This is a genomic window from Echinicola arenosa, from assembly GCF_014841125.1.
Lineage (GTDB): Bacteria > Bacteroidota > Bacteroidia > Cytophagales > Cyclobacteriaceae > Echinicola > Echinicola arenosa.
In genome coordinates, this window is the sequence record NZ_JACYTQ010000004.1 from 445726 (window position 1) to 486507 (window position 40782).

At 38.7% G+C, this 40782-nt stretch carries 40 protein-coding genes and 1 rRNA gene (1 of these 41 only partly in view); 24 read left to right on the forward strand and 17 right to left on the reverse strand.

All coding sequences use genetic code 11. From position 1 onward, the window contains the following. Window positions 1-95 carry the 3' portion of a uroporphyrinogen decarboxylase gene (hemE, locus tag IFO69_RS14000; RefSeq protein WP_192010747.1) on the forward strand. 955 nt of this gene lie to the left of the window's left edge, so the window shows 95 of its 1050 coding nt (coding positions 956-1050); its start codon lies beyond the left edge, outside the window; the stop codon is at window positions 93-95. A 56-nt stretch (window positions 96-151) separates the two neighbouring features. On the opposite strand, the gene IFO69_RS14005 is transcribed toward hemE, so the two are convergent. Next, on the reverse strand, window positions 152-946 hold the full coding sequence (locus IFO69_RS14005; protein WP_192010748.1) for an MOSC domain-containing protein: 795 nt from the start codon (window positions 944-946) through the stop codon (window positions 152-154). A gap of 47 nt (window positions 947-993) precedes the next feature. Continuing rightward, complete coding sequence (locus IFO69_RS14010) at window positions 994-1224, reverse strand: hypothetical protein (RefSeq protein WP_192010749.1); 231 nt, start codon at window positions 1222-1224, stop codon at window positions 994-996. Window positions 1225-1662: 438 nt separating this feature from the next. On the opposite strand from IFO69_RS14010, the gene dnaK reads away from it, so the two are divergent. The 6 genes from dnaK (at window position 1663) to IFO69_RS14040 (ending at window position 9227) form a co-directional block, all read left to right on the forward strand. After that, a complete protein-coding gene (gene dnaK / locus IFO69_RS14015; protein WP_192010750.1) occupies window positions 1663-3594 on the forward strand; it encodes a molecular chaperone DnaK in 1932 nt (643 codons plus the stop codon). A gap of 77 nt (window positions 3595-3671) precedes the next feature. Then, a complete protein-coding gene (locus IFO69_RS14020) occupies window positions 3672-4046 on the forward strand; it encodes a co-chaperone GroES (RefSeq protein ID WP_192010751.1) in 375 nt (124 codons plus the stop codon). A 125-nt stretch (window positions 4047-4171) separates the two neighbouring features. After that, window positions 4172-5737 carry a glycerol-3-phosphate dehydrogenase/oxidase gene (locus IFO69_RS14025; protein ID WP_192010752.1) on the forward strand — a complete coding sequence of 522 codons (1566 nt, stop codon included), beginning with the start codon at window positions 4172-4174 and terminating at the stop codon, window positions 5735-5737. A gap of 4 nt (window positions 5738-5741) precedes the next feature. Further along, window positions 5742-7244: a glycerol kinase GlpK gene (gene glpK / locus IFO69_RS14030; protein ID WP_192010753.1), complete on the forward strand. Its 1503-nt coding sequence runs from the start codon at window positions 5742-5744 to the stop codon at window positions 7242-7244. 25 nt (window positions 7245-7269) lie between these two features. Next, window positions 7270-8007: an MIP/aquaporin family protein gene (locus IFO69_RS14035; RefSeq protein WP_192010754.1), complete on the forward strand. Its 738-nt coding sequence runs from the start codon at window positions 7270-7272 to the stop codon at window positions 8005-8007. A 32-nt stretch (window positions 8008-8039) separates the two neighbouring features. Further along, window positions 8040-9227, forward strand: a complete 1188-nt coding sequence (locus tag IFO69_RS14040) for a 6-bladed beta-propeller (RefSeq protein WP_192010755.1) — start codon at window positions 8040-8042, stop codon at window positions 9225-9227. 59 nt (window positions 9228-9286) lie between these two features. Here IFO69_RS14040 and atpC read toward each other — a convergent pair whose 3' ends face one another. The 3 genes from atpC to IFO69_RS14055 all read right to left on the reverse strand — a co-directional run bounded on the left by atpC (window position 9287) and on the right by IFO69_RS14055 (window position 11849). Further along, on the reverse strand, window positions 9287-9532 hold the full coding sequence (gene atpC / locus IFO69_RS14045) for an ATP synthase F1 subunit epsilon (RefSeq protein ID WP_192010756.1): 246 nt from the start codon (window positions 9530-9532) through the stop codon (window positions 9287-9289). A 94-nt stretch (window positions 9533-9626) separates the two neighbouring features. After that, window positions 9627-11129, reverse strand: coding sequence for a F0F1 ATP synthase subunit beta (gene atpD, locus IFO69_RS14050; RefSeq protein ID WP_192010757.1), 1503 nt, complete (start codon window positions 11127-11129; stop codon window positions 9627-9629). Between the two features lie 228 nt (window positions 11130-11357). Beyond that, window positions 11358-11849, reverse strand: a complete 492-nt coding sequence (locus tag IFO69_RS14055; protein ID WP_192010758.1) for a C40 family peptidase — start codon at window positions 11847-11849, stop codon at window positions 11358-11360. 192 nt (window positions 11850-12041) lie between these two features. On the opposite strand from IFO69_RS14055, the gene IFO69_RS14060 reads away from it, so the two are divergent. Continuing rightward, window positions 12042-12284, forward strand: coding sequence for a hypothetical protein (locus IFO69_RS14060; protein ID WP_192010759.1), 243 nt, complete (start codon window positions 12042-12044; stop codon window positions 12282-12284). Window positions 12285-12289: 5 nt separating this feature from the next. On the opposite strand, the gene coaE is transcribed toward IFO69_RS14060, so the two are convergent. The 7 genes from coaE to IFO69_RS14095 form a co-directional block, all read right to left on the reverse strand. Next, complete coding sequence (coaE, locus tag IFO69_RS14065) at window positions 12290-12895, reverse strand: dephospho-CoA kinase (protein WP_192010760.1); 606 nt, start codon at window positions 12893-12895, stop codon at window positions 12290-12292. After that, window positions 12888-13853, reverse strand: a complete 966-nt coding sequence (locus tag IFO69_RS14070; protein ID WP_192010761.1) for a CdaR family protein — start codon at window positions 13851-13853, stop codon at window positions 12888-12890. Before IFO69_RS14070 ends, coaE begins: the two co-directional genes overlap by 8 nt. Before the next feature lie 9 nt (window positions 13854-13862). Continuing rightward, window positions 13863-14183 (reverse strand): preprotein translocase subunit YajC, encoded by a 321-nt coding sequence (yajC, locus tag IFO69_RS14075; protein ID WP_192010762.1) that lies wholly within the window; start codon window positions 14181-14183, stop codon window positions 13863-13865. A 2-nt stretch (window positions 14184-14185) separates the two neighbouring features. After that, window positions 14186-14722 (reverse strand): DUF1573 domain-containing protein, encoded by a 537-nt coding sequence (locus tag IFO69_RS14080; RefSeq protein WP_192010763.1) that lies wholly within the window; start codon window positions 14720-14722, stop codon window positions 14186-14188. A 13-nt stretch (window positions 14723-14735) separates the two neighbouring features. After that, window positions 14736-15038 carry a YtxH domain-containing protein gene (locus tag IFO69_RS14085; RefSeq protein ID WP_192010764.1) on the reverse strand — a complete coding sequence of 101 codons (303 nt, stop codon included), beginning with the start codon at window positions 15036-15038 and terminating at the stop codon, window positions 14736-14738. 13 nt (window positions 15039-15051) lie between these two features. After that, window positions 15052-16236: a transcription antitermination factor NusB gene (nusB, locus tag IFO69_RS14090; protein WP_192010765.1), complete on the reverse strand. Its 1185-nt coding sequence runs from the start codon at window positions 16234-16236 to the stop codon at window positions 15052-15054. Window positions 16237-16396: 160 nt separating this feature from the next. Next, window positions 16397-17497, reverse strand: a complete 1101-nt coding sequence (locus IFO69_RS14095; RefSeq protein ID WP_192010766.1) for a Glu/Leu/Phe/Val family dehydrogenase — start codon at window positions 17495-17497, stop codon at window positions 16397-16399. 147 nt (window positions 17498-17644) lie between these two features. Between IFO69_RS14095 and IFO69_RS14100 the strand changes: the two genes are divergently transcribed. Beyond that, complete coding sequence (locus IFO69_RS14100; protein ID WP_192010767.1) at window positions 17645-19432, forward strand: ABC transporter ATP-binding protein; 1788 nt, start codon at window positions 17645-17647, stop codon at window positions 19430-19432. A gap of 1 nt (window position 19433) precedes the next feature. Here the strand turns inward: IFO69_RS14100 and IFO69_RS14105 are convergent, their stop codons facing one another. The 3 genes from IFO69_RS14105 to IFO69_RS14115 form a co-directional block, all read right to left on the reverse strand. Then, complete coding sequence (locus IFO69_RS14105; protein ID WP_225444139.1) at window positions 19434-20048, reverse strand: hypothetical protein; 615 nt, start codon at window positions 20046-20048, stop codon at window positions 19434-19436. Between the two features lie 235 nt (window positions 20049-20283). Continuing rightward, entirely contained in the window at window positions 20284-22683 is a 2400-nt protein-coding gene (locus tag IFO69_RS14110; RefSeq protein WP_192010768.1) for a ribonucleoside-diphosphate reductase subunit alpha, read from the reverse strand. 33 nt (window positions 22684-22716) lie between these two features. Then, entirely contained in the window at window positions 22717-23700 is a 984-nt protein-coding gene (locus IFO69_RS14115; RefSeq protein ID WP_192010769.1) for a ribonucleotide-diphosphate reductase subunit beta, read from the reverse strand. 978 nt (window positions 23701-24678) lie between these two features. Between IFO69_RS14115 and rplU the strand changes: the two genes are divergently transcribed. From rplU to IFO69_RS14160, 9 genes are all read left to right on the forward strand, one after another. Then, window positions 24679-24990 (forward strand): 50S ribosomal protein L21, encoded by a 312-nt coding sequence (rplU, locus tag IFO69_RS14120; protein WP_192010770.1) that lies wholly within the window; start codon window positions 24679-24681, stop codon window positions 24988-24990. Between the two features lie 35 nt (window positions 24991-25025). Then, on the forward strand, window positions 25026-25286 hold the full coding sequence (rpmA, locus tag IFO69_RS14125; RefSeq protein WP_192010771.1) for a 50S ribosomal protein L27: 261 nt from the start codon (window positions 25026-25028) through the stop codon (window positions 25284-25286). Window positions 25287-25609: 323 nt separating this feature from the next. After that, window positions 25610-26773, forward strand: coding sequence for an HlyD family secretion protein (locus IFO69_RS14130; RefSeq protein WP_192010772.1), 1164 nt, complete (start codon window positions 25610-25612; stop codon window positions 26771-26773). Between the two features lie 18 nt (window positions 26774-26791). Continuing rightward, on the forward strand, window positions 26792-28945 hold the full coding sequence (locus IFO69_RS14135; protein WP_192010773.1) for a peptidase domain-containing ABC transporter: 2154 nt from the start codon (window positions 26792-26794) through the stop codon (window positions 28943-28945). Window positions 28946-28960: 15 nt separating this feature from the next. Then, window positions 28961-29290, forward strand: a complete 330-nt coding sequence (locus IFO69_RS14140) for an HTH domain-containing protein (protein ID WP_192010774.1) — start codon at window positions 28961-28963, stop codon at window positions 29288-29290. Window positions 29291-29592: 302 nt separating this feature from the next. Beyond that, on the forward strand, window positions 29593-29790 hold the full coding sequence (locus IFO69_RS14145) for a hypothetical protein (RefSeq protein WP_192010775.1): 198 nt from the start codon (window positions 29593-29595) through the stop codon (window positions 29788-29790). A 288-nt stretch (window positions 29791-30078) separates the two neighbouring features. After that, window positions 30079-31407, forward strand: coding sequence for a M16 family metallopeptidase (locus IFO69_RS14150; RefSeq protein WP_192010776.1), 1329 nt, complete (start codon window positions 30079-30081; stop codon window positions 31405-31407). Between the two features lie 26 nt (window positions 31408-31433). Further along, entirely contained in the window at window positions 31434-33482 is a 2049-nt protein-coding gene (locus IFO69_RS14155) for an insulinase family protein (protein WP_192010777.1), read from the forward strand. A 6-nt stretch (window positions 33483-33488) separates the two neighbouring features. Continuing rightward, window positions 33489-34214: a LolA-like protein gene (locus tag IFO69_RS14160; RefSeq protein ID WP_192010778.1), complete on the forward strand. Its 726-nt coding sequence runs from the start codon at window positions 33489-33491 to the stop codon at window positions 34212-34214. A 72-nt stretch (window positions 34215-34286) separates the two neighbouring features. Here IFO69_RS14160 and IFO69_RS14165 read toward each other — a convergent pair whose 3' ends face one another. Together IFO69_RS14165 and IFO69_RS14170 are read right to left on the reverse strand one after the other, a co-directional pair. After that, the gene (locus tag IFO69_RS14165) at window positions 34287-34730 is read right to left on the reverse strand and encodes a DoxX family protein (protein ID WP_192010779.1); all 444 of its coding nucleotides are present in this window, start codon (window positions 34728-34730) and stop codon (window positions 34287-34289) included. A 140-nt stretch (window positions 34731-34870) separates the two neighbouring features. Next, window positions 34871-36538 carry a M61 family metallopeptidase gene (locus tag IFO69_RS14170; protein ID WP_192010780.1) on the reverse strand — a complete coding sequence of 556 codons (1668 nt, stop codon included), beginning with the start codon at window positions 36536-36538 and terminating at the stop codon, window positions 34871-34873. 206 nt (window positions 36539-36744) lie between these two features. On the opposite strand from IFO69_RS14170, the gene rpmH reads away from it, so the two are divergent. The 6 genes from rpmH to IFO69_RS14200 all read left to right on the forward strand — a co-directional run. Further along, window positions 36745-36903 (forward strand): 50S ribosomal protein L34, encoded by a 159-nt coding sequence (gene rpmH, locus IFO69_RS14175; protein ID WP_192010781.1) that lies wholly within the window; start codon window positions 36745-36747, stop codon window positions 36901-36903. 32 nt (window positions 36904-36935) lie between these two features. After that, window positions 36936-37328 (forward strand): ribonuclease P protein component, encoded by a 393-nt coding sequence (gene rnpA, locus IFO69_RS14180; RefSeq protein ID WP_192010782.1) that lies wholly within the window; start codon window positions 36936-36938, stop codon window positions 37326-37328. After that, the gene (locus IFO69_RS14185) at window positions 37318-38982 is read left to right on the forward strand and encodes a S41 family peptidase (RefSeq protein ID WP_192010783.1); all 1665 of its coding nucleotides are present in this window, start codon (window positions 37318-37320) and stop codon (window positions 38980-38982) included. Before rnpA ends, IFO69_RS14185 begins: the two co-directional genes overlap by 11 nt. 168 nt (window positions 38983-39150) lie before the next feature. Further along, entirely contained in the window at window positions 39151-39840 is a 690-nt protein-coding gene (tsaB, locus tag IFO69_RS14190) for a tRNA (adenosine(37)-N6)-threonylcarbamoyltransferase complex dimerization subunit type 1 TsaB (protein ID WP_192010784.1), read from the forward strand. Next, window positions 39837-40349 (forward strand): DUF2480 family protein, encoded by a 513-nt coding sequence (locus tag IFO69_RS14195; protein WP_192010785.1) that lies wholly within the window; start codon window positions 39837-39839, stop codon window positions 40347-40349. Before tsaB ends, IFO69_RS14195 begins: the two co-directional genes overlap by 4 nt. A gap of 367 nt (window positions 40350-40716) precedes the next feature. Then, window positions 40717-40782 (forward strand): 16S ribosomal RNA (locus IFO69_RS14200); the annotation flags it as partial.

The window sequence follows — 40782 nt, forward strand, 5'->3', positions numbered from 1 at the left end:
ATGGTGTTTACCCTGATATTGATCCTGAAAAGGTAAAAGTCTTTATCAATACTGTAAAGGAATACAGTTCTCAACTGAGAGCGGAAACAGTATAAAGTATAATAGAAGTTTGAATTCGGCTTACAAACCTCCATCTGTTCAGGTGGAGGTTTTATTTTATAATGATTTTGTCCCCTATTTTAACTACTCCATGATCTAGGGATATTAGGTTCTGTCCGAAAAGTACTTTTTTGTCCTTTAATCGGTAAGTCGCCAACGTTCTGAGCGGTTCTTTTCCTTTGGTCCCGGTATTCTGATCCACGGTAGTGAGGACACATCTGGCACATGGCTTGGTTACTTTAAAACGAGTTTCTCCAATAATGATTTCATTCCAAGAGTCTTCCTCAAACGCTTTCCCACCAGAAAATACGATGTTGGGTCGGAAGCGCTCCATGGGGACAGGCGTATCCAATTTTTGATTGAGGTCATCCAAGGAACTTTGACCAATCAATAGGTAGGGCATAGCATCCGCAAAACTTACCGTTTCCCCATTTGTCGAATATTTTTCTTCGACGTTACGGACCGTGCTTTCTGGCATAAAAACCAACTTACAATTTACTTTGAGGATTTTAGAAAACCATTGGTTGGCTCTAGAACTGACAATTTGGCCTTTGAGAGAGTCGTCCCAAACATTAACGGGTATAAATTCATCAGTTTCTGGAACAAAAGGGATTTCAAGGTTTAGTTCTGCCCGATGTTTATGCTGTACCATTAAACCCTCTTCCTGTAGACTTACTTGGAGCAAAGCCATATGGTGAAGCGTACGTTGCGTTAGGAATTTGCCTGATTCATCGACCAGCATCCATCTTCTGTCCCACCTAAAGCCCTTGGTTAGTACTTGAGCTTTCTCTACCCGGATACCACCAAGCGACTTGATTGGGTAGATATAGATATCTTGAATTTTCATAGCTGACTTTTGATCAACTAAATTAAGAGGATTGTCAGAAAAAAATATTAATAGTGAAGAAGTTCTTTGGGTTTGTTTGGTTGATCTGGGAGGAGTTTCAAGATGATTTTATCAGAAGGAAACTTAAAATCTTTTGCTTTAAGGGTTGAATCCGACTGTGAAATATTACTTGACTTTTGTGGCTTTTCATCCATTTCCGAAATAATGAAAGATACCAAAAGGCCTATCAAAAAGACCAAGGCCCATCGTGCGCGTTCATCTTTACGGGAAATTTTCATTGACTGTATTGGTGTGATTTACTTGTTTTAATAGTTTAATTCTGAAAAATGCTATTGTGGTAGCATGCCTAATTGCTGATCATAACCAGTCCAAAAACTGATGCTTCATACTCTTTAGATGCGTTTGAGGACCAAAAGGTTGCATGAAGTACATCAAAAAATGAAGATTTTAATAATAAATGTGACTAATCCTCTGATTAAAGTGACGGAGAAAATAATTGAGGTTTCTATATTTTAAATAGGGATTGACAAAATAACATTCTTAGAAAGTAATAGTAAAATAAGTTTGACAGACTTTTGTACCGATCAGAAAGTTATGTGTCATAAATGCTGACAATCTGACACAGAAAGTTTCTGAAATAGGCTTGGCACATGAGTTGTTAAATATGATTTCGAGTAACAGATAGAATAACAGCAATAAAGAAATATAATAAAGTTATGGGAAAAATTATTGGTATAGACTTGGGAACCACTAACTCCTGCGTTGCCGTAATGGAAGGTAATGAGCCAGTGGTGATCCAGAACAGTGAGGGAAGAAGAACTACCCCTTCTATTGTGGCATTTTTGGACAATGGAAATGGAGAAAGAAAGGTAGGGGATCCAGCAAAGAGACAAGCAATCACTAACCCGGCCAATACCATTTCATCCGTGAAAAGGTTTATGGGTAAAAAATTCTCTGAGGTTTCTGATGAGAAGAAACATGCCTCTTATAAAGTTGAAAAAGGTTCTAATGATACTGTAGCTGTGAAAATCGGAGACAGATCATATACACCTCAAGAGATTTCAGCGATGATCCTTCAGAAGATGAAGTCGACTGCTGAGGATTTCCTGGGACAAGAAGTAACAGAGGCGGTCATTACTGTTCCTGCTTACTTTAATGATGCAGAACGTCACGCCACTAAGGAAGCTGGTCAAATTGCAGGTTTGGATGTGAAAAGAATCATCAACGAACCTACAGCAGCAGCCTTGGCCTATGGTATGGACAAGAAGGATAGAGATATGAAAATAGCAGTGTATGACCTTGGTGGTGGTACATTTGATATTTCTATCCTAGAATTGGGTGATGGTGTATTCGAAGTGAAGTCTACTAACGGTGATGTTCACCTTGGTGGAGATGACTTTGACCAGGTGATCATTGATTGGTTGGCCGCAGAGTTCAAATCTGAAGAAGATATCGACTTGAAGCAAGATCCGATGGCACTTCAGCGCTTGAAGGAAGCTGCTGAGAAAGCTAAGATTGAGCTTTCAAGTTCATCTACTACTGAGATCAATCTTCCTTATATCACTGCGACCCAAACAGGTCCTAAGCACTTGGTAAGAAACCTTTCTAGAGCCAAATTCGAGCAACTGTCTGAGACATTGGTGAAGCGTTCTATGGAGCCTTGCAAGAAAGCCTTGTCTGATGCAGGCATGTCTCCTTCAGAAATTGACGAAGTAATCTTGGTAGGTGGTTCTACAAGGATCCCTAAAATTCAGGAAGAAGTAGAAAAGTTCTTCGGTAAGAAGCCGTCTAAAGGTGTGAATCCTGATGAGGTAGTAGCCATTGGTGCTGCCATCCAAGGTGGTGTATTGACTGGTGAAGTGAAAGATGTATTGTTGCTAGATGTGACACCGCTTTCTTTAGGTATCGAAACCATGGGTGGAGTATTCACCAAATTGATCGAAGCCAACACTACCATTCCATCCAAGAAGTCTGAGACTTTCTCTACCGCAGCTGACAACCAACCTGCAGTGGATATCCATGTACTTCAAGGTGAAAGACCTTTGTCCAAGGATAACAGAAGTATTGGTAGATTCCAATTGAGCGACATTCCGCCAGCACCAAGAGGTGTACCTCAAATCGAAGTAACTTTTGATATTGATGCGAACGGTATCCTTCACGTATCTGCCAAGGACAAGGGAACAGGTAAAGAGCAGAAAATTAAAATAGAAGCTTCTTCAGGACTTTCTGATGAGGAAATCGAAAGAATGAAAAAAGAGGCTGAAGCTAACGCTGCTTCTGATAAGGAGGAAAAAGAAAAAATCGAAAAGCTTAACCAAGCTGACAGTTTGATCTTCCAAACTGAGAAGCAGTTAAAAGAATTCGGTGATAAGCTTTCTGATGGAAATAAAACCAATATCAATGGAGCATTGGAGAAGTTGAAATCAGCTCATCAAGCCCAGGATTTGACTGCCATCACTCCTGCTATTGAAGAACTCAACAAAGCGTGGGAAGCTGCTTCTACAGAAATGTACAATGCTACTCAGGGAACTGGTGCTGAAGGTGCTGCTGGCGCGGGAGCTGGTGCTTCTGCTGAGGCAGGTGCGGATGCTGGAGACAGTGTTTCTGATGTAGATTATGAAGAGGTAAACGAAGAAGATAAAAAATAATTTTCTTCGAGATCAATAAGTAAAAAGCATCTCGTGTATTCGGGGTGCTTTTTGTTTTTAATTCAAGTGAACTAACAATGCGGTTGACGGAAGACAATAAGCTTAAAAAGCTGGTAGTAGTAGGTGATCGGGTATTGATCAAACCTAAAAAGGCCACCGAGAAGACCTCAAGTGGTCTTTACCTCCCTCCTGGTGTCCAGGAAAAGGAAAAGGTACAGCAAGGCTATATCATAAAGGCCGGTCCAGGTTATCCCATTCCCATGCATGTGGAGGAAGATGAGCCTTGGAAAGAAAAGGAAGAGAACATTCGGTATGTGCCGCTCCAAGCGAAAGAAGGTGATTTAGCCATTTTCTTATTGAATGGAGCTCATGAAGTAATTTATGAGGGAGAGAAATTCTACATTGTCTCTCAAAATGCCATTTTGATGCTGGAAAGAGAAGAGGAGCTTTAATAGCTCCTTTTTTTGCGCCTACTTTCGAAAAAGGCATAGCTATAATTGGATTTTAGCCGAACCTAAATTGGTTTAGGCGTTCATTTTTTTTAACTTATCCAATGTATTTTTAATGATGACTTCCTATGGATCGAGCCCGTAACCTCCAGCAGTTAAAAGATGATGATAAGATTTGGGATATTGCGATCATTGGAGGAGGGGCCTCAGGTTTAGGAGTAGCCTTGGATGCATTATCCAGAGGGCTAAGTGTTGTACTTTTTGAACGCTCAGATTTCGCAAAAGGGACTTCCAGTAGAAGCACTAAATTGGTTCATGGTGGTGTCAGGTACTTGGCCCAAGGGGATGTGCTGCTGGTTTGGGAAGCCTTGAGAGAAAGAGGGAGGATTTTGAGAAATGCCCCTCATTTAGCTCATGTGCAACCTTTTGTCATTCCTATCTATTCTTATTTGGGGAAACTCAGGTATACTCTTGGGCTTAAGGTTTATGACTGGATGTCAGGTTGGTTGAGCCTTGGAGATTCTTATTTTATTTCAAAAGAAGAAACTATTCAGCGGCTACCTCAAATTAAGCAAGAGGGATTGCTTGGTGGGGTAGTGTATCATGATGGGGAATTTGATGACGCAAGACTGGCTTTGGCAATTGCTCAGACTTGTGATGATTTGGGTGGGCTAATGTTGAATTACACTCCTGTGACTGCTCTATCGAAGGATGAAAATCAAAAAGTTGCCGGGCTTAAAGTAAGGGATGCTCTTGGCAAGAAAAACTATCAGGTGAAAGCTAAGATGGTGGTAAATGCGACAGGCGTATTTGCCGATAAAATTTTGAGGATGGATCAACCGGAAGTAGCAAAGATGATTCAGCCGAGCCAAGGGGTGCATTTGGTTTTGCCCAATGAATTTTTAGGAGGGGTTGATGCGTTGATGATTCCAAAAACTTCTGATGGTCGTGTGCTTTTTGCAGTGCCTTGGAAAGGTAAGCTGGTGATGGGGACTACAGATACATTGAGAGAGAAGGCAAAACAGGAACCAGAAGCATTGTCTAGGGAGGTTTCTTTTATCCTAAATACAGCTGGCTTGTATTTGACCAAAAGGCCAAGCAGAAAAGATATTTTAGCTGTTTATGCCGGATTGAGACCTTTGGCAGCCCCTAAAGAAGGAAAAGTCAAAACAAAAGAAATATCCAGAAACCATAAGATTATTGTCGCTGATTCGGGTTTGGTGACCCTCACAGGCGGTAAATGGACCACGTTTAGGAAGATGGGAGAAGATACGGTCAATTATTTTCATAGAATAACTGGTGAAAAATTAATCGTGAGTAAATCATGGGAAGTTAAAATACATGGTTATGGGGAGGTTATTTTGGAAGGTCATTGGAAAAAATATGGCAATGAAGCGGTCAAGATTCTTCAAATGATCAAGGATAATCCGAATTATGCAAAACTTCTTCATGCGGACTACCCTTATACTGCTGGTGAAGTGGTCTGGGCTGTAAGGGAGGAAATGGCCATGAAGGTGGAAGATGTGTTGTCCAGAAGAATGAGAATGTTGATTCTGGATACCAAGGCTGCATTAGAGATGGCACCATTGGTGGCCAAACTGATGGCCGTGGAATTGAAAGAAGACGATGTATGGATCAATAAGGAGTTAGAAGATTTTGAGAATATAGCTAAGAAGTATTTGATTAAAATATAAAACAATGACCCAAAATAACCAATTTATCATGGCGCTGGACCAAGGCACAACTAGCTCCAGGGCCATTCTTTTTGATAGGAAAGGTCAAATTGTCGCCTTAGCCCAAAAGGATTTCGAGCAGTTTTTTCCTAAGTCTGGTTGGGTGGAGCACGACCCCGCTGAGATCTGGACCTCACAGGCCTCAGTCATCTTGGAGGTAATTGCCAAGGCAGAGATTGAACCTAATCAGATCGCTGGAATCGGTATTACCAATCAAAGGGAAACGACTATTCTTTGGGACAGGGATACAGGAAAACCACTGTATAAAGCGATAGTATGGCAGGATCGACGGACTTCGGCCTATTGTAATGAACTGAAAAGAAAGGGCTATTCTGAAAAAATAAGTAAGAAGACCGGGTTAATCATTGACGCCTATTTTTCCGCTACAAAGATCAAGTGGATTTTGGATCATGTGGATGGAGCTCGTCAAAAAGCAGCACAAGGAAAAATATGCTTTGGGACGGTTGATAGTTGGTTGATCTGGAAGTTGACAAAAGGAAAGGAACATATTACCGACATTACCAATGCTAGCAGGACCTTGGTTTTTAATATTCATGAAAAAAAATGGGACAAAGAACTGTTGGAGTTATTTGATATTCCTGAATCCATATTGCCCAAAGTCAAGTCAAGCAGTGAAGTGTATTGTACTACGGCTGGCGATGTATTGTCTTCGAAAATTCCCATAGCCGGAATTGCAGGAGATCAGCAGGCTGCACTTTTTGGGCAGTTGTGTACACGCCCTGGTATGGCAAAGACTACCTACGGAACTGGCTGTTTTTTAGTGATGAACACGGGGGTTGAACCTGTGGCATCCAAGAATAAATTACTTACGACCATTGCCTGGGAAATCAATGGTAATGTCCAGTATGCATTGGAAGGTAGTGTTTTCATCGGTGGAGCGGCTATTCAGTGGCTTAGAGATGGTATCAAAATCTTTCAACAGGCTGAGCAAAGTGAGTCCCTTGCCACCAGTGTAGAGGATAGTGGCGGTGTCTATTTTGTTCCAGCCCTGACAGGCTTGGGAGCACCCTACTGGGATCAAGATGCCAGAGGAGCCTTCTTTGGAATTACAAGAGGGACTACTCAAGCACATTTTGCAAGGGCGGGTCTGGAAGCCATCGCTTTTCAGGTTTATGATGTCCTCAGTGCGATGGAAAAGGATGCAGGAGAGAAAACAAAGGAAATGAGGGTTGATGGAGGTGCTTCAGCCAATAATTTTTTGATGCAGTTTCAAGCTGATTTGATTCGAAGTGAAGTTAAGCGGCCAAAGATAACTGAGACTACTGCTTTGGGAGCAGCTTACTTGGCTGGCTTAGCTGTAGGTTATTGGGAAGATGAGGCTGCTTTGGAGCAGCTATGGGAAGAAGATGCAAGTTTTGAACCTAAATTGGAGGAGGATATTGTAAAAGAGAAACTTCATTTTTGGCACAAGGCTGTTGAGCGAACCAAAGACTGGGAAGAAGAATGATTTTTTACACTTTCAGAAGTACCTTATGAATATTTATTTAGCTGAATTTATCGGAACGGCGCTGTTACTTACCATGGGGTCAGGAGTCGTGGCCAATGTAGTGTTGAAGCAAACCAAGGGAAATAACAGTGGTTGGATGGTGATTACTACAGCCTGGGCTTTGGGCGTATTTATTGGTGTAGTTGTCGCGGGACCATATAGCGGTGCCCATCTTAATCCAGCTGTGAGTGTGGGGCTGGCAGTTGCTGGTTTATTTGATTGGGCATTAGTGCCGGGTTATGTTGTTGCACAAGTTTTAGGAGCTGCTTTTGGGGCAAGTGTTGCTTGGTTGATATACAAGGATCATTTTGATGCTACTGATGATCAAGGTTTGAAGTTTGCTCCTTTCGCAACGGTTCCTGCCATTAGAAACTATTTTTCGAATTTCCTTTCAGAAGTGGTGGGTACGTTTGTGTTGATATTTGTGATTTTGTATTCCACTGGAGCCAATTTGGAAGATCCCAATAATACTCCAATTGGGCTAGGTGCTTTAGGAGCTTTGCCTGTGGCTTTTTTGGTTTGGGTGATTGGTCTGTCACTAGGAGGTACCACTGGTTATGCAATCAACCCCGCTAGGGATTTAGGACCTCGCTTGGCCCATCAAGCTTTACCGATCAAAGGGAAGGGAGGAAGTGATTGGGCATACAGCTGGGTGCCTGTATTAGGGCCTTTGGTTGGAGCTTGCTTGGCAGCTGTTTTATTTTTATTATTGGGGTCAAACTAATTTTTGTAGAAAATAAATCGAATTTTTATCAAATGAGTAAATATTATTTTTTAGCGCTGGCTTTATTAATGGCCTGCACTAAAGCGAAGGAAACAATCAAAAATGATGTAGAGACGATTGTCATCAATACTGAGGAAATAGAGGATAGTGTGGACATCTCTTCTGTAATTAAAGAAATCCGTTTTGTGCCACTTGAAGACAAAGATGGTGATTATTTGAAGGGAGCGGATAGGGTTTTGATTACAAAGGATCATTATATCTTATTTGATCGATTTAATTCAGATGAAGTCAAAGTCTATGATAGGCTGGGGAAGTTGGTCAAGCAAGTGGGTGAGAAAGGGCCGGGGCCATTAGAAGTACGACAAATAAATGATTATTGGTTAAATGAAGAAGGCTGTTTGGAGATCTATGATTTCAACCTGAAAAAAATTGTGGTTTTTGATAAGGAATTTATTGCTGACAGCTCATTTAGGACCAAAGACCCACTTATATTTAGTAGTGTTACCAAGTTAATAGGCCATGAGGGGTATGTTGGATTTAAATCATATAGTCCTTATAATGGTCCATTTGATAATGAATTTTATAAACTGGGTTTCTTGGATAAAGATTTCAGTTTAGAAAGTACGGCATTGAATTATTTTCCTGAATTAGACGGAGCTTTAGTGACTACTCCAATAAGTCCATTTGAGAGATATAGGGATTCAATAAGGTTTTATCAAAATTTTGATCCAACTATTTATCATGTACAATCACCAGGTGTTTTGGTAAAACGTTTTGCTATTCAATACCAGCCTAACCCTATTCCAAACAATTGGGAGCAGCAAATTATTTTGCCGAATGTGGCATATTTTAAATCCCATGATAGGGATTTTGGTAAGATCCAGTCTCTTTTTGAGGGGAAATCTAGATTTGGAGGCGAGTGGAAGGAGTCTAGTCGTTATGCGTTAATTAGGTCCTTTGATGAAGGAAATAAAGGGTTTCATTCTCTTTACTCAAAATCTGAAAATAAAGTGATAGCCAATGGTAGAGCCTTTTTTGAAAATGAACGTTATCATATAGCATTACCCCCTATTCAGGTGGTAGATGAAGAAAATGAGATTTTTGTGGGAGTTTGGCAAGGAGCTTTATTGAAGGAATACATCCTTATGGAAAACAGTCCGTTTCATGAAAAAATAAAAGATGAGGAAAGCTTTTACCTGATAGAGGTGACGTTTAAGTGAAACAAAAAAAGCGAACCAAATTTGGTTCGCTTTTTTTGTTTATCTCAATGCTTAGCTGATTAATCCAGGATTTTTTCAGCTAAAAGAATAATTTCATTATCTCTAACTTCCACTACACCGCCGTCTACTTCTAGAGATTGCTTGCCGTCATTGGTGGTGTAGGAAACAGTTCCTTTTGCCAGTGCAGATACAATAGGAGCGTGGTTTTTCAATACCTGAAAAGCACCTGAAGCGCCTGGGAAACTGGCTTCAGATACTTCTCCATGAAATACCTTCTTGTCCGGTGTTATGATTTCTAAATGCATGTTGCTGCTAGTTTGGTTTAAAAAATCACAGGGAAAAGCAGACGAATAAGCTTTTACCCTGTGATTTGTTCCTCTAAAAGGAAGAGGTGTTTAATTATTTAACTTCAGCGAGCATTTTCTCACCTTTGGCGATAGCATCATCGATGTTACCTACCAAGTTGAATGCTGCTTCAGGAAGGTGATCCAACTCACCGTCCATGATCATGGTGAAGCCTTTGATGGTATCTTTGATGTCTACAAGCACACCTTTAAGGCCTGTAAACTGTTCTGCAACGTGGAAAGGCTGAGACAAGAATCTTTGTACCCTTCTAGCTCTGTGTACAACTAACTTATCTTCTTCAGAAAGTTCTTCCATACCAAGGATGGCGATGATATCCTGAAGTTCTTTATAACGTTGAAGTAATTCTTTTACTCTAGTAGCACAGTCATAGTGCTCATCTCCCAAGATACCTGGCTCAAGGATTCTAGAAGTAGAGTCCAAAGGATCTACTGCTGGGTAGATACCTAGCTCGGCAATCTTACGGGAAAGTACTGTAGTGGCATCCAAGTGGGCGAAAGTAGTCGCAGGAGCCGGGTCAGTCAAGTCATCCGCAGGTACGTAAACGGCCTGTACGGAAGTAATGGAACCGTGCTTGGTAGAGGTAATTCTCTCCTGCATGGCACCCATTTCTGTTGCTAGTGTAGGTTGGTAACCTACCGCTGAAGGCATACGTCCCAAAAGGGCGGATACTTCAGAACCAGCTTGGGTAAATCGGAAGATGTTATCGATAAAGAATAGGATATCTTTACCAGCGCCGTCACCTTCACCATCACGGTAATATTCAGCTAGAGTAAGACCTGTCAAGGCTACTCGAGCACGAGCACCAGGAGGTTCGTTCATCTGACCGAACACAAATGTTGCCTTAGATTCTTTTAATTTATTAAGATCTACTTTAGAAAGGTCCCATCCTCCTTCGTTTTCGAGAGATTCAACAAATTCATCACCGTAAGTTACGATTCCTGATTCGATCATTTCTCTCAAAAGGTCATTTCCTTCACGGGTTCTTTCACCAACGCCTGCAAATACGGATAAACCTGAATAAGCTTTGGCGATGTTGTTGATCAATTCCTGGATCAATACAGTTTTACCTACACCGGCACCACCGAAAAGACCAATTTTACCTCCTTTTGCATAAGGCTCGATCAGGTCGATAACTTTGATACCTGTATAAAGCACTTCAGTGGATGTAGACAAGTCTTCAAATTTAGGAGCATGTCTGTGGATAGGTAGTCTGTTTGGAGAGTCTACTTTAGGAAGACCATCGATTGGTTCACCAACAACGTTGAACAAACGCCCTTTGATTCCTTCTCCAGTTGGTACAGAAATAGGAGTGCCCATATCGACAGCTTCCATGCCTCTTACCAATCCTTCTGAGGAATCCATTGCGATAGTTCTAACACGGTCTTCACCGAGGTGTTGTTGAACTTCCAATACTACTTTTTGACCATTCTCCTTGGTGATTTCGAGTGCGTCCAGGATATTCGGTAATTTTCCCCCTTCGAATGAGATATCTACTACGGGGCCAATCACCTGAGTTATCTTACCAGTATTCGCCATTTTTGTGTATTAATGTAAAAGGAATTAATGCAATTCTATTATTCGACTGCAAAATTAACTAATAATGGTTAATACCAAAGGATGTTTCAAAAATTAATCCACTTTAGGTCAATTTTTTATAAGTTACATTTCTGATTTACAGATTGGAAGAGGCCTTTTTCAAGAGGTGAATTTTGGAAAGTCGTTTTATGACTAAACTTTTGCTAATCGCTAAAATTGCTGTTAAAATTATAAATACCTCCTTGCCCGTACAAATCTTGGGTTCCAGTAGGTAGAGAAGAGATTGTCTTCCGTAACTCCCAAAGAAGATGAAGAGTGAATAAATTGGATGCTGCGCCTGCCAGTGTCCGTCACAATTCCCGCATGAGTCACTTTATTCCTTTTCTTGCCGGTAGCAAAGAAAACCACATCTCCTATTTCCAGCTTTTTTATTGATACTTTTTTTCCTGTTTTGCTCTGCTCGCTAGAGGTTCTTGGGAGACTTATTCCAACACTATTGAATGACAAATAAAGCAAAGCGGAACAATCCATGCCCGACCGGGTGGTGCCGCCGTATCGGTAAGGAGTGCCTCGATATGATTTAGCGGTTTGGACGACAGTGTTTACATTGCGGCGGTAGGCTTTTTTAGAAGCGGAGCAGGAGCCAAAAAAGATCAAAATGAGCAGGTAAGGTACTAGAAGAATTGTGCGCTTAGCTTTGAGACGTTTTGGTAGTGTCATTGGTTTGGTAAATCGTTTTTCAATTATACTGAAGTATCTTGAGCTAAGCAATATTAGCCTAATGACTTGAGAGCCGAAATTAACCACGAAAAAGAAAAAATATTCATAGTCTGAAACTTGAAGTTAACATGGATGGTTAATAGTTTTATACTTTAGTGAAAAACACGAAGTTGGAAACTCATTGATAACAAGATGATTAAAGAAGATTTTAAAAAATTGCCTTTGCACAAAAAGATCAATAAGCTCTACACCGAGGGGACCTTTGTGGTGGGGATTAGGTATTATACGCACAAGGTGAATTTATATCTTCTAGACAATGAATATGTAGAAGTTTTTTATAACCATAAATTGGATAAGATCGACAAAATAGATTTTCTAAACCATGAACATACAAGGATGAAGTTCTATTTGGATCAGATCAATTTGAAGCTATAGTCTTTTTATTTCAAGAGCAACAACTTATTGTGTATTTTTAGGACTTGCGGGATCAGTTGTTGGTTTTCCGTATTTTTGATTATAAAGTCCGCCAACTTATTTTTATCGGTATCTGGCAATTGTCGATCAATAATCGCATTGATTTGTTCCTCTGAGCGCTGTGGGTCTCGCATGAGAACCCGACGAACACGAAGCTTTACAGGAGCGCTTACATTGATGACTTTATTTAGTTCTTTATAAGAACCTGTTTCAAAAAGAAGAGCCGCTTCCTTGAGTACATATGGCGTATTTTGTTTATTCGCCCAAGATTCGAAATCCAATTTGACCGCAGGGTGAACCAAATTGTTGATTTTTTTTGTCTTCTGTTCGTCAGAAAAGACTTCATTGGCCAAATATAGTTTGTTCAAACTTCCGTCAGGGAGAAAGGCTTCTTTACCGAAAGTGTTTTGTATTTCCTTTTTTAAGGTTTCATTATGGGCCATAAGCCATTTTGCCCGATCATCAGCAGAGTAAATGGGGATACCTAAAACGGAAAAAATTTTAGCAGCAGTAGATTTTCCTGCGCCAATACCTCCTGTGATTCCGACGAGTAATGGCTTTTGATCAGTCATAGCTTAATTTAAACGTATTTGGCTCAATCTCTACCGACTTGATGTAATTGGGAAGATTTAGTACTTCTATAGTGACGGTACTGTCCTCCTTATTTCTATGTCTATAATTGAGGATTCCTTCAAACTCAAGGTCCCTTAGCTCAGAAACCTTTCTTTCATCTACTCTATAATTCATGAGAACAGACGTAACATCCCTAGAGAGGGTGACATTTTTAGGGAAATTCTCTTCTCTGATTTTCAACCTTTTGTTGCCTTCAAGAAATGCCACGACTTCAAAAGTCACTTGAATGTTTTTAGGAGAAAACTCAATAAATGGTTGCAAATCCTCAGGCATCTCTATAGGTGCTGATTGATTGAAATTTTCTTGAATGCCGGTTTCATTTAACGCAATAACCAAAGAGTCTCCCAAAGCATTTATTTTAGACTCAGGGCCTTTTATATGGACTGATATGGGGTCAATGATGATTTCACTGGCATATTCATGATGAGGAGCGAGTTCCAAAGTTGATGTGTCGATTTTGACAATTAGATCACTTTCGATGATTTTATCAAAGTCAAACTTCAAGGTGTCTGTCAGAATTGCCGAAAGGTTGGTTGGGGCTAAAATTTCACCAAGACTTCTTCTGTATTCGGAAGAAAGCAAATAATCCTGCTTGTCAGGATTGGACAGCTCTATAGCAAAGGGGTTTACATTGAAATTGAAATATTTCCTGAAAAGGTCCCAGCCATTGCCATTGATTTCAATTTTGATTTCAGATGGCAGCTCTTTGACTGCCATGTATTCTTCTGCATTGTACTGGAATTCAATGGGGTAGTTGACTACTGTGGAATAGTTGTCTTTGTTCAATGCGTTTAAAACCCAAAAAGTGGTGGCTGCTATTACACACAGAGCCACCACTTTGATGTCAGATGCTTTCTTTTTTTGAAGCTTCCCGAAGTATTTTTGAAATCTACTCAAGATCTCAGCTTATTTAGTTTCGTTGATTTTTTTTGAGAATTCAGCGGATACGGCTGATTTTTCAACTTTGATTTTAAAACCTCTGTCCAATTCTAGGATGACAGTGTCTCCTTCAATGCTGCTCACTTTAGCGTGAATTCCACCGATGGTTATTACTTGATCTCCTTTTTTAATGGAATCGATAAAGTTTTTGGCGTCTTTTTGCTTTTTCTGCTGTGGTCTGATCATGAAGAAATACATGATCAAAATGATGCCACCAAAAAGAAATATCTGTCCATAAATGCCGCTTCCTCCGGCACCTTGCGCTTGTAATAATATTGTACTTATCATGATTACTTTTTCACCGGACCAACGGTTTTGCTGGCAGTGGTATTTGTGTTTACTGTTCCTTTTAATTTTAATCTGGTCACACTTGGAGAAGTGTTGGCCGTAATGGTCACTGTAGGGCTTTGAGCTCCTGCTTTGCCTGCAGAGTTAAAGCTTACTTTTACATGTCCTTCTTCTCCTGGCTTGATAGGTTCCTTGGTCCAGTCGGGAGTGGTACATCCACAAGAGGCTTGGATATTGGAAATGACCAGTGGTGATTTGCCGTCATTTTTGAACTTGAATATGTGTTCTACGACTTTTCCCTGATTGATTGTCCCGAAGTCGTGCTCCATTTCATCAAACTTAAAACTACCCAATGTAGAAGGATCTATTTTTGCCACACTTTGCACATTGCTTGGCTTTGCCATGGCACTATTTTGATCTTCTTCCAGTTTGGCAATTTTTTGTTCTAGTTCTGCTATTTTCTCTTTGTTTTTTGTTTCACAACTTGATACAAAAAGAGAACCTGCAAGGAAGATTGCAGGCAAGAATAAATATTTCATACTGGATTAACGCTTAGTTGTTTTCTTTATTGATTTGGTCAATGAGCTTATTCACATCACTAAGTAGGTTTTCAGCTTTGTCCTTAGCTTCTGAGATTACTTTTTTACCTTCAGATTTTGCTTCATTCATTGGAAGATCTTTACCTTCCATAAGGTCTTTAATGATATCCTCAAGTTCTGCTTTGTATTTTGATAGTTGGTAAGAAAGTTTGTCTCTTGTGTTATTTCCTGAGTCAGGTGCAAATAAAACCCCTAATGCAGCTCCTACGCCTGCACCGAGTACAAAAGCTAAAATAGAATTACTTTGTTTGCTCATAATAAAATAATATTTACTTGTTATCTAAAAGGCCACGTCCACTTTTACGGATTTTCCCTTGATCGGTTAGTTCCTTAGCCAAAACATCCAATAACCCGTTTACAAACTGCTTGCTTTTTGGGGTACTGTAGGTTTTAGAAATATCAATATACTCATTGATTGTCACTTTCACAGGGATACTTGGGAAAAACGACATCTCTGTGATAGCCATTGAGATAATGATTTTATCCGTAGAGGCAACACGTTCAATGTCCCAGTTTTTGGTTTTTTCCGCAATTAACGCTCTGTTTTCTCCGTCATTTTCAATAGTCAAGTTAAAGATGTTTTGGAAAAATTCCTTGTCCTCTTCCCAGTTTATAGCGATCTCTGGAAGGGTATATTCTTCACCTACTTCTACTTCTTCAATGTTTTTCAGTACCTTAATGGCTAAACTTCGCACTACCGCTTTGTTTTCTGTCCAGTTCAGATCTTTTTCAGAGAAATAACTAAGTATGGCTTCTGTTTTGAAAATGATTTTTTTAATGAGGTCCTGGAGAATATCCAAGTCGTCTTCCTTAGAAGGTTCACTTATCTTGATATATTCTTGATATTTGTCCCAAGGTTTGACATATTCTCTAAACCATTCTTGAATTTCCAATTCCAGCTCTTCCACATCTGCCTGTTGACGAATTGTTTCGCTGGTAAAAGCAGGGTCGTTTTTAAGGAAGTCAAGGATTTTGTTTTCCGCCAAATTGAGCTCTCCAGAAAAGGCGGAAACGTGTTCTTGGTTTAGTTTCCTTTTTCGGTCATACTCATTTTTGACATGATTACTAAAGCCAATAAGGATTTGAATGACATTGAGATACAGTTGAGGAATGTTTTCAGCTGCACTCACCATATTTTTCCTAAGGAATTCAAGATCTTTTTGGTTATTATGGTGGTACAGGTTTACGGCTTTGATGGCTTCAGACTTGATTTTTGTACCATGTTCACCGGAAGCAATCAGTGATTTATTGTTCAGGTTTTCGGAAAAAAGAGCAATGGTGGTTTCTGCATCCTTTTTTAGCTGAGGCTTGTCTTGAACCTCCATGCTGTTAAGGTCTGGCAAAAATGCTTCCCTTACATAATCTTTGGCTAAATTTAGATTAGATGCCTTGCATTGCTCGTAAGCATATAGGTTTTGGAAGGCCTTAACTCTAAGTATTCTTCTGTTTAACATTACCTGAATATAAAGAACGTAAATTTATGTTTAAGACTAAGCTAGTGACCAAAAACTGCCTCCATACTTATCTCAGGCAAAGGTAGAAAATAAAAAGACCAAATGCACGGAATTTATCATTCATTGCATTTGGTCTTAATGAAAATGTATTGGATGGAGCTTAGTAAGTCGATTTTACCTTACCAATGCTTTGAATTCTGTTCCATGCCATTTCAATAGCTGCTTGCTGAGATGGGATTTGGTCTTTTTCAGACTTGTTTAAGATTGCGTAGCAAGTGTCATAGATTTTCTCTGCTTGCTGGTAAGCTAGTTCCCTGTTGTATCCGCCTAAGTATTCAGCGTATACATTGATTAATCCACCAGCGTTGATCAAAAAGTCAGGAGCATAAACGATCCCTCTATCCAAAAGAATCTGTCCATGTTTTTCTTCGTTTTCAAGCTGATTGTTTGCCGCACCAGAGATTACCTGGCATTTTAATCTGCTCAAAGTATCATCATTTACTGTGGCACCAAGTGCACAAGGAGCGTAGATGTCCATGTCTACATCATAGATTTCATCAGGTGCTACCACTATAGCTCCAGTATTTTGGGCTACATCCTTCAACCTGTCTTCAAAGATATCAGTAATGTAAACCTTGGCTCCCTCTTTTACTAAATGGTCGATAAGGTGTCTTCCAACCTGACCGATTCCCTGAACAGCGATTTTCTTTCCATTCAATGAGTCAGTTCCATAGGCTTTTTTAGTGGCTGCCTTCATGCCTAAATAGGCACCATAAGCAGTTACAGGAGATGGATCTCCACCACCACCTTTGATTTCAGGAAGTCCGGTTACATGAGAAGTTTCCATGGCGATATATTCCATGTCGCTCGTCTTCATGTTGACATCTTCAGCAGTAATATATTTTCCGCCCAAGCTTTGAACAAATTTACCAAATCTTCTAAGGAAAGCTTCGTTTTTAAGTTTAGGGTCGCCTATAATAACTGCTTTACCACCTCCAAGGTTAAGCCCTGTAATGGCCGCTTTGAAAGTCATGCCTCTAGAAAGTCTCAATACGTCGGTGATGGCTTCCTGCTCGGAAGTGTAATTCCACATTCTGGTGCCGCCCAATGCCGGGCCCAAAACAGTGTTGTGGATGCCGATGATTGCTTTTAGACCTGTGGCTTCATCATAGCAGATGACCAATTGTTCGTGTCCCAAAGAAGTGATTTGTCCATATATGGATGCTTCTTTGATTTTTTCCTCCGTTTTAACCTCTATCATATGAACTTTGATGTTTAGATTATGTTATATTTGGGTATGTCTTTAGGTTTGGGGGAGTATTTAGAATTTAATACTCTTTTAGTCCCCTGTAAAGCTACATAAAAGATTATTATAAAACAAAACAAGGTATTTTAAAGTTTTTATTTCGTGAGCTCACTCTGGCGATTGAATAAGTATTTGTATAAATATAAGGGATATCTCCTTTTAGGTATTCTCTTTACGATCATTTCCAACATTTTTGTGATGATTCCAGCACAGCTGGTGAGAATTGCCATCGATTATGTGGTGGAAAGCTTCAGCTTTTATCAAATGTTCGAGCAAGGCGGGGGAGCTGAAAATATTAGAAGTGCTTTCTTGGATTTTATTTTTGTTTTTGGAACCCTTATTTTGGCCATGGCTTTTTTAAGAGGCTTTTTCCTTTTCCTGATCAGACAGACCATTATTGTCATGTCAAGGTTGATAGAGTATGATCTGAAAAATGAAATTTTTGAGCATTATCAAAAGTTACCTTTAAGCTTTTATAGGAAAAACAGTACAGGAGATCTGATGGCAAGGATTACTGAGGATGTGAGCAGGGTAAGGATGTACTTTGGGCCTGCATTGATGTATGGGATCAACTTGATCGTGCTATTCCCTTTGGTGATTGGCTATATGTTGACGGTAAATGTGCCTTTGACGATTTACTCTTTATTGCCTTTGCCAGTTCTGTCCATTAGTATCTATGTGGTGAACAATATGATCAATGAGCGATCAGAAAAGATCCAGCGAAGTCTGTCCGGGCTGAGTACTTTTGTTCAAGAATCTTTTTCCGGTATTCGGGTTTTAAAGGCTTTTGTGCGGGAAGAAGACAGTAGCCAAAATTTTGAGGCGGTCAGTGAGGAGTATAAAGATAAATCAATCAGCCTTACCAAGGTCCAATCTTTGTTTTTTCCACTTATCATGGGATTGATTGGTATGAGTACCATCATTACAGTATATGTTGGAGGAAATCAGGTTATCGAAGGAGCAATAGGATATGGGGTGATTGCCGAGTTTATATTGTATGTGAATATGCTTACTTGGCCAGTGACTTCATTGGGTTGGGTAACCAGTATCATCCAAAGGGCAGCAGCTTCACAGACAAGAATCAACGAGTTTTTGGATGAGCAAAATCATATTCAAAGTGAAGAGAACCTTACCTTAGACATTGAAGGCGCCATTTCTTTTAATCATTTGTCTTTTGTATATCCTGATTCAGGGATTCAAGCGATCAAGGACATTAGCTTCAGCATTGCACCTGGTGAATCTCTCGCGATTATTGGGACTACAGGTTCTGGAAAGTCTACTTTGGCGAATTTGTTAATGCGTATGTATGATAGTACCTCAGGAGATATTTTTATAGATGGAAAAAATATCAAAGCTTATGATATTTCTCACTTGAGAAAGAATATAGGCTATGTACCACAAGATGTCTTTCTTTTTAGTGATACCATTACCAATAACATTGGGTTTGGTTTAGATGAAATACCACAAGAGGTGGTAGAGCAAGCAGCCAAAGATGCAGATGTTTATCAAAATATAATTGACTTCCCCAAAGGTTTTAACACTAAACTTGGGGAAAGAGGGATTACATTGAGTGGTGGGCAAAAGCAAAGGGTGTCCATTGCCAGGGCAATCGCCAAGGATCCAGCAATTTTATTACTGGACGATTGCCTTTCAGCCGTGGATACCAAAACTGAAAATGTAATCCTCAATGCTTTAAAGGGGATAATGGAAGGAAGGACCTCCATCATTATTTCTCACAGGGTTTCATCAGCGAAGCTCGCTGATAAAATCATCGTTCTGGATGATGGACATTTGGTGGAAGAAGGTTCTCATGAAGTCCTAATGGCACAAAAAGGCGTTTATGCCGAACTTTATGAAAAGCAGACATCAGGGGAAGCAATGGAAGAATAGATTACCAGTTGGTGTTGTAGTCAGGTCTTTGGCGACTGTCTTTTATTTTTCCTCCTCCAAATTGGATGCCTAGCCCTATGCTAAAAAAGTTGCTGATGTCACTGCCAGTGATGTGGTAAGTGGCGTTCATTCTGAATTTTCCCGACACAACACCAATTCTGGGAGCGAAGCCAAAATTGACGGCGTTGCTTTGTCTGTTGATGATGGTGCCATCATCAGAGTCAACGATCTCATAATCACTTCTTCGGTACATTCCTGTTGTCAATCCTATAAAAGGTCGGGTATTTTCACTTCCAAATTGATATTCAGAAGTGAAAGAAAGGTTACTAATGGCTTGAGCCTTAAAAATGGCCTCTTGATGATTGAATAGTGATTCTCCTTCTCCTAGTATATTGCTGGCAATCTGTATCCCAAGATGAATATGATCATTTATCCCATATCTTGGTTCTACAAAGAAGCCTCCACCCGTAGTTAGTTCAGAAGTGGTAGGAAAAGTTAAATTAATTCCCACATCTACTTTAAATGGTTTATAAACTTTTTCTACTCCAACTTTTTGTGCATAAAGCAGTGTAAATGTCGGAAAGAGGCAAATCGATAGGAGTATGAGTTTTTTCATCTATGATTAATATCAAGTGAAACTTTTAATATAGGACTGAATCAGTTGAGAATTGGTGTAACTCGCTTTTGATCAGTCCGAAATATAATGTTTTATCTTCATAGTGCTGTAAATCTCTTGTCAATTTTTTAGAATAATGATATTTGAGTGATGTTGATTAAAAACAGGATCACAAAAAAAAAGTGTCCGATCACCTTCGGACACTTTTCTGTTTTTAGCTATTTGATTTATATGTTTAGCTTCCGCACATTTCACAATCGTCTGGATTATCCAAAGAACATGCAATTGCATCTTGATTGTGGGATTTGGACTGATCAGCACTTGGTTGTGTAGGTTGTGGTGTGCTATTCAAGTTTGACTTGTCCACAGTGAACTGGATGGCACTAGTGGCAGCTTTGGATCTCAAATAATACATTCCAGTCTTAAGTCCTTTTTTCCAAGCATAAAAGTGCATGGATGTCAATTTGCCAAAGTTAGGTTCTTGCATAAAGACGTTCATGCTTTGAGACTGACAAATATAAGCACCTCTATCGGCAGCCATGTTGATAACCACTTTCTGGGAGATTTCCCAAACTGTTTTATAAAGGTCTTTGATGTTTTGAGGAACTTCAGGCATTGCTTGGACAGAGCCGTTGGCAGCAATGAGTCGGTTCTTCATATTATCATTCCATAAGCCTAATCTGATCAAATCTTTCATTAAGTGTTTGTTGACCACTACGAATTCACCTGAAAGTGTTCTTCTGGTGTAAATGTTTGAAGTATATGGCTCAAAACACTCATTATTTCCAAGGATTTGAGAAGTGGAGGCTGTAGGCATTGGTGCAACCAAAAGAGAGTTTCTTACGCCGTATTTAGCTACTCTTGCTTTAAGGTCATCCCAGTTCCATCTGCCGGATTTAGGCGTTACTCCCCAAAGGTCAAACTGGAATTTACCTTCAGAAACAGGGGAGCCTTCATAGGTTTCATACGTACCATGTACTTTTGCCAGTTCCATGGAAGTTTCCATAGCTGCGAAGTAAATGGTCTCGAATATATCTTCGTTTAAACCTTGGGCTTCTTCAGAGTCAAAAGGCATTCTCAGCATGATGAAGGCGTCGGCAAGTCCTTGAACACCGATTCCAATTGGGCGATGTCTGAAGTTGGACCTTCTTGCTTCTTCTACTGGGTAGTAATTGATATCAATTACCTTGTTAAGGTTCTTGGTGGCCACTTTGGTGATTTCATAGAGCTTTTGATGGTCAAAAGACTTTTTGCCCTGGCTATCTGTTTTGATAAATTTGGGCAATGCGATAGACGCCAAGTTACAAACCGCTACTTCATCAGGAGAAGTATACTCCATGATTTCTGTGCACAGGTTGGAAGACTTGATGGTTCCCAAGTTCTTTTGGTTTGACTTGCTATTGGCAGCATCCTTATATAACATGTAAGGAGTACCTGTTTCTATTTGAGATTCCAAGACCTCAAACCAAAGCTCTTGCGCTTTTACCGTTTCTCTTGCGCGCCCTTCCTTCTCGTATTTTTCGTAAAGTTTTTCAAATTCTTCCCCGTAGCATTCAGATAGTCCAGGAGCTTCGTTTGGACAGAACAAAGACCATTCTTCGTTTGCCTCAACTCTCTTCATGAAAAGGTCAGATATCCAAAGTGCGTAGAAAAGGTCACGGGCTCTCATCTCTTCTTTACCGTGGTTTTTCTTCAACTCCAAGAAATCCTTGATATCCGCATGCCATGGTTCTAAGTAAATAGCAAAGCTTCCTTTTCTCTTACCACCACCTTGGTCAACATAACGTGCCGTCATGTCGAAGTTTCTCAACATCGGAACGATGCCGTTGGATACACCGTTTGTGCCACGGATGTAAGAGCCTTTTGCCCTGACATTATGAATAGCAAGACCAATACCTCCAGCAGACTGGGAGATCTTGGCACATTGTTTCAAGGTATCATAAATCCCATCGATACTATCGTCTTTCATGCTTAGCAAAAAGCAAGAGGATAATTGAGGTTTTGGTGTACCGGCATTAAAGAGCGTAGGTGTAGCATGCGTAAACCATTTCTCTGAAAGCAAGGTGTAAGTTTCAATTGCTGCTTCAATATCTTCTTTATGGATACCGATGGCCACCCTCATCAACATGTGCTGAGGTCTTTCTACAACCTTGTCGTCCAGTTTGATCAGGTAACTTTTCTCTAAAGTCTTATAACCGAAGAAATCGTAGTTGAAGTCCCTGCTGTAATCAATTACTTCATCCAATCTAGCAGCATATTTTTTAACGATCCCATAAACGTCGGGAGCAATTAAAGCTGCGTTTTCACCAGTTTTAGGGTTGACATAAGTATACAGCCTTTTCATGGTATTAGAAAAAGACTGACTAGTGGTTTTGTGCAGGTTGGAGATGGCAATTCTAGCAGCAAGAATTGCATATTCAGGGTGCTTCACTGTAAGAGAAGCACAGACCTCTGCAGCAAGGTTGTCAAGCTCAGAAGTGGTGACTCCGTCATAAAGTCCATCGATCACCTTTTTGGCGACTTCAATCGGCTGGATATAGCGGGAGTCCAATCCGTCACAAAGGTTTTCTATTCTTGTGGTAATTTTATCGAATCTAACTGATTCTCTTCTACCGTCTCTTTTAATTACTAACATGCTAACTTGGGGATTTAGGGAGTGAAAAAAAAATTAAAAGTCTTCTTCTATGGAAAACTTAGAAGAATCAGAAGCGTCTTTACCTTTCATGACACCTGCCTTCTGATAATCACCAACACGCTTCTCGAAGAAATTGGTTTTTCCTTGAAGGGAAATCATGTCCATAAAATCAAACGGATTGGTGCTGTTCCAAACCTTTTCACAGCCCAACTCTACCAATAGTCTGTCGGCCACAAACTCGATATATTGGCACATCAAATCCGCATTCATTCCTATCAATCTTACCGGAAGGGCATCAGTAACGAATTCCTTTTCTATGGCTACAGCATCTTGAATAATTTCAGATACAGTTTCTTTAGGAAGGGGATTGTTGATGTGGTTAGTGTATAAATGACATGCAAAGTCGCAATGCAATCCTTCGTCTCTTGAGATCAACTCATTGGAGAAGGTAAGCCCTGGCATCAAACCTCTTTTCTTTAGCCAGAAGATAGAACAGAAGGATCCGGAGAAGAAAATTCCTTCCACTGCTGCGAATGCAATCAAGCGCTCTTGAAAATTTCCTTTGTCAATCCACCTTAAAGCCCATTCTGCTTTCTTCTTTACGCAGTCCAAGTGTTCGATTGCATTGAACAAACGGTCTCTTTCAGCAGCATCCTTGATATAAGTATCGATAAGCAAGCTGTAAGTTTCAGAATGGATGTTCTCCATGGCAATTTGGAAGCCATAGAAAAACTTTGCTTCTGTATATTGTACTTCAGCGACAAAGTGTTCGGCCAGATTTTCGTTTACTATGCCATCACTTGCAGCAAAGAAAGCTAAGACGTGCGAAATAAAATGACGTTCGTCTGCAGTCATGTTTTTCCAGTCTTTTGGATCCTGGCTAAGATCAATTTCTTCAGCTGTCCAGAAACTTGCTTCAGCTTTTTTGTAAAAATCCCAAATGTCGTCGTGCTGGATTGGGAACAATACAAATCTACTACTATCTCCTTGTGCTAATATGGGTTCCGGTTTTTGCATCACAATAAGTCAGTTATATTTATCTAAGTTTTTTATCCTTATTAAGTAGTTGGCTTACACAATTTTCGCTTTCATTGCTATAAATATCCTGAAAAAAGACATTTTTTCGTAGAGCCTTACAACAAATATGACCAAGAAATTTTAAAAATAAAACTTCGATCATGGTGTGTGATCTTAGTTATTGACTTTTGGTCAAAATAGGTATAATTATCTAAATGTCAATGTTTAATGTGTGTTAATTTAAAGTTAAAATTCTATTAAAACGCTTCATATTGGGCTGTAGAGGCCTTTCAAAAAAAGTAAAAAAAACTTTCACCAACTGGTACATGTTTAAAATTTGACTTTTAGTCAATTACCGGATTGAGTTACAAGATGCTGTTTGTCAGTATATTGTGTGTTTATTGATTGCTCAATGAAACAACTGTCTGATTATCAAATCTTAAAAATATGCAAAGAAATAAGCGGTAATTTTTAATAAAAAAGATATCGGTCAATTCTTGTAAGTTGAGGGAATTTAATTACTGATAAATTCATCAATAGAGATAAACAATATGGGTTGTTTTAAGATTCAATTCTAAAACAGAGGTGAAGGTATGATACCTGTTGGTTAATATATTTATATGTATATCCGTAATTTTACCAGTATAAAGATTAAAAGCGAGTAGAAACTACCCTTTTTATTAAAGTATTGACGCCGGTCTTCAGACTTCAGTTCTACCTGGCAGTTAGACAGGCTTCCTACCACTTGAGCAAAGGATGTAAGGTTACTGGCATCATAGCGGATAATCAGAATATTATATCCTCGCTTGATTTAGGAAGACATTGAAAGGAACTTATTTTAGTTTGATTTTATAATCAATATGGTTTACCGCCTAAGTCTTTGTTACTGAAGTTTTTTAATAAAATTTAAGAGCAAGTTTTTTACATATGGAAAACATCCGTATATTTGCACCTCAATTTTGATAAAAAGTTCTTAGTATGTACGCAATAGTTAACATAGCAGGAAAGCAGTTCAAAGTAACTAAAGATCAATTTGTCTACGCACCAAAGTTGCAAGGCGATGTTGACGCTTCCGTTGAATTCGATGAGGTATTGTTGGCAGATGACAACGGTACAGTATCGGTAGGTGCCCCTACACTGGCTGGCGCCAAGGTGACAGGAAAAATTCTTGATCATGTAAAAGGTGACAAAGTAATCGTCTTCAAAAAGAAAAGAAGAAAAGGTTACAAAAAGAAAAACGGTCACAGACAAGAATTCACTAAATTACTTATTGAAAACATTACACTATAAGGTTGTCTTAGGATAGCCCTAAAACATTAAAAGTTATGGCTCACAAGAAAGGTGTCGGTAGTTCTAAAAACGGTAGAGAATCTCATAGTAAACGACTTGGCGTGAAGAAATTCGGTGGCGAGTCTGTAATTGCGGGAAATATTATCGTTAGACAAAGAGGAACCAAGCATCACGCTGGAGTAAATGTAAAAGTGGGCAAAGACCACACACTATTTGCTGTAGCTGATGGTAAAGTAGAATTTAAGAAAAAGCACGATGGTAAATCTTATGTAAGCGTTATTCCTGCAGAAGCATAAGATTTTATTAGCGAAAAGCATTAGAATATAAGCTACTCCTGAAAAGGGGTAGCTTTTTTTGTTTATCGCCTGAAATGATAAATTTTTTGAGGAATGGTTGTGGCTCTTACTGTAAAGTAATTGAATTGATAATTTAATCATATTTATTTTTTAAGGTCGATTTACGAGTTTGTCTCACTTATCTGTTTTTTGATGACAAAAAGATGCTGGATCATTACATCTGCTTTTTTATTTATACTTTCAAGTGAATTATACCAGTGTTCAGGCCTTTTTATTTTATCTATTTATGATCTATATTATTCCTGCTTTAAAGTTTTTTTTTAATGAGAACGATCTTTCCAGCAGCGATAATCCAACATACAACCGAGTACTACCAAAGTACTATTTCCGTCAAGTCTAAAGTGATCTACATTAGTTTATTGCTTGGCATTATAGCTGTTTTGGCAAGCCTCCCTTTCATATTTGTAGATGTATCTGTAAGTGCAAGGGGCAGGTTCCAGACTTCATTGGGAAGGAATGAAATTTATGCGCCAGTCTCTGGGAGGGTTTCTGCTTTGACCATTGTCGAAAATGGCTCTGTTAATAAAGGTGATGTTTTGGCAGAGATCAAATCTGACCAAGTAGATTTGGAAATTGATGGGCTAGATAATCGGAGGACGATGGTTCAGAGTTTTATTGCTGATTTGCGGAAGCTCATGAAACTAACACCGTATAGTGTGGATGAATTTTTAGGGAGGAGCTTGAATTCAAAATATTATCAAGCGGCCTTTTTTGAATATGTATCAGAGATACAGCAATTGCAAACTGTATTGGAAAAAGAGAAAAGGGATGTCAAACGTTCAAAAGTGCTTTATGACAGTAAGGCCATTTCAGCCTCCCAATATGAAGAAGTAAGGGCCAAATTTGAGCAGGCGCTTTCAGATTTGGACATCTACCAAAGTAAAAAGATGTCTGCTTGGGAGCAAGAGCTAAGTGATTATCAAAACGAGTGGGAGCAGCTGGTCAATGATAAGAAGCTGCTTAGAGATAGGCTCCATCAGTATAAGATTGTGGCTGGCGTGTCTGGGACTATCATCAATTTTGAGAATATAAAAACTGGAGATTTTGTGTTTGCAAACCAAAAAATAGCGGAAATATCACCTGACAGTACTCTTAAGGCTATCGCTTTTTTGCCTCCTTCTGATATTGCTTTTGTCAAGCCAGGACAGAAGGTGTACTTCCAAGTGGATGCCTATGATTATAATCAATGGGGATTGTTGGAAGGGAAAGTGGAGCAAGTTTCAAAGGATATCAATATGATCAGCGAGAACCAAGTGGCTTTTCGGGTTATTTGCAATATTGAACAGGAAGCATTGTATTTGAAAAGCGGAGTGAAAGGTGATATGAAACGGGGGATGACATTCAATGGTCGTTTTTTGGTAACTGAAAGAAGTTTATATCAGCTTTTATATGATAAAGTGGACGATTGGCTGAACCCTTCTATGTAGAGAGTTAATACGAGTTGAATGAATATTAAAATCAAACAGCGAGATATCACAGATTGTGGAGCAGCTTGCCTTGCTTCCGTAGCGAGGCATTATGGGTTGAAAATGCCCATTTCGAAAATCCGGCAGTTGGCCTCTACAGATCAAAAGGGGACTAATGTACTGGGCTTAATAGATGCTGCTGAAAAATTAGGTTTTTCTGCGAAAGGAGTAAGGGGAAGCTTTGAAAGTTTGTCCCAAGTTCCCAGGCCTGCTATTGCGCATGTGATCATTAATAAAGTATTGCATCATTTTTTGGTGATCTATGGCATTAATAGAAAATATGTAAAGGTAATGGATCCTGCAGATGGACAAATGAGAAAGATTCCTCATGAGGAATTCAAAGCCATTTGGTCTGGTATTTTGGTAATCCTGATGCCCAATGAAGAATTTAAGTCTTTGAATGAGACTGTGCCAGTCAGAAGAAGATTTTGGTATTTGATCAGTCCTCATAAGAGTGTCATGCTTCAGGCAGTAATTGGAGCGGGAGTTTACACAGTATTAGGCCTTTCGACTTCCATCTATGTACAGAAGATAGTGGATCATGTTTTTGTGAGCAGGAATACTAATTTGCTCAACCTCATGAGTGTGGTCATGATTCTTTTGCTCCTGTTTCAGATTTTTATCGGAGTTTTTAAAACGGTATTCGTTTTAAAAACAGGGCAAAGAATTGATGCTAGGCTTATTTTAGGATATTATAAGCATCTATTGACATTGCCACAACGGTTTTTTGATGCCATGCGGGTTGGTGAGATCATTTCCAGGATTAATGATGCTGTTAAAATCCGAGCATTCATCAATGATGTATCCATTAATTTGATCGTAAATATTTTTGTGGTGGTTTTTTCCTTTGCGTTAATGTTTACATTTTTCTGGAAGTTGGCTTTGATAATGACCATGATAGTTCCTTTGTACATTGTCATCTATGTGATCACCAACTATTTGAACAAAAGAGTGGAAAGAAGATTAATGGAGAGCTCTGCTGAACTGGAATCCCAATTGGTAGAATCAATCAATTCAATTGGGACAATAAAGCAGTTTGGTGCAGAGGATCATGCCAATATCAAAACAGAAACCAAATTTATTTCCATGTTGGGCTCTGTTTACCGTTCTGGCATGAACAATGTATTTTCTAACAATTCTTCAGAATTTATTTCTAAATTATTCACCATAATTTTACTGTGGGTTGGAGCAGGGTATGTATTGAAAAATGAAATCACTCCTGGAGAGCTTTTGTCCTTTTATGCTTTGGTAGGTTACTTGACAGGCCCAATTACAGGTTTGATTGGGATGAACAAAACGATACAGAATGCAGTGATTGCAGCGGATAGACTTTTTGAGATAATGGATTTGGAGATTGAGGAAAAAGGAGAGAAGTTTTCGATAGACAGGGAAGCTTTAGGGGATATTGTGTTCCAAAACGTGGTTTTTCGATATGGTTCAAGGGCTAAAGTCTTTGATGGCCTTAACCTTCATATTCCAAAAGGAAAGATTACTGGAATAGTTGGTGAGAGTGGATCGGGTAAGTCGACTTTGATAGCATTGCTTCAGCATCTTTACCCTGTGCTATCTGGACAAATTAAGATAGGCAATCACGATATAAGCTTTTTGGATCATGCAAGTCTAAGAAAATTTGTCACAGTAGTCCCTCAGAGAATTGATCTGTTTGCAGGAAATTTGGTAGAGAACATTGCTCTTGGGGATTATAAACCAGATATGCAAAAAATTGTAGCCATTTGTCATGAATTAGGAATGATGGAGTTTATTGAAGGACTTCCCAATGGTTTTGGCACTTATTTAGGGGAAAATGGAGCTTCTCTTTCTGGTGGACAAAAGCAAAGAGTGGCTATTGCCCGGGCGCTTTACAGGGGTCCAGAAATCATCATCATGGATGAAGCTACTTCTTCTCTCGATCCAAAGGCTGAAAATTATGTGCAGCAAGTAATAAGGTCTCTAGCAAACAAAGGAAAAACGGTGGTGTTTATCACACATCGATTGGCTGCTGTTAAAGATTTTGATAAGATATTGGTTTTGGATGAAGGGAAACTGGTGGAACAAGGTTCCCATGATGTTTTGCTCACCCAAAAAGGTACTTATATGGATATGGTGAAAAAGCAAACTTTTGAATTGGGGTAAATAAATAGCTGAGCTATGAACTTTATAAAACATATTGAGCGTATTCAGCTCATCAATAAATTGGTAAAAGAAGGAAAGACAGGGAGTCCGGAAGATTTGTCCAATAGATTGGGGATTAGTAGAAGGCAATTATACAATCATTTGGAAAGTCTGAAGGATATGGGGCTTGAAGTGGCATTTTCTAGAAAGATCAATAGTTTTTATTATGTAGAAGATAAACATTTGGAAATGACTTTTAGTTTAAAGGTGATAGGTCCGGAAGAAGCAGAAAATATTTATGGTGGCGTATTTCTTCCTTTATTTGATGATTTGATGGTAGGGTTGGATTGGGGAAGAATGTGGTAAGTCAAAATAAAACAATTTTAATTTTTTAAAATAGACAATGATTACGAAAAGCGCTCTGTGTAAACCACAGGGCCTTTTTTTTTGTGTTTTTTACCTTTTTTAAATTGCTGATCACTAAAATAAATATGTTTTTTTTGGTGATATTTTCTTCCGTGCATGTTTTCTGCACGCTCATGCCCTACTTTAGAACCATGGTTAGTGATCAATAACACACTTGATGTCACAAAGGACTTTTAAAATGGAAGCAATTAAGTGAAAAGTTGATAGACCAAAGTAATATTTTTAACCAAACTTGACAGACTATGGAGCTTAACAAAAAGAGTATTGACTTAAAAGAATTTGGTGTAGAAGAATTAGAAAAAACTGAGCTAGAACAGACCAATGGCGGATTGTCCTTGAGTCTGGGAGGTCCTATATCATTAGGAGGTGTGATTATGCTTCCGCTGAATCTAGGATTCTTAAACCTAGGAACTAATCTAGGCTTAGACCTTAATGTTTAGGAGATCCTTAAAGAATATTTTTTTGTATTTACTATGTTGGTGATTTTTTAATTCTCGTGTTGATTAACGTCAGAAGGGATACATGTGTGGTGTATCCCTTTCTTTATTTTATATTGTTTTCATTTTCTTATCATTACAGATTCCTGAAGATTTAAGTATTACATAATTTGTTTGTTTAAGCATTAAAAAATACTTTTAATAGAATTTTTATCATTCATAATTAAAGTAGTTGACATAAAAATTGTTTCCATTTCGGAGTATTGAACCCTAAAATTTTAAAAATCAAATATGAAAAAAGTTTCATTTTTGATGCTCTTGGCTTGTATAGTGACCTCGCCAATCATCGCTCAAAATAGTATTGACTTCAAGGAGTTTTCCTTGGACAATGGATTGCATGTGATCATGCATAAAGACAACACCACACCGATTGTAGTGACTTCCGTATTGTATCATGTTGGCTCTAAAAATGAGGATCCTAGCAGAACTGGTTTTGCACACTTTTTTGAGCATCTCCTTTTTGAAGGAAGTGAGAACATTGGTAGAGGAGAATACATGAAAAAAATTCAGTCTGAAGGAGGTACATTAAATGCCTATACAAGTAACGACCTTACTTATTACTATGAGACGCTTCCTTCCAATAAGTTGGAGATGGCACTTTATATGGAAAGTGAAAGAATGCTTCATGCCAAAATCGATGAAACTGGAGTGGAGACACAAAGAGAGGTGGTAAAAGAGGAGAAGCGCCAACGTTATGACAACCAGCCTTATGGTACTATCTTGCCAGAGACGCTGAAAAGAGCTTATTCAAAGCATCCATATCAGTGGGCACCCATTGGTTCCTTGGATCATTTGAACGAAGCTTCTTTGGCTGAATTCATGAAATTCTATAAAGATTTCTATGTGCCAAATAATGCGACATTGACCATCGCTGGTGATATCGATTATGACCAAACGGAAGAGTGGGTGAAAATGTATTTCTCTGAAATTCCAAAAGGGAATGATGATATTTACAGGCCAAATATAGAGGAACCTAAAAAACAAGAAGAGGTCAGGGATGTTATTTATGACAATATCCAGATTCCTGCAGTGATTCAGGCTTATAATTTACCTCCTAAAAATGATGCTGATTCTTACGCTATGGACATGCTTTCGACCTACCTAACTGGTGGTAAATCATCCCTAATGACCAAGGAATTGGTAGATAAACAGCAGAAGGCACTTGCAGTAGCAGCAATTCCTCTTGAGTTGGAGGATGGTGGTATTTTTATCATGTATGGCATTACCAATATGGGGGTGAAAGCAGATGAATTAGAAACTGAAATTGATGTTTTGATCAAGCAAGTTCAGGAGGAAGGCGTTTCCGAGCAGGATTTCGCGAAGCTTCAGAATATCATTGAAAATGATCTAGTGAGTAAAAACTCAACTATGGCAGGCATAGCGGAGAATCTGTCACAATCTTATGTGTTTTATGGTAGCACTGACCATATCAATGATGAGCTGGCAAAATACAGGGAAGTGAGCAGAGAAGATTTGCAAAAAGTGGCCAACAAGTACCTGACTTTGGATGGAAGAGTGGTACTTTATTACTTGCCAAAATCTGAACAGCCACAAGAATAGTTTTTACTATAACATTGACATAACTTATGAAAAAGATAGTATTATATATATGCCTTTGCATGGTAATCTCAAGTTTGAGCTATGCACAAGTGGACAGAAGCAAATATCCAGAGCCAGGTCCTGCGCCAAAAATCGAGTTGAATGACCCTGCTACTTTTACATTGAAAAATGGACTGAAAGTGTTTGTAGTGGAGAATCATAAATTACCGAGAGTAGCTTTCTCTTTGGTGATCGATAGGGATCCGCTTTTAGAAGAGGACAAGGCAGGGATGACTGGTTTTGTTGGGGAAATGCTAATGGCCGGAACGACTAACCGTACCAAGGACCAGCTGGATGAGGAAGTTGACTTTATAGGAGCGTCTTTAAGTGCTGGCTCGACTTCCATTTTTGCCTCTTCATTGAAAAAGCATCAAGGGAAAGTTTTGGATTTGATGTCTGATGTGCTTTATAACCCAGCTTTTCCTGAGTCTGAATTGGATAAATTGAAAAAACAAGCGATTACTGGTTTGGCTGCATCCAAAGATGATCCCAATGCTATTTCTGGGAGATTAACTTCTGCATTGGATTTTGGAAAAGATCACCCATATGGGGAAACAGAATCAGAAGAGACCTTGGAAAATGTTAGTGTTGAAGATATTAGATCCTATTATCAAACTTATTATAAGCCTAATATTGCCTACTTGGCTATTGTAGGTGACATAGATAAGGCTGAAGCCAAGAAGGTAGTAGAGAAATATTTTAGCAAGTGGGAAAAAGGAGAGGTACCTGAAATGAAATATGATACTCCAACGCCTCCAACTGAAAATAAGGTGGCTTTGGTGGATCGTTCTGCCTCCGTTCAATCCGTTATTGATATTACTTATCCTTTAGAAATGAGACTTTCCAGTGAAGACTATCTCAGTACTAGGGTATTGAACTATATCATAGGGGGCGGGTCTTCATCAAGATTATTCATGAATTTGCGAGAAGATAAAGGATATACCTATGGAGCTTATTCATCTATCGGTGCTGATAAATTGATTACCAGTTTCTCGGCAGGAGCATCTGTAAGGACTGAGGTGACTGATTCAGCTATTGTTGAGCTAGTGTATGAGATTAATAAAATTGTTGATGAAGGTGTTACAGCTGAAGAGTTGGAATCGGCCAAAGCCAATTTGAGCGGAAGATTTGGGAGGTCATTAGAAAGTCCATCTACTTTGGCTAGTTTTGCCATGGACATAGATAGGTATAATTTACCTTCTGACTTTTATAAGACGTATTTGCAACGGTTGAGTGCATTGACTGTGGAAGACATCAATGCTGCAGCAAAGAAATACATTAAGCCAAATAATATTTACATTACGGTGGTAGGCAATGGTTCTGAAATCAAGGATAAATTGGAACAGTTTGGCCCAGTTAGCTTGTACGATAACCAAGGAAATCCCGCAAAAGAAATTGAAATGACTGATGCGGATATTACTGCAGATAAGGTTATCGATAATTACATAGCGGCCATTGGAGGAGAAGAAGCAGTGAATGCACTAGAGACAGCAAAAGTTATGATGAAGGCTGAGGTTCAGGGACAAGTGATTGAAATGACCATGCTCTATGATGATCCGGGTATGAGGTTCAACCAGAAAGTGTCCATGATGGGGAACACAGTGTCCAATACAACCTTGTCTGAAGGAAAGGGATCTGTTGTAGCAATGGGGCAAACCCAAGAGTTAACTGATGAGCAGTATGAAGAAGCTAAGATGAATATGTTTATTATCCCTGAGGCTCATTATGAAGAATTGATGTATACGTTGACCTTGGATGGTATCAAAGACGTGGAGGGAGAAAATGCTTACAAAGTCATTGTTTCTAATCCTACTGGAGCAAAAAGTGTAAACTACTATAGTGTGGAAACCGGGTTAAAGGTGAAAAGTGAAAATGAAAAAACAGGTGAGTTAACTTATTCTGATTATGAAGATCACAATGGCGTGAAATATGCTATGAAGATGGTGATGAAGTCTCCTATGATTCCAGTTCCCCTAAATACAACTGTAGAATCTTTGGAGATTAATCCAGAGTTAACAGATGCAGATTTTAAATAAAGCTATATGAAAAAAGCAGTGATTGCATTGGCTGGAATGCTAATGCTGGGAAATTTTGATGCAAAAGCCATTGATCCTGTGAAGGAGAATTCAGAGTCTTTTGTTCAAGAGGCTAGTGTCAAAGAAGTGGTGGATAAATACATCAAAGCGTCAGGAGGTCTTGATAAGATCAAAGGGATTAAAAATATGGAGTTGGTTATGGAGACTGAAATCCAAGGCATGAAATTGATAATCAAGTCTGTGACTGATCAGGAAAATAGCCGGTTACTTAATCTTACAGAAATGAATGGAAACCAAGTAGCCAAAACGGTGATCAAAGATAACAAAGGAATGATGATCAGTATGGGCCAGGAAAAAGAGCTTACAGAAGATCAATTAAACTCTATGAGAAGCCAGACTTTTGTTTTTCCAGAATTGTTTTATGAAGAATTAGGCTATACAGTTACTTACGGAGGTCTGCAAGAAGTGGAAGGTGTTTCAGCTCATAAATTGATCCTTAAAGATGCCAATGGGATGCAAACCAATGATTTTTATGATGCAGAAAGTGGTCTTAAAATCATGACAGAATCAGATGTGGCGGGTAAGATAAATTTTAAGGATTATAAAGAGATGGATGGTATTACTGTCCCTACCAAAATGATCATCTCAAATGCTATGATGCCGATGCCCATGGAAGCAACTGTCACTTCTATAGTTTTTAATCAAGAACTTGATGATAGTTTATTTGAATAAATTATCTTTTCAAACCAAAAAAGGATGCCACTGTCAAGAGGCATCCTTTTTTTTATAATCAAAATTTTTAACTTACCAATTTGGATGGTTTTTCATCCAGTGATCTAAGGAGAACTTACCAGACCCGTAGATCAAAAAAACAATCAGTAAAACCAGTACGATAAGGGAAATTTCAAACTCTAGATTGTTGGCTGCAGATAGGAATCCTTGGTTAATGTTTACAAAGAAAACCGCTCCAAGCAAAATAGGGATTTGGAATATGATCGCAAAACGGGTTAAGAGACCAAAAGCAATCAGGAATCCTCCAACCAAATGAGCAAAGGCTACATAGTGCGCGAGTGCTAAGTTAAAGAATTGAAGGTCATTGTTGCTCATCAATTGCATCAAGGCGTTTGTATTGGCGATAAATATGATGCCCTTGTAAAGGATAAACAGCCCTAAAGCTACGCGAATAAAATCGATCCATTTAGGATGGTGGGTGTCTGCCCATAGTTCAATTTTTGAAATAGTTTCCATGTTATCTTGGGTGTTTGGTTTACTTCAATATACGAATTTTATCAATGCATTGTATTGGTTTTCATTTGATTATGCAAATTTTCGCTTCCTGTTGTGCGAAAAATAAAAGGCTACAAAACTGAAGCCCTTTGAAAATGCAATTAAGACATCCATATTGTTCTTTTACGGTTACTTTCTCTAGGGGTTAATTCGTACTTTGGATAGTAATTTTCTCCATACGATTCTATTTGCAAAGTTAAGATTCTTCCATATCTGTTTATTTTGAGCATAAGGTTTTCCCCTTTAGGTAGGGATTCATGATCAAAAGGTTGTTCATTAATTTCAAGGATAATATCACCAATCATCAACTGTTGAAAAGCAGCTGAATGAGGGTGGATTTTAGTGATTGTTCCATCTTCATGAGTTTTTGCTCCCCAGTTTGATGTCAAGAGATTAGTGTTATTTACTGTCTCAAGGGTTATGTTTAGACTTTCTAGTTGATCTATTAATGGGGGTAGAATATCTTCGGTTCCTAGGATGTATTGTTTGAAAAATGTGTTTACTTTTTCTTCATCTTCGTAGAGCCAAATGATGGTGTTTTTATAATCCTCTAAAGTGTATCCAATGGATGTTTTTCCGAATTTCTTCCACATTTCTTTCATGACTTGGTGGAGAGAGGTTCCCTTATCAATGAGTAGCAGATCCAGACACATTGAAATCAACGCTCCTCGGTTATAAATACTGACTTTTTTTTCTGGAATGCCTTGTTTATAGCCATCTAGCCATAAATCAAAACTTGATTCTTTTATCGATTGATTGGTCCAGCCCAAAGAGTGAAATTCTCTTTCCAGTTGCTTTTCCATATTTGATAAGAAATCTTCGAGACTGAAGTATCCTGACTTTAACAAAAATAGATCCCCCATATAGGTGGTCACTCCTTCAGCAACAATTCCCGTATCTATATATGCTTCTTGGGAAAAATCATAAGGCAGGAGTTCTTTAGGCCTGATACGACAAACATTCCAAAAATGATAGAGTTCATGCGAACTTACCCCCATAAACTCATCCATGTTTTCTTTTTGAGCCAGTGTATTTGCTGGACCAAAAGTAATCACAGTGGAAAACTGATGCTCTACACCATGGTAATGTTTATAAGGTAAAAGTTGATAGAGAAAGTGGTAATCTCTAGCAGGAAAATCTCCATATGCGTCCAACTGCTTTTGGGTAAAAGCTTCGAATTTGCTGATTAGTTCAGGCACGTCAAAGTGAATTTCCCCTCGAAACCATAGGTGAAAGTTGATGTCTTCCAACCGATAACTATATTGCTGAATGTTGCCGGAAGCAATCAGCGGACTGTCTACCAGATGCTGAAAATTTTCAGCAGCAAAAGTGTTTTTGTTGATTTTTGGTAACGCTGTAGCTGTGAGGTATTCGGCAGGAAGTTTCAGTTCAATGGAAACAGGCTCGTCTTCTCTTCCCTTAAGTTCAAAGCAGAAATTGATGAAGTTTAGATAAAGTTGTTCATCATCTGACCAACTTCCGCCAGCGTCCATTTGGGAAGCGTGATATTCATATTTGACAGTATATTTACCTGCCTTTGGTGCTGTAAATGTCCAAAGGTCTTTGGTTATTTTTTTCCAATCTACTTTTTGATCATTACTCAAAATGGAGAAACGCCTGATTTTTTGGGCATAATTAGTAATTTCATACCTTCCTGGTCGCCAAGACGGGAGTTGAAGTCTCACTGTTTCTGCTGCGTTACATTTTAGCGTGAGCTGAATTTGGATAAATTGATCGGCTGGATTGTTTCTATATATAAGGTATTCCATTTACATTTGTGCTTTACAATAAACAAAAGTAACCCACTGGTTTGTAAATAAAAAAAACGTAGCTATCTTTGCATTCCTTTTCGGGGTTCAACTGAAAGGGAAGTCAAAGAAAAGCAATAAAAATTAAAACATAGATCAGTAAGGGTCTTGGGAAGTAACCTTTAAGGGTTTCTTTTTAAAACCAGCTGACAGAAAATTTAAAGATCATGAAAAGAACGTTCCAACCTTCTCGCAGAAAAAGAAGAAATAAGCACGGTTTTAGAGAAAGAATGGCTACGCCTAACGGAAGAAGGGTGGTTAAAGCTAGAAGAGCTAAGGGTAGACATAAATTGACAGTGTCTTCAGAGAAAACGCTTAAGAAGTAATTTTCATTTCTTTGTTTTGATGCCTTATTGCTATGGACTATAGGCTTCCTAAGAATGAAAGATTACATTCTAAAAAGTTAATAAAGGAACTTTTTGATAAAGGTTCCTCTTTTTTTTTATATCCCTTCAAGGTATTATATCTTAGCTTGGAGGAAGATTCCGAAACTAATCAAGTACTTTTTTCTGTTTCTAAAAGAAAAATCAAGAAAGCAGTAGGTAGGAATTATATCAAAAGAAGGATGCGAGAAGCATACCGTTTGAATAAATCACTGCTTTTGGATGGTGAAAACAAGAAAAAATTAATAGCTTTCGTTTATGTTTCATCTGAGCGAGAAAGCTTTCAGGCTATTGAGCCTAAGATGAAAAAAATATTAAAGCGTCTTGCGGCCCCGCGAGAAAAGAACTCAAAGCGTGATGAAGAATAGAAACAAAATTATAGCCCTTTTATTAGTTATTGTAGTAGGTGGAGGGGTGCTGTTTTCCTTTAAGGGGAAAAATGATAAGCTTTTTTTGATCGCTAAAAATCTGGATATTTTTGCTTCACTTATAAGGGAACTCGATACTTATTATGTTGATGAGATAGATCCAGATGAATTGGTGACTGTGGGAATCAATGCGATGTTGCAGGAGCTTGATCCGTACACCAATTACATACCGGAAGAAGAATCTGATGATTTTCGTACGATGACTACTGGTGAATATGGAGGAATTGGTGCGCTAATCGGAAATAGGATAGGGAAGAATATGGTTCTGATGCCGTATAAGGGGTTTCCAGCACAAAGTGCTGGGTTAAGAATCGGAGATGAATTGCTTTGGGTAGATTCCGTGGATGTAGTTGACTTGGCTACATCGGAGATATCAAAAAAACTTAAGGGGCCTGCTAATACTCCAGTAGAGGTAATTGTAAAAAGAGACCAAGATACTTTGACCTTTGAGCTTACTCGAAAGAAAATTGTTATTACTAATGTTCCTTATTATGGAATGGTGAATGACAGAGTGGGGTATATCAAGTTGACTGATTTTACAACTAATGCCGGTGACGATGTAAGAAAAGCTTTGGTGGAACTGAAAGAACTGGGCGCAGAAAAGTTGATATTGGATCTGAGGGATAATCCAGGAGGAATACTTAAAGAAGCCGTGGATATTGTCAACCTATTTATCCCAAAAGGGAAGGAAGTGGTCAGTACTATTGGGAAGTTGGATAATGTGAACGCTGTTTATAAAACTAATCGATCACCTGTTGATAAGGATATTCCATTGGCAGTTTTGGTAAACGAAAGATCAGCTTCTGCCTCAGAGATTGTTGCAGGTGCATTACAGGATTATGATCGAGCAGTGTTAATAGGAAGAAATACTTTTGGAAAAGGTTTGGTGCAAAGTACGATTCCACTCTCCTACAATTCACAGGTCAAAGTCACTACAGCCAAGTATTACATTCCTAGCGGAAGATGTATTCAAGAAATTGATTACAGTAAAAAGGATGAAGATGGTAATGCAACAACAGTGGCTGATTCTTTAAGAAGGGAATTTAAAACAAAAAATGGAAGAACGGTTTGGGATGGAGCTGGCATAAGACCGGATGAGAAAGTAGAGTCAAAAACTTATGCTCCGATTACATATAGTCTTGTGGCCAGAAGTTTAGTTTTTGAGTTTGTCAATGATTATTTTTATAAGCATGATAGTATTCCAAGTCCGAGGGATTTTGTGGTGACCGATGAGCTTTATGATGAGTTCACTGCTTGGTTGGCAGGAAGAGAATATGATTACATTACTAGAGTTGAAAAAACAATCGAAGATTTAGAAGCTTATGCTAAAGAGGAGAAATACTTTGAAGATATTCAAAGTGAGATTGATTCTTTGAAGAAAAGTGTGAGTCACAATAAGGAACAGGATCTAGTAACCTTTAGGAATGAGATCAAAGAAGCTATCAAGGATGAAGTGGTTTCTAGGTATTACTATGAAGGTGGAGTGATTGAGGCTTCATTGGATTCAGATGATGAAATAGCTAAAGCTGTTTCTATTTTAAGCGATCCATCGTTATATGACAGTATTCTTCAGCCAAAATTGGCTAAGAAATAAATGACGTAAAATTTAAATATTCCTTAAATCCCCATATCTAAAGTTGATATGGGGATTTTTTAATGATAAGCTTAGGCATATTGTGGTAATATCTCCAGTGCCAAAGGTTTTTGTTATCTTTGTAATCCTAATTCCGTTTGGATTAATTTTAGGAATTTCCCAATAATTATGACTTTGATTTTATCTATAGATACTGCGGTTTCAGTTTGCTCCGTTTCGTTACACCGAAAAGGGCAATTGTTAGGGCTTTTGGAGTTGCATCAAGAAAACGTACATGCACAAAAACTAATGCCAGTGATCAAAACTTTGTTGGATCAGGCAGGTTTGGAAAGCAAGCAGTTGGATGCGGTTGCTGTCTCCGAGGGTCCCGGTTCTTATACTGGCTTGAGGATTGGAGTTTCTACAGCCAAAGGTTTTGCCTTTGCGCATGATATTCCTTTGATAAGTGTCGGGACTTTGGATGCTCTTGCGATACAAGTGAAGCCCTTTTTAGAAGGGAAGGTATTTATTATTCCAATGATAGATGCTCGTCGTATGGAGGTTTATTGCAAAGTTTTTGATAGTAGGATGAACGAAATGGAGTCCATTAGGCCTTTGATTGTTGATGAAGGTTCATTTGAAGAGTATCTTGAAAAGGGAATAGTTTATTTTGTAGGTGATGCTGTGAAGAAAGTATCCGAAGTGCTGCAGCACCCCAATGCACGCTACCTCTATCTGATCAATTCTGCAACAAGTGTTGGGGAGATAGCTTTTAATAAATTTGAAAAAAGGGAATTTTCTGATTTAGCCTATTTCGAACCGAACTACTTGAAGGAATTTAAAGTTGTCAAGTCAAAGAAGAACCCTTTAATGTTATGAGTGAAATAATTAACCGAGTTGCCAATAGCGCATTGGTTACTATAGATTTGGAAGAATACTATTCTTCAAGTGAGAGAGTGGTGTTTGATATAAAAGATTATCTCTATCAAGAACTTGTATTGCGTGAGGCGGATTTTAGAAAATCTCTAAAGGAATTGGATTGGGAAGAATTCAAAGGCAAAAGTGTTGCGGTAGACTGCACAGCTGATGCTATAGTACCTACCTGGGCTTTTATGTTAGTGGTTACCTATTTGGGGGGCGTTGCGAATGAGGTTGTTGTAGGGGGGCTGGATAGTCTTGAACAAGCACTCTTCCAAAAAGCGCTGGCTTCTATACCAGTGGGAAATTATGTTGGGAAGCCCGTCGTTATAAAAGGTTGTAGTAAGTTTCCTGTGCCATTATTTGCTTATGGGGAAATAGTGAAATTATTGAAGGGGAAGGCCAAGGCAATTATGTATGGAGAGCCATGTAGCACTGTTCCTATTTACAAACAACCAAGAGTGAAGTAAAATATTGTTCTCAAAAAGAGTCAGTTAAATATAAAGTTTAAAAAAATTGAAGGGCTGGTTTGGTAATTTTGAAAAAGAGCTCTATGTTTGCATTCCCATTCGGGGACAACACAGCAAAAGGTTGTGAGAGTAGATTGAAAAGCGAATAAAGGAAAGAGAAAACAAATAAAAAAAATAAAATTTTGTTTTTGTTTTTAGAAAATTCTCCTGATATTTGCACTCGCTTTCAGGGTTAAGCCTGAAACAATTCTCTAAAAGACAGAGAAAAAGTTCATTGAAGTACTGTAAGACGAAACAAAGATACGACTAAGTCGGTAAGGAAAAGAAGAGTTGCCTATATTATTATAGGCACGTCAATAGAAACTTTACAATGGAGAGTTTGATCCTGGCTCAGGATGAACGCTAGCGGCAGGCCTAATACATGCAAGTCGGA

Excerpts from the sequence above, each read along its gene's own strand:
- IFO69_RS14105 (WP_225444139.1), bottom strand. The coding sequence starts at position 20,048 with ATGAAAAAACTCATACTCCTATCGATTTGCCTCTTTCCGACATTTACA.
- IFO69_RS14055 (WP_192010758.1), bottom strand. The coding sequence starts at position 11,849 with ATGACACTACCAAAACGTCTCAAAGCTAAGCGCACAATTCTTCTAGTA.
- IFO69_RS14130 (WP_192010772.1), top strand. The coding sequence starts at position 25,610 with ATGAGAACGATCTTTCCAGCAGCGATAATCCAACATACAACCGAGTAC.
- dnaK (WP_192010750.1), top strand. The coding sequence starts at position 1,663 with ATGGGAAAAATTATTGGTATAGACTTGGGAACCACTAACTCCTGCGTT.
- IFO69_RS14170 (WP_192010780.1), bottom strand. The coding sequence starts at position 36,538 with ATGGAATACCTTATATATAGAAACAATCCAGCCGATCAATTTATCCAA.
- rnpA (WP_192010782.1), top strand. The coding sequence starts at position 36,936 with ATGGACTATAGGCTTCCTAAGAATGAAAGATTACATTCTAAAAAGTTA.
- IFO69_RS14115 (WP_192010769.1), bottom strand. The coding sequence starts at position 23,700 with ATGCAAAAACCGGAACCCATATTAGCACAAGGAGATAGTAGTAGATTT.
- IFO69_RS14060 (WP_192010759.1), top strand. The coding sequence starts at position 12,042 with ATGATTAAAGAAGATTTTAAAAAATTGCCTTTGCACAAAAAGATCAAT.
- atpD (WP_192010757.1), bottom strand. The coding sequence starts at position 11,129 with ATGGCGAATACTGGTAAGATAACTCAGGTGATTGGCCCCGTAGTAGAT.
- IFO69_RS14040 (WP_192010755.1), top strand. The coding sequence starts at position 8,040 with ATGAGTAAATATTATTTTTTAGCGCTGGCTTTATTAATGGCCTGCACT.
- coaE (WP_192010760.1), bottom strand. The coding sequence starts at position 12,895 with ATGACTGATCAAAAGCCATTACTCGTCGGAATCACAGGAGGTATTGGC.
- IFO69_RS14025 (WP_192010752.1), top strand. The coding sequence starts at position 4,172 with ATGGATCGAGCCCGTAACCTCCAGCAGTTAAAAGATGATGATAAGATT.
- IFO69_RS14145 (WP_192010775.1), top strand. The coding sequence starts at position 29,593 with ATGGAGCTTAACAAAAAGAGTATTGACTTAAAAGAATTTGGTGTAGAA.
- IFO69_RS14165 (WP_192010779.1), bottom strand. The coding sequence starts at position 34,730 with ATGGAAACTATTTCAAAAATTGAACTATGGGCAGACACCCACCATCCT.
- IFO69_RS14020 (WP_192010751.1), top strand. The coding sequence starts at position 3,672 with ATGCGGTTGACGGAAGACAATAAGCTTAAAAAGCTGGTAGTAGTAGGT.
- IFO69_RS14150 (WP_192010776.1), top strand. The coding sequence starts at position 30,079 with ATGAAAAAAGTTTCATTTTTGATGCTCTTGGCTTGTATAGTGACCTCG.
- atpC (WP_192010756.1), bottom strand. The coding sequence starts at position 9,532 with ATGCATTTAGAAATCATAACACCGGACAAGAAGGTATTTCATGGAGAA.
- rpmA (WP_192010771.1), top strand. The coding sequence starts at position 25,026 with ATGGCTCACAAGAAAGGTGTCGGTAGTTCTAAAAACGGTAGAGAATCT.
- IFO69_RS14140 (WP_192010774.1), top strand. The coding sequence starts at position 28,961 with ATGAACTTTATAAAACATATTGAGCGTATTCAGCTCATCAATAAATTG.
- IFO69_RS14185 (WP_192010783.1), top strand. The coding sequence starts at position 37,318 with ATGAAGAATAGAAACAAAATTATAGCCCTTTTATTAGTTATTGTAGTA.
- IFO69_RS14095 (WP_192010766.1), bottom strand. The coding sequence starts at position 17,497 with ATGATAGAGGTTAAAACGGAGGAAAAAATCAAAGAAGCATCCATATAT.
- rplU (WP_192010770.1), top strand. The coding sequence starts at position 24,679 with ATGTACGCAATAGTTAACATAGCAGGAAAGCAGTTCAAAGTAACTAAA.
- IFO69_RS14080 (WP_192010763.1), bottom strand. The coding sequence starts at position 14,722 with ATGAAATATTTATTCTTGCCTGCAATCTTCCTTGCAGGTTCTCTTTTT.
- IFO69_RS14110 (WP_192010768.1), bottom strand. The coding sequence starts at position 22,683 with ATGTTAGTAATTAAAAGAGACGGTAGAAGAGAATCAGTTAGATTCGAT.
- tsaB (WP_192010784.1), top strand. The coding sequence starts at position 39,151 with ATGACTTTGATTTTATCTATAGATACTGCGGTTTCAGTTTGCTCCGTT.
- yajC (WP_192010762.1), bottom strand. The coding sequence starts at position 14,183 with ATGATAAGTACAATATTATTACAAGCGCAAGGTGCCGGAGGAAGCGGC.
- IFO69_RS14035 (WP_192010754.1), top strand. The coding sequence starts at position 7,270 with ATGAATATTTATTTAGCTGAATTTATCGGAACGGCGCTGTTACTTACC.
- IFO69_RS14085 (WP_192010764.1), bottom strand. The coding sequence starts at position 15,038 with ATGAGCAAACAAAGTAATTCTATTTTAGCTTTTGTACTCGGTGCAGGC.
- IFO69_RS14010 (WP_192010749.1), bottom strand. The coding sequence starts at position 1,224 with ATGAAAATTTCCCGTAAAGATGAACGCGCACGATGGGCCTTGGTCTTT.
- IFO69_RS14005 (WP_192010748.1), bottom strand. The coding sequence starts at position 946 with ATGAAAATTCAAGATATCTATATCTACCCAATCAAGTCGCTTGGTGGT.
- IFO69_RS14160 (WP_192010778.1), top strand. The coding sequence starts at position 33,489 with ATGAAAAAAGCAGTGATTGCATTGGCTGGAATGCTAATGCTGGGAAAT.
- nusB (WP_192010765.1), bottom strand. The coding sequence starts at position 16,236 with ATGTTAAACAGAAGAATACTTAGAGTTAAGGCCTTCCAAAACCTATAT.
- IFO69_RS14135 (WP_192010773.1), top strand. The coding sequence starts at position 26,792 with ATGAATATTAAAATCAAACAGCGAGATATCACAGATTGTGGAGCAGCT.
- rpmH (WP_192010781.1), top strand. The coding sequence starts at position 36,745 with ATGAAAAGAACGTTCCAACCTTCTCGCAGAAAAAGAAGAAATAAGCAC.
- IFO69_RS14195 (WP_192010785.1), top strand. The coding sequence starts at position 39,837 with ATGAGTGAAATAATTAACCGAGTTGCCAATAGCGCATTGGTTACTATA.
- glpK (WP_192010753.1), top strand. The coding sequence starts at position 5,742 with ATGACCCAAAATAACCAATTTATCATGGCGCTGGACCAAGGCACAACT.
- IFO69_RS14155 (WP_192010777.1), top strand. The coding sequence starts at position 31,434 with ATGAAAAAGATAGTATTATATATATGCCTTTGCATGGTAATCTCAAGT.